Annotated in this window: 51 protein-coding genes and 9 pseudogenes (1 of these 60 only partly in view); 31 read left to right on the top strand and 29 right to left on the bottom strand. The window is 59.3% G+C overall.

The features are described from left to right. The 11 genes from L0U84_RS43505 to L0U84_RS43455 form a co-directional block, all read left to right on the top strand. On the top strand, positions 1-307 hold the 3' end of the coding sequence (locus L0U84_RS43505) for a branched-chain amino acid ABC transporter permease (protein WP_233860331.1). The gene continues 671 nt to the left of window position 1, outside the view; 307 of the gene's 978 nt are visible here — the last part of the coding sequence; its start codon lies off the left edge, out of view; the stop codon is at positions 305-307. After that, positions 304-1,062: an ABC transporter ATP-binding protein gene (locus L0U84_RS43500; protein WP_233860330.1), complete on the top strand. Its 759-nt coding sequence runs from the start codon at positions 304-306 to the stop codon at positions 1,060-1,062. Before L0U84_RS43505 ends, L0U84_RS43500 begins: the two co-directional genes overlap by 4 nt. A gap of 2 nt (positions 1,063-1,064) precedes the next feature. Beyond that, positions 1,065-1,781 (top strand): ABC transporter ATP-binding protein, encoded by a 717-nt coding sequence (locus tag L0U84_RS43495; RefSeq protein ID WP_233860329.1) that lies wholly within the window; start codon positions 1,065-1,067, stop codon positions 1,779-1,781. Between the two features lie 46 nt (positions 1,782-1,827). Further along, complete coding sequence (locus L0U84_RS43490; protein ID WP_233860328.1) at positions 1,828-3,117, top strand: ABC transporter substrate-binding protein; 1,290 nt, start codon at positions 1,828-1,830, stop codon at positions 3,115-3,117. A 439-nt stretch (positions 3,118-3,556) separates the two neighbouring features. Next, positions 3,557-4,006 (top strand): hypothetical protein, encoded by a 450-nt coding sequence (locus L0U84_RS43485; RefSeq protein ID WP_233860327.1) that lies wholly within the window; start codon positions 3,557-3,559, stop codon positions 4,004-4,006. Positions 4,007-4,612: 606 nt separating this feature from the next. Beyond that, positions 4,613-6,076 carry an MmgE/PrpD family protein gene (locus L0U84_RS43480; protein ID WP_233860325.1) on the top strand — a complete coding sequence of 488 codons (1,464 nt, stop codon included), beginning with the start codon at positions 4,613-4,615 and terminating at the stop codon, positions 6,074-6,076. Between the two features lie 222 nt (positions 6,077-6,298). Further along, positions 6,299-6,784 (top strand): hypothetical protein, encoded by a 486-nt coding sequence (locus L0U84_RS43475; RefSeq protein ID WP_233860323.1) that lies wholly within the window; start codon positions 6,299-6,301, stop codon positions 6,782-6,784. 451 nt (positions 6,785-7,235) lie between these two features. Beyond that, on the top strand, positions 7,236-7,586 hold the full coding sequence (locus L0U84_RS43470) for a BBE domain-containing protein (protein ID WP_233860322.1): 351 nt from the start codon (positions 7,236-7,238) through the stop codon (positions 7,584-7,586). 446 nt (positions 7,587-8,032) lie between these two features. Beyond that, the gene (locus L0U84_RS43465) at positions 8,033-8,341 is read left to right on the top strand and encodes a hypothetical protein (RefSeq protein WP_233860320.1); all 309 of its coding nucleotides are present in this window, start codon (positions 8,033-8,035) and stop codon (positions 8,339-8,341) included. A gap of 703 nt (positions 8,342-9,044) precedes the next feature. Then, positions 9,045-11,723 (top strand): DEAD/DEAH box helicase, encoded by a 2,679-nt coding sequence (locus L0U84_RS43460; protein WP_233860319.1) that lies wholly within the window; start codon positions 9,045-9,047, stop codon positions 11,721-11,723. Positions 11,724-11,741: 18 nt separating this feature from the next. Continuing rightward, a complete protein-coding gene (locus L0U84_RS43455; protein WP_233860318.1) occupies positions 11,742-12,767 on the top strand; it encodes an SWIM zinc finger family protein in 1,026 nt (341 codons plus the stop codon). Between the two features lie 123 nt (positions 12,768-12,890). On the opposite strand, the gene L0U84_RS43450 is transcribed toward L0U84_RS43455, so the two are convergent. From L0U84_RS43450 to L0U84_RS43410, 9 genes and pseudogenes are all read right to left on the bottom strand, one after another. Next, entirely contained in the window at positions 12,891-13,256 is a 366-nt protein-coding gene (locus L0U84_RS43450) for a hypothetical protein (RefSeq protein ID WP_233860317.1), read from the bottom strand. Between the two features lie 282 nt (positions 13,257-13,538). Continuing rightward, on the bottom strand, positions 13,539-13,988 hold the full coding sequence (arsN2, locus tag L0U84_RS43445; RefSeq protein WP_233860316.1) for an arsenic resistance N-acetyltransferase ArsN2: 450 nt from the start codon (positions 13,986-13,988) through the stop codon (positions 13,539-13,541). Positions 13,989-14,077: 89 nt separating this feature from the next. After that, the gene (gene arsH, locus L0U84_RS43440) at positions 14,078-14,800 is read right to left on the bottom strand and encodes an arsenical resistance protein ArsH (protein WP_326491259.1); all 723 of its coding nucleotides are present in this window, start codon (positions 14,798-14,800) and stop codon (positions 14,078-14,080) included. 30 nt (positions 14,801-14,830) lie between these two features. After that, entirely contained in the window at positions 14,831-15,901 is a 1,071-nt protein-coding gene (gene arsB, locus L0U84_RS43435; protein WP_233860315.1) for an ACR3 family arsenite efflux transporter, read from the bottom strand. 22 nt (positions 15,902-15,923) lie between these two features. Next, on the bottom strand, positions 15,924-16,418 hold the full coding sequence (locus tag L0U84_RS43430; protein ID WP_233860314.1) for an arsenate reductase ArsC: 495 nt from the start codon (positions 16,416-16,418) through the stop codon (positions 15,924-15,926). Positions 16,419-16,441: 23 nt separating this feature from the next. Continuing rightward, complete coding sequence (locus L0U84_RS43425) at positions 16,442-16,918, bottom strand: ArsI/CadI family heavy metal resistance metalloenzyme (protein WP_233860312.1); 477 nt, start codon at positions 16,916-16,918, stop codon at positions 16,442-16,444. A gap of 12 nt (positions 16,919-16,930) precedes the next feature. Then, positions 16,931-17,254: an ArsR/SmtB family transcription factor gene (locus L0U84_RS43420; RefSeq protein WP_233860394.1), complete on the bottom strand. Its 324-nt coding sequence runs from the start codon at positions 17,252-17,254 to the stop codon at positions 16,931-16,933. Positions 17,255-17,743: 489 nt separating this feature from the next. Next, positions 17,744-17,896, bottom strand: a pseudogene (locus tag L0U84_RS43415) (tyrosine-type recombinase/integrase); the annotation flags it as partial. Positions 17,897-18,275: 379 nt separating this feature from the next. After that, positions 18,276-19,439 (bottom strand): IS91 family transposase, encoded by a 1,164-nt coding sequence (locus L0U84_RS43410; protein WP_233860310.1) that lies wholly within the window; start codon positions 19,437-19,439, stop codon positions 18,276-18,278. Here L0U84_RS43410 and L0U84_RS43405 point away from each other — a divergent pair. Beyond that, positions 19,323-19,997, top strand: coding sequence for a tyrosine-type recombinase/integrase (locus tag L0U84_RS43405; protein WP_233860393.1), 675 nt, complete (start codon positions 19,323-19,325; stop codon positions 19,995-19,997). The two genes, L0U84_RS43410 and L0U84_RS43405, sit on opposite strands and share 117 nt — an antisense overlap. Further along, positions 19,994-20,938, top strand: coding sequence for a tyrosine-type recombinase/integrase (locus tag L0U84_RS43400; RefSeq protein ID WP_233860308.1), 945 nt, complete (start codon positions 19,994-19,996; stop codon positions 20,936-20,938). Before L0U84_RS43405 ends, L0U84_RS43400 begins: the two co-directional genes overlap by 4 nt. Positions 20,939-21,130: 192 nt before the next feature. On the opposite strand, the gene L0U84_RS43395 is transcribed toward L0U84_RS43400, so the two are convergent. The 4 genes and pseudogenes from L0U84_RS43395 to L0U84_RS43380 form a co-directional block, all read right to left on the bottom strand. Beyond that, positions 21,131-21,871 carry a tyrosine-type recombinase/integrase gene (locus L0U84_RS43395; RefSeq protein ID WP_233860306.1) on the bottom strand — a complete coding sequence of 247 codons (741 nt, stop codon included), beginning with the start codon at positions 21,869-21,871 and terminating at the stop codon, positions 21,131-21,133. A 260-nt stretch (positions 21,872-22,131) separates the two neighbouring features. Beyond that, a pseudogene (locus L0U84_RS43390) lies at positions 22,132-22,419 on the bottom strand (protein phosphatase CheZ); the annotation flags it as partial. A gap of 161 nt (positions 22,420-22,580) precedes the next feature. Further along, entirely contained in the window at positions 22,581-22,934 is a 354-nt protein-coding gene (locus L0U84_RS43385; RefSeq protein WP_233860305.1) for a hypothetical protein, read from the bottom strand. A gap of 14 nt (positions 22,935-22,948) precedes the next feature. Then, positions 22,949-23,330 (bottom strand): annotated as a pseudogene (locus L0U84_RS43380) (winged helix-turn-helix domain-containing protein). Positions 23,331-23,716: 386 nt separating this feature from the next. Here L0U84_RS43380 and L0U84_RS43375 point away from each other — a divergent pair. From L0U84_RS43375 to L0U84_RS43350, 6 genes are all read left to right on the top strand, one after another. Next, on the top strand, positions 23,717-24,829 hold the full coding sequence (locus tag L0U84_RS43375) for a hypothetical protein (protein ID WP_233860303.1): 1,113 nt from the start codon (positions 23,717-23,719) through the stop codon (positions 24,827-24,829). 36 nt (positions 24,830-24,865) lie between these two features. Further along, positions 24,866-25,525 (top strand): hypothetical protein, encoded by a 660-nt coding sequence (locus L0U84_RS43370; protein WP_233860301.1) that lies wholly within the window; start codon positions 24,866-24,868, stop codon positions 25,523-25,525. Continuing rightward, a complete protein-coding gene (locus L0U84_RS43365; RefSeq protein ID WP_233860299.1) occupies positions 25,515-25,979 on the top strand; it encodes a hypothetical protein in 465 nt (154 codons plus the stop codon). Before L0U84_RS43370 ends, L0U84_RS43365 begins: the two co-directional genes overlap by 11 nt. A gap of 78 nt (positions 25,980-26,057) precedes the next feature. Then, positions 26,058-27,185 carry a hypothetical protein gene (locus tag L0U84_RS43360; RefSeq protein ID WP_233860297.1) on the top strand — a complete coding sequence of 376 codons (1,128 nt, stop codon included), beginning with the start codon at positions 26,058-26,060 and terminating at the stop codon, positions 27,183-27,185. 20 nt (positions 27,186-27,205) lie between these two features. Continuing rightward, positions 27,206-28,282: a hypothetical protein gene (locus tag L0U84_RS43355; RefSeq protein WP_233860295.1), complete on the top strand. Its 1,077-nt coding sequence runs from the start codon at positions 27,206-27,208 to the stop codon at positions 28,280-28,282. Between the two features lie 53 nt (positions 28,283-28,335). Beyond that, positions 28,336-29,007: a hypothetical protein gene (locus L0U84_RS43350; RefSeq protein WP_233860293.1), complete on the top strand. Its 672-nt coding sequence runs from the start codon at positions 28,336-28,338 to the stop codon at positions 29,005-29,007. A 513-nt stretch (positions 29,008-29,520) separates the two neighbouring features. On the opposite strand, the gene L0U84_RS43345 is transcribed toward L0U84_RS43350, so the two are convergent. The 3 genes from L0U84_RS43345 to L0U84_RS43335 all read right to left on the bottom strand — a co-directional run bounded on the left by L0U84_RS43345 (position 29,521) and on the right by L0U84_RS43335 (position 32,319). Next, the gene (locus tag L0U84_RS43345) at positions 29,521-29,964 is read right to left on the bottom strand and encodes an SET domain-containing protein (protein WP_233860392.1); all 444 of its coding nucleotides are present in this window, start codon (positions 29,962-29,964) and stop codon (positions 29,521-29,523) included. 196 nt (positions 29,965-30,160) lie between these two features. Beyond that, positions 30,161-30,430: a DUF1488 family protein gene (locus L0U84_RS43340; protein ID WP_233860292.1), complete on the bottom strand. Its 270-nt coding sequence runs from the start codon at positions 30,428-30,430 to the stop codon at positions 30,161-30,163. Between the two features lie 182 nt (positions 30,431-30,612). Next, positions 30,613-32,319: a site-specific integrase gene (locus L0U84_RS43335; protein WP_233860291.1), complete on the bottom strand. Its 1,707-nt coding sequence runs from the start codon at positions 32,317-32,319 to the stop codon at positions 30,613-30,615. A 72-nt stretch (positions 32,320-32,391) separates the two neighbouring features. Here L0U84_RS43335 and L0U84_RS43330 point away from each other — a divergent pair. Beyond that, positions 32,392-32,679: pseudogene (locus L0U84_RS43330) on the top strand (integrase core domain-containing protein); the annotation flags it as partial. A gap of 139 nt (positions 32,680-32,818) precedes the next feature. Here L0U84_RS43330 and L0U84_RS43325 read toward each other — a convergent pair. Next, positions 32,819-33,246, bottom strand: a pseudogene (locus L0U84_RS43325) (Tn3 family transposase); the annotation flags it as partial. Positions 33,247-33,564: 318 nt separating this feature from the next. Between L0U84_RS43325 and L0U84_RS43320 the strand changes: the two are divergent. From L0U84_RS43320 to L0U84_RS43300, 5 genes are all read left to right on the top strand, one after another. Further along, the gene (locus L0U84_RS43320) at positions 33,565-34,563 is read left to right on the top strand and encodes an IS110 family transposase (protein ID WP_326491258.1); all 999 of its coding nucleotides are present in this window, start codon (positions 33,565-33,567) and stop codon (positions 34,561-34,563) included. Positions 34,564-34,734: 171 nt separating this feature from the next. Continuing rightward, positions 34,735-34,974, top strand: a complete 240-nt coding sequence (locus L0U84_RS43315; RefSeq protein WP_233860289.1) for a hypothetical protein — start codon at positions 34,735-34,737, stop codon at positions 34,972-34,974. 678 nt (positions 34,975-35,652) lie between these two features. Further along, positions 35,653-36,381 carry a hypothetical protein gene (locus L0U84_RS43310; RefSeq protein ID WP_233860288.1) on the top strand — a complete coding sequence of 243 codons (729 nt, stop codon included), beginning with the start codon at positions 35,653-35,655 and terminating at the stop codon, positions 36,379-36,381. 11 nt (positions 36,382-36,392) lie between these two features. Then, complete coding sequence (locus tag L0U84_RS43305) at positions 36,393-37,280, top strand: hypothetical protein (protein WP_233860287.1); 888 nt, start codon at positions 36,393-36,395, stop codon at positions 37,278-37,280. Beyond that, positions 37,238-38,851: a choice-of-anchor D domain-containing protein gene (locus L0U84_RS43300; protein ID WP_233860285.1), complete on the top strand. Its 1,614-nt coding sequence runs from the start codon at positions 37,238-37,240 to the stop codon at positions 38,849-38,851. The genes L0U84_RS43305 and L0U84_RS43300 overlap by 43 nt, the downstream gene beginning before the upstream one ends. Positions 38,852-39,406: 555 nt before the next feature. Here L0U84_RS43300 and L0U84_RS43295 read toward each other — a convergent pair. The 6 genes and pseudogenes from L0U84_RS43295 to L0U84_RS43270 all read right to left on the bottom strand — a co-directional run. Then, positions 39,407-39,580 (bottom strand): annotated as a pseudogene (locus L0U84_RS43295) (transposase); the annotation flags it as partial. Between the two features lie 129 nt (positions 39,581-39,709). After that, positions 39,710-40,426: a glycosyltransferase gene (locus L0U84_RS43290; protein WP_233860283.1), complete on the bottom strand. Its 717-nt coding sequence runs from the start codon at positions 40,424-40,426 to the stop codon at positions 39,710-39,712. A 251-nt stretch (positions 40,427-40,677) separates the two neighbouring features. Then, on the bottom strand, positions 40,678-42,240 hold the full coding sequence (locus L0U84_RS43285) for a tetratricopeptide repeat protein (RefSeq protein WP_233860282.1): 1,563 nt from the start codon (positions 42,238-42,240) through the stop codon (positions 40,678-40,680). Between the two features lie 76 nt (positions 42,241-42,316). Next, positions 42,317-43,105, bottom strand: a complete 789-nt coding sequence (locus L0U84_RS43280) for a hypothetical protein (protein ID WP_233860281.1) — start codon at positions 43,103-43,105, stop codon at positions 42,317-42,319. A 224-nt stretch (positions 43,106-43,329) separates the two neighbouring features. Beyond that, positions 43,330-43,812 carry a transposase gene (locus L0U84_RS43275; RefSeq protein ID WP_233860280.1) on the bottom strand — a complete coding sequence of 161 codons (483 nt, stop codon included), beginning with the start codon at positions 43,810-43,812 and terminating at the stop codon, positions 43,330-43,332. Next, a pseudogene (locus L0U84_RS43270) lies at positions 43,812-44,433 on the bottom strand (transposase); the annotation flags it as partial. The pseudogene L0U84_RS43270 and the gene L0U84_RS43275, both read right to left, overlap by 1 nt. Positions 44,434-44,631: 198 nt before the next feature. On the opposite strand from L0U84_RS43270, the gene L0U84_RS43265 reads away from it, so the two are divergent. Beyond that, on the top strand, positions 44,632-45,669 hold the full coding sequence (locus L0U84_RS43265; protein ID WP_233860279.1) for an IS110 family transposase: 1,038 nt from the start codon (positions 44,632-44,634) through the stop codon (positions 45,667-45,669). A 305-nt stretch (positions 45,670-45,974) separates the two neighbouring features. Here the strand turns inward: L0U84_RS43265 and L0U84_RS43260 are convergent. Then, positions 45,975-46,202, bottom strand: a pseudogene (locus L0U84_RS43260) (IS701 family transposase); the annotation flags it as partial. Between the two features lie 457 nt (positions 46,203-46,659). On the opposite strand from L0U84_RS43260, the gene L0U84_RS43255 reads away from it, so the two are divergent. The 3 genes from L0U84_RS43255 to L0U84_RS43245 all read left to right on the top strand — a co-directional run bounded on the left by L0U84_RS43255 (position 46,660) and on the right by L0U84_RS43245 (position 48,179). Next, positions 46,660-46,911 (top strand): hypothetical protein, encoded by a 252-nt coding sequence (locus L0U84_RS43255; protein ID WP_233860278.1) that lies wholly within the window; start codon positions 46,660-46,662, stop codon positions 46,909-46,911. A gap of 169 nt (positions 46,912-47,080) precedes the next feature. Next, positions 47,081-47,458, top strand: a complete 378-nt coding sequence (locus tag L0U84_RS43250) for a hypothetical protein (protein WP_233860277.1) — start codon at positions 47,081-47,083, stop codon at positions 47,456-47,458. Between the two features lie 259 nt (positions 47,459-47,717). Further along, positions 47,718-48,179, top strand: a complete 462-nt coding sequence (locus L0U84_RS43245; protein WP_233860411.1) for a hypothetical protein — start codon at positions 47,718-47,720, stop codon at positions 48,177-48,179. 264 nt (positions 48,180-48,443) lie between these two features. Here the strand turns inward: L0U84_RS43245 and L0U84_RS43240 are convergent, their stop codons facing one another. Continuing rightward, entirely contained in the window at positions 48,444-51,458 is a 3,015-nt protein-coding gene (locus L0U84_RS43240; RefSeq protein ID WP_233860275.1) for a Tn3 family transposase, read from the bottom strand. Positions 51,459-51,635: 177 nt separating this feature from the next. Between L0U84_RS43240 and L0U84_RS43235 the strand changes: the two genes are divergently transcribed. Further along, positions 51,636-52,304 (top strand): DUF6880 family protein, encoded by a 669-nt coding sequence (locus L0U84_RS43235; RefSeq protein WP_233860273.1) that lies wholly within the window; start codon positions 51,636-51,638, stop codon positions 52,302-52,304. Between the two features lie 293 nt (positions 52,305-52,597). Here L0U84_RS43235 and L0U84_RS43230 read toward each other — a convergent pair whose 3' ends face one another. The 4 genes from L0U84_RS43230 to L0U84_RS43215 all read right to left on the bottom strand — a co-directional run bounded on the left by L0U84_RS43230 (position 52,598) and on the right by L0U84_RS43215 (position 56,160). Then, on the bottom strand, positions 52,598-53,092 hold the full coding sequence (locus L0U84_RS43230) for a hypothetical protein (protein ID WP_233860271.1): 495 nt from the start codon (positions 53,090-53,092) through the stop codon (positions 52,598-52,600). 50 nt (positions 53,093-53,142) lie between these two features. Next, positions 53,143-55,269 (bottom strand): hypothetical protein, encoded by a 2,127-nt coding sequence (locus L0U84_RS43225; protein ID WP_233860270.1) that lies wholly within the window; start codon positions 55,267-55,269, stop codon positions 53,143-53,145. 287 nt (positions 55,270-55,556) lie between these two features. Then, on the bottom strand, positions 55,557-55,937 hold the full coding sequence (locus L0U84_RS43220) for a hypothetical protein (RefSeq protein WP_233860269.1): 381 nt from the start codon (positions 55,935-55,937) through the stop codon (positions 55,557-55,559). A 49-nt stretch (positions 55,938-55,986) separates the two neighbouring features. Further along, positions 55,987-56,160: a hypothetical protein gene (locus L0U84_RS43215; RefSeq protein WP_233860268.1), complete on the bottom strand. Its 174-nt coding sequence runs from the start codon at positions 56,158-56,160 to the stop codon at positions 55,987-55,989. 478 nt (positions 56,161-56,638) lie between these two features. Between L0U84_RS43215 and L0U84_RS43210 the strand changes: the two are divergent. Continuing rightward, positions 56,639-57,307: pseudogene (locus tag L0U84_RS43210) on the top strand (IS6 family transposase); the annotation flags it as partial. Positions 57,308-57,525 lie beyond the last annotated feature (218 nt).

Below are 57,525 nucleotides of genomic sequence, written 5' to 3'. Positions count from 1 at the left end.
ACTCTTCGCAAGCTTTCAAGAGTTGGTGTCGCCCGAGGCGCTGGATTTCAATACCAGTGCAGAGGTGGTGCTGATTGCGCTTCTCGGCGGTACCGGTACACTTACCGGTCCTCTATTAGGTGCAGGAGCTTATATCCTGCTGCAAAACTGGCTGTCGAGTAACACCGAACACTGGACGTTCGTGATCGGTCTGCTATTCGTCCTTCTAGTACTGTTCATGCGTACCGGTCTGGTTGGCATCGTCGGGCAGGCGGGTCTAATCCAGCACCTGATCGGACTGTGGCGGTCGCCGAGGCGAACGCCATGAACCCCACGCTCGAACTCCGCGGAATTCATCACGATTTTTCAGGGTTTCGTGTGTTGGCAGGAATCGACCTGAGTATCTTGCCGGGTGAGCGGCACGCGATCATCGGACCGAATGGCGCAGGCAAGACGACGTTGTTCAATATCATCAGCGGGCGCTTGCGTCCAAGGCAAGGGGGCGTTTTCTACAAGCAAAAAGAAATCACGCGGATGTCTTCGTATCGTATCGCCCGCCTCGGTGTTGCTCGTTCCTTCCAGACTATCAACACCTTTCCTCGCCTCACAGTCTTCGAGTCCGTTCGGAGCGCTGTCTTATCCTGCCGTGGCAGCCGACTCGATCTCTGGCATGTCGTCAATCATCAGGAATCCGTAGTCCGGGAGACAAACGATGTTTTGGGACTGCTTGGGCTACTCGAGAAACGCGACACGCCGGTATGCGCACTTTCGTACGGCGAACAGAGGCAGCTCGAGATTGCCCTCACCATTGCAACGTCTCCTCAATTGATCCTGCTCGATGAACCGACCGCAGGTCTCGACGTCGACGAATCGCGGAAGGCCGTTGAGTTGATTCGCCAGATAAGCGAACACCGGACGCTCGTGATGATCGAGCACGACATGGACGTCGTTTTCGCAGTGGCCGACCGCATTAGTGTGCTTCATCATGGTACGTTGCTCGCTTGCGGAAAACCGGATGAAATTCGCAATGACAAGACTGTTCAATCAGCATACCTGGGGTCGAACTCGCGCGTAGGAAGATGATCATGATGCAAGCCACCGAGTTGCACGCCTACTATGAAAAGTCGCACATTCTTCAAGGCATGTCCTTCATGGTCGACGATGGCGAAGTGGTTTGCCTTCTGGGCCGCAATGGTGTCGGCAAGTCGACGACATTGAAGTCCATGATGGGTCTCGTCAAACTGGCATCAGGATCAGTCGTCTTTAATGGCAAAGACATAAGCAACCTGGCGACTCACTCCATTGCGCGGCTCGGTTTTGGATATGTGCCCGAGGAACGCCGTATCTTTCCTACTATCAGCGTGAAGGAAAATCTTCTGATGGGGATGAAAGACGCGCCACCGTCAGTCGGGGTCATGAATGGGAACCGCTGGACTCTGGAGCGCGTCTATCAGTTCCTTCCTCGCCTGCGGGAGCGCGCGGCGCAGCGGGCGGGCACATTGTCCGGCGGTGAACAGCAAATGCTCTGCACCGGTCGTGCGCTCATGGGCAACCCAAGCCTGCTATTGGTGGACGAGCCAACGGAGGGGCTCGCTCCCGCAATCGTCACGCAAGTCGAAGAAATACTCAGCGCCGCCCACCGCGACGGTACGGCCATCTTGCTCGTCGATCAGACCATGGGACTCGCGCTGTCGCTCGGAAGCCGCTTCTACGTGATGTCGAAGGGACGCATCGTCTTTGCCGGCGGCGCAGTGGATCTAATGGTGGACAAGGAAGTCAGAAAGCGATATCTGGAGTTATGAACCTGCGCACTTCAGGTCAGTGACTGCGTCTTCAAGGGAGCCAAGCATGAACATTCGAACTGATCGGCGCGCCTTCGTGAAAGGCATCGCTGCGGCTGGCGCCGTTACCGTTGGACCGTGGATCGTCGCGCGTCCTGCCTGGAGTCAGAGTAGTTCAATCAAGATTGGGATGATCGAACCACTGTCGGGTCCGGTCGCCTATGTTGGAGAGACTTTCGTTGCGGCCGCCAGATTTGGCGCTTACAAGCTCAATCGTGCCGGTGGAGTGCTCGGGCGGCGGGTGGAGATCGTACCGGCGGACAGTGAGCTCAAACCTGACGTCGCCACACGCCGCGCGAATGATCTGCTCTATCGCGAGAAGGTGGACATTCTTGCTGTCGGTCCGGGTTCGGCTGTAGCGAAGGCAGTCGCTCAGGTGGCCAACCGGAATCGAAAAATATTCATCACGTACGCTTCGGAGGCGGCTGAACTTACGGGCGAAGAGTTCCTGGACACAACTTTTCGCTGTTGCCTGAATACTGACATGCATTCACGAATGCTCGCTGTGTACTTCACTAGAATGGCGAAGCAGAAGCCTACGAGATTCTATCTTTTGAACCAGGACTACAATTTCGGACACGCTTGTGCCGACGGCTTCAGAAAGGCTTTTGATCAGGTCAAGGCGCCCAATCAGAGCATTGTCGGGGAGGAATACCACCCTCTTCAAAAGGTGCAGGATTTTGCTCCGTACGTCACCAAAATCATGGCGTCCGGTGCCGACGTCGTCATCACAGGAGACTGGGGCCAGGATCTTCGTCTGCTGCTTCAGCAGGGGAAGTCCTTAGGCTGGAACGTGAAGACGGGTGAATACTATCTCAACGACCCGACAATATTGCAGGCGGTACAGAAGGCCGCTGTCGGCCATATCACCGCGGACGCTTACCACGCGACGATCGACACGCCTGAAAACAAAGCGTATATCCGGGAATGGCGTGACTACTATCCCGACGCACCGATCAGTTACAAATATCCGGGCGGCGCTGTTAGTTTCACTGTAAATGCGATTCTGTGGATCGGTGACGTGATAAAGCGAGCAGCCACTCTGGATACAGCCAGTTTGATTCCGACCTGGGAGGGAGCCACGTTTGCAACATTTTGGGGCGACGTAGAAATGCGGGCATGCGATCACCAGATGCAGAGTCCCGGGTTCATATCAGAAATTCTCGATCCAGAACAGATACCCGCTGAGATACGCTACTACGGCAGCGCCTTTCCTTATATTGGCAGGCCGACCCGAATCCCGAAAGAAGACTTGACGGTAATTTCAAAGGACACAGGTAACCCGCGCTGCGCTTGACTTGTCGCCCTGTGCCGCCACGACGCGCAGACCATAAGTGCTCGGCGACGGGGTCGAGTTTCCCGGCTGCACCGTCGTGATCCGCCATAGGCCGGCGCAAGCGCCGATCGATACCATGTCGTGGCCTTCACCGACTTCGCCGTCGTCGTCTCGCCGTCCCCGCGAACGTATCGGCAAGAAGGCATTTTGCGCGCCAGATCAGCGTCCTCTTTGAGTTCGACACGTGCCCGAATGGAGCAGAGATCATAGCCGGATCGTACCGGCAGCTTTCAATGTCCCGTCGGCGTGATTCGCCTTTCGGCAGAATTTCGGAGTTTATTCGGTGCAACTTCGTGCGGCTCGAGTCCCCGCTGCCTATGCTGGTCTTGCCAATGCCTGCCATTGAAACGGTTCCGCGTGGGCGGACGGCCCCTGCAACCCAGCCAGGAGGTACACAAAAATGACACCTCATATTAAGCGCGCAGCGTTCGCCTTCGCAGCGTTCATGACGCTTTGTGCGGCATGCGGCATAAGCCAGGCTGCTTCGTCCGTGGAGCGTGTCGCCGCGGCCGGCTCGGATGCATCGATGAGCGCCACGGGGAACCCGCGCGGCGCCCGTCCGGCGGACGTTGCCGGCGGCCCGCTGACACTCACGCTGCAGACACCGTCGGGCGGAACGTCGCGGCTGACTTACGTCAAAGAAGATGGTTGGAGGCTTGAAGACCATGCCGCGCCCTTGAAGCAGCACGAAGCGCGAATCACTCCCGCTTCGACGGAGCGACAGCAGGAGATGCCTGAATCGGAGCGCCCTATGACCGTATTCATCGACGGTCCCACCGGCTTCACGTATGTGTGGGTAGCCGATCAGGGGTGGAAGTTCGTCGGCCGGTTGTCCGGTCGGATCCGATGATCGACGGTGCAGGCTTCGAGACACTGGGGACTGGTGGGTCGATGATCTGCCCGGGCACGCGCAAGCGGGCTGCACAGACCATGAACTCCCGTCACCGCTCTTCGAGACAACGCCGGAGAGCGGCCGCTTGACTAAAGAACCTAGGTGAACGTCCCCGCCGCCGGATAGGCTGAGATAGCTCGGGACGACTTGTGTGCGTTTTGTGCATGCTGACATTCATCCCCGCCGGGCTGAGAATGTCAGCCCAGCGACCTTCAGTCTCCGTGCGGCATCTGATCGGCAGGCGGCAGTTCGTCCCGCATCGTGTCCGTCGCTTCTATCTTCAGGTTCGGGGATGCTGCAGACATCCCAGGGCAGATTTCCCCCGCGCGTTGTGCGGGAGTTTGTGCCCGTCGTTACCGATGCAGGAGGCTTGATCGCCCGGAGATTTCGTACGGTCGTGACCGGCGGCACTCGGATCCGAAGCAGATGTTTGCTGCTGTGGCGGTCGGAACTTCGACGTGTAAGCCTGCAGGTGCACGTGGTCTCAAGCGGAACATGCAGGCTACGGACAGCGCAGCTCCCTGCGCCGATGCGGCCGGCAAAACAACATTGGGGAGTGCTCAGATGGCCCATAGCAATTTCTCGATCGGCAGACGAAGGCTTTTGGCGCAAGCAGGTGGAGCCATTACTGCCGTCGCCATCCCGAAAGGTGCCCGAGCTGCGAATGCAACTTCCCCTGTGATGCTTCGACTCAGTGCATATCTGGCTGAAGCGGGGAACCGCCCCCTTCCCGCCGACGTGGTTGAGATAGCCAAGCAACACATACTCGACACTTTCGCGGCGATGGTTTCCGGTTCGCTCTTGCCTCCGGGAAGCGCCGTATTGGGATACGCGCGCGCCGATGTAACAGCAGGAATGGCGACCATCGTTGCTTCGACACTGACCGCGACTCCGGTCGAGGCGGCTTTCGTGAACGCCATGCTTGCTCAGTCGGACGAGACCGACGATTCGAATGAATTCTCGCAATCCCATCCCGGCTGCGCGATTGTGCCGGCGGCATTCGCTATGGGCGAGCAATTCGGAGTCGATGGCAACCGCTTTTTGCATGCCGTTACGCTCGGCTACGATATCGGTCCGCGCGTGACGATCAGTTTCGGTGCGCTTGGTTTCCGCAACAATAGCCACAAGAGCACGCATGCGATCGCCGAAGTTTTCGGCTCGGCTGTCGCAGCGGGCTGTATCGTCGGACTTGGAGCACAGCAGATGCGATGGCTGCTCGACTACACGGCTCAGCAATCCGCCGGCATCGGGGCCTGGACGCGCGACACCCAACACATGGAAAAAGCATTCGTCTTCGCCGGAATGCCGGCGAAGAATGGAGTGATGTCGGCGCTTCTGGTCCACGACGGTTTTACCGGAATCGATGACATCTTTTCGGGCCCGGATAATTACTTCCTTGCTTACGCGCCCGGCGCCAATCTGGACGAACTGATCAAAGACCTTGGCGATCGCTACGAAATTGCCAGAACCAACATTAAGAAGTGGTCAGTCGGCTCGCCCATTCAGGCGCCACTGGATGCAATGGACAATATTTTCAGGAACCATCGAGTAGAGCCGGATAACGTCAGATCTATCGTTGTGCGCCTTGCGCACACCGAGGCGCGGATCGTAGACAACCGCGAAATTCCTGATATCTGCCTGCAGCACATGGTGGCGGTCATGCTGCTCGATAGAACCGTCTCGTTTCAGACGGCGCACGATAAGGCCCGCATGAGCGATCCCGACGTCTTGCGGGTGCGTGCCAAGGTCAAGCTTATTCCGAGCGATGAGTTGGAAGCCCTGGAGCCGGCCCGGCACGCGATCGTCGAAATTACGTTGAACGATGGAACGGTGCTGACAGACCACGTCGCACATGTCCGTGGCACGGCCGACAACCCCATGGACAACCGCGAGGTGGTGCGCAAGGCGACGGATCTAATTGAGCCGGTTCTGGGCAAAGCAAATAGCGCTGGGTTGATCGAACGGCTAATGACGCTTGAACGACTCAACGATGTGCGAGGCCTGCGTCCTTTTCTTCAAAAGGCTTAACACTGTGATTGGCCTGTCACCAATGATTGCAGAGAGCCGCAGATTCAACTCGCAAATGAACGGAAAGCGAAGCTGGGAGAGCAGCGGAGTATTGCCTCAAGAGTCGAATCGGCAATTCGAGTTTGGCTCAGAAGAAGAATATCTATGGTGTCGAAGGCGGTCAAGAAAAGCGAACCATAGGTTAATGCAAGGCTCGAAGTATAGACCACGACGGAGTCCCGAATGAATGCCGCGTTTAACTCAGTGATATTGGGCGTATCGCTTTCAGTCCTTGCCGGCGTGGCATGCGCACAAAAGAGCGACATGCCCCAGCACGGTAGTGCCACGTACGAAGGCTATTACCTCAATCACGTCTTATCCACTATGGATATGGGTGAGCAGGGCTCGGGTGCGGTGATCGAGGGATTCGGAATTACTCGAAGTAGCGACGGGCGGCAGCCCTTCGATAAGCTGTCAGTTCATTGTCTGTTTTTTGAAGGTTCGAGAGGTGGCCAGTATTCCGAGACAGGTTCATGCACCGAGACCGATACCGACGGCGACGTGATATACCTCACCGTGTCGACGGACGCCCAGACGTTGATCGGGGGAACCGGAAAGTACAAGAGAATCACTGGCGCTGGAACTTTTTCCGGACATCCGTTGCGTGCGCCTGCACCTGGCACATTTGCAGTCATTCTGGAACAGAAGGTGACCTGGGACATGAAGTAGCCACCGTCCGCATTGGCGTCGCCGACAGAAGACTTGGTATCTCGTGTTGCCAGGGTCTCAACGACAAACAGGCCAAATCGGCCTGGGCACATTTCATCGATTGGGTACGAGCCTCGCCGACGGATTTCACCTTCAACGACGAACCTCGCATCGGCGCCGGTCCCGCACGCCGCTGGTGGGATCTCAAGGCCAATCCGGGACTGGTGCCTGACCCACGGGCTGGAGCGGCCACCCACCACGGTTGGTGGCGAGGCGATGGAGACCAGGCCTCGCTATTCTTGTTCGGCTATGAGTCACAATGGCTGCCCGCGACGCTTCTCGAACCCGCACAACGCGATCGGCTCGCTGGGGCGCTCATGGAGGCAGCCCGTTTTCAGGCCGTCGAACTGCATGCCAACAAAGGACTCGCGGGCGCCCCCCGGAGGTGAATGAGCAGGCGCGTCAGTGCTCGATGAATCCAAAGGTTGCCGACGCCTTCGCCCTGATGATTGTGGCTACAGGCGGTCCGCCGCCGTTTGCGGGCCTCCCGGTCACGCCGACTGACTTGGCAGAGGCACATCGCCAAGCCGAACGTGTGGGGAAGGCTGCGGCTGTTCTTAAAGCATTGTCGCCAGAAGGGGGCGCCTATCTTTCGGAAGTCGATTTTCTTCGTGAAGATTGGCGCAAAGCGTCCTGGGGGGCGAATTATGCGTGGCTGAAAGCGATCAAGAACCGCTACGACCCCGAGGGATTCTTTTTCGTCCATCACGGGGTCGGCAGCGAGGACTGGAGTCCAGACGGTTTCACGCCGGTGCGGTCGTGATCTTTTGGGATGTCCGTTCATTGACTTGCAGCGGTCGCGCGTCGTCCATTCGGACCACAGACCGCTAGGGTCGCAACTACCCATTCGTTGGACGTTCGTCCCCCGGGTCTTAGCGAACGACCGGTGACCAGCAGTGAGCCGGCATAACAGCTTCGACGCGTGGCCGTCGGCTTTGGCCGATGAGTAAGCATCCGACGACGTCACGGCTACGGCAATGGATCGACCAAAGACGCCATTCGGGTAACCGTGCATTTTACCGCTCGTGAGTCGCAGCTTACGCAAGGACCGTATGATCTAATCGCCGTTGCGCCACCTTCGACACTCGAGGGAATCGACAACTCGATGCCGCAGATCAGCCTTTGAGCGACCGCTTATAGGTGTCGGCACGGTCGTTGGCCCAACGCGGTCTGATCGATGACGCGCGCCAAAGCGCGTGACGGAACCCATTGACCTCCCTGTGCCATGAATCGGGAAGTCGCGTCGACGACCGTTTGGTTGATGTCTTCATCGAATGCATCAAAGACAGGTGCGACGATCGACTCTACGAGGGCAAATTGCTGCCGTTCGAATCTGCTCGCGTCGATGCGACCTTCCGCATCGAAAGTGAGCATGGAAAACGTGTTCCGAACGACGCGCACCGGGCTTCTGGCCACGAGCTCGACTACGACGCTGGCCATTCGCGCTCGCTGCCCCGCAAAAACGGGCAGACTGTGGCTTGCCGGGTCTCGCAGCATCCGGTTGAGGTTGGTGCTTGAGAGCCGCCAGAGGGTATCGTCACGAGCGATCAGAAACGTTCGGCAAGAAAATCCCATGGTTCTACCTATTGCATTAATGCCGATGCTCACCGCGCCCGGCGAGATTCCGCAACGCGCATCCGGGCAGGCTGTTCCCCCTGTACCTTACATCGCGCACGCGACCACGCTTCGGGTCGTCCGGGTCGAGGTCCGGCTCCGGAGGTTCGAAGGAGGAGCGTTGAATGTCCGCGGGTCGGTCCAACGACACACTCTGCCACCTGGTCGTTTTTAGCAAGCGCAACTGATTTCCACCCCGCAGGCGGGAGCGGCCATCGGCATTCCATCTCGAATCACTCAGCTTTTGGTACCCTTTCATCGTGAGCCCTGTTGCTCCTGGCAGAATTCGCAAAATACGGAGGCCGCCGTGAAGGTCGAAGATCAGCCAGCCGGTGCCAGAGCGGGGGGCGAACTTCTTTGAGTCGATACATAGCAATCAGGTTGTCCTACAGCAGATGAAAAGACAGTTCACAAGACATGCTCAACGCAGCGACCGGACATACCCCGAACGCTTGACCCACCCCACATTCCCGGCGAACCAGCCGCAGACGGAACTTCGTACCGGTCGCACTGGGCGGATGGGCCGGCCAGTTGATTCCAGGGCCGCTTTCCCTGAAAACATGCGGCTTCAGCACTTGCTGCAACAGTGTGATGGGGACAGGCGCTTTTGACTGCTCCCGACATTCTCGCGCCACACCTGACTCCCGGTGGTCACCTGCTTGCGGTTCCAGAGGACGACGCGCCACCATTGGCGGATGAAATACGACCGCGGCTAGGCAATTCTTTTGCGCTCGGCACAGGACATGGTCTGCTGCATCTGGGAACGGCGGAAATCGGCCGCATTTTGCCGCCCGCCTGGGCCTGGTGGCGAGATTTTGCCGCGCGCTATGTCACCGCCTTGTGTGCCACCCCCGAGGGCGGCGAGATTGTGGTCGTCACGCCGTCGGCCAGGGACTTCGATGCCTTGATTGCCGATGCGCCTCCAATGACAGGCGGGGAGTATCTGACGCCAGATGTGCTGGCCACGCTGTGGAACGAGATCAATACCGCGTTGCACGAGGAACTGGCGACCGCAAAAGTCTCCCTTCAGGATTTCCTCAAGTTGCGCCACCCGGCCTGGAATCTTGTCGGCCGCGTGCATTTCAATCTCGCTGAGAACCGCAAGGATCCGGAGTCACCATTCGCCTTCCTTGCGACTTATACCTCGCGCCTGTCGGCCCATGGCAAAGCGCAACACCAGCCGCTGTCGCAAGCCCTCGCGGAATTTTCGGGAGCCCGGAGCAAGGCGCAGCTCCTGTCGTTACTGCTGCCGGTGCAACGCGCAGCAGAACACTGCGATTGGCTTCGCGAAATGGTGGATACCGGCGAGATATATCATCCGCTGCGCTGGACGCCGCTTGACGCCCATCGCTTTCTCTCGGACTTGTCCAAACTGGAAGCGGCAGGGATTGTCGTCCGCACGCCAGGCGTCTGGCAGGCGGGCCGCCCCGCCCGTCCCGTTGTAAGAGCCAGTGTCGGAGCAAGACCACCCTCGCTCCTGGGCAAGGACGCGTTGCTCGATTTCAGCATGGAGGTCTCCCTCGACGGCGAGTGTCTCACCGCCGCCGAGGTCAGGGATCTGCTCAAAGGCGCCGACGGATTACAACTCATCCGCGGTCGCTGGGTCGAGGTGGACAACAAGAAGCTCAGTCGCCTCCTGAAGCGATTCGAGGCGATGGACAAGGCGGCACAAGCCGGTCTGCCATTTAATGAGGCCCTCCGCCTTCTGGCGGGTGTCGCGCTCGACGAGAGCGGTGACCCCGCTGACCACGACTGGTCGCAGCTGGTTGCAGGGCCCTGGCTGGCCGACATCCTGCAGGAGTTGCGTCAGCCAGAGGGGTTAGCGCAGATCAGCCCGGGACCGGAACTCAAGGCCCGCCTGCGGCCCTACCAGCAGGCCGGCGTGCGGTGGTTGTACCTGCTCACCCGACTCGGACTGGGCGCTTGCCTGGCGGACGATATGGGCCTGGGCAAGACCATGCAGGTACTCTCGCTGCTGCTCGTGCTGAAACGTGAAAGCGCCGAGGCGCGGCCCAGCCTGCTGGTCGCCCCCGCATCGCTGCTGGCGAACTGGGCGGCAGAGGCCCAGCGCTTCGCCCCTGGCTTGCGCTTGCTGATTGCCCATCCGTCGGTCATGCAGGCGGCCGATTTGCGTTTGCTGGACGCCGCGCGGCTTGCGGATATCGATCTCGTCGTCACCAGCTTTGGCTCGCTTCTTCGCCAGCCGGTACTGGGGACCATCCAATGGCGCGTTGCCATCGTCGATGAAGCGCAGGCGATCAAGAATCCGGGCGCGAAGCAAACGCGACAGGTCAAGCAGCTCCATGCGCAATCGCGAATCGCGCTGACCGGCACGCCCGTGGAAAACCGTCTGTCCGATCTGTGGTCCATTTTCGATTTCACCCACCCCGGTTTGCTGGGCTCGGACAAGGTGTTCGCCAACTTTACCAGGCGGCTGGCGAAGGCCGAGCATTTCGGCCCGCTGCGCACGCTCGTACGGCCCTACATCCTGCGCCGCCTGAAGACCGACAAGCGAGTAATCGACGACCTTCCGGACAAGACCGAACTCAAGGCATGGTGCCACCTGAGCCCGAGCCAGGCCGCGCTTTACCAGCGTGCGGTGAAGGATCTGGCCGCCGCGCTCGAAGATGCCGAAGGCATCGGTCGCAAGGGTGTGGTGCTGAGTTTCCTGATGCGCTTTAAACAGATATGCAACCATCCCTCGCAATGGCTCGGCGACGCAGCGTGGAAGGCGGAAGACAGCGGCAAGTTCGCCCGCCTGCGCGAACTGGCCGAGGTCATTGCCGCCAAGCAGGAAAAGGTGCTGGTATTCACCCAGTTCCGCGAGACCACCGAGCCGCTGGCGGCATTTCTGGGTTCGATCTTTGGCCGTGAAGGTCTGGTGCTCCATGGCGGCACCCCGGTAGCCAGGCGCCGCGAACTGGTCAAGCGATTCCAGGACGACCAGCTGATACCCTTTTTCGTGCTCTCGCTCAAGGCCGGTGGGGCGGGGTTAAATCTCACTGCGGCTTCCCATGTGATCCACTTCGACCGCTGGTGGAACCCGGCCGTGGAAAATCAGGCGACTGACCGTGCGTTTCGTATCGGCCAGCAAAAGAACGTCCTGGTGCATAAGTTTATCTGCCGTGGCACGATCGAGGACCGTATCGAACAGTTGATCGAAGCGAAGCAGCAACTGGTGAAGGATGTGCTGGAGGGCGGCGCGGAACTCCTGCTCACCGAGATGAGCGATCGCGAATTGCTTGACCTCGTCAAGCTCGATGTTCATGCCGCGCAAGAAAACTGATCGTCAGGAGGAACCGCAATGAGTTACGGTCACGGGGGATGGAAGCCTTATGTCTCGGTCGCCGAGCGCAGGAAAAAGGCTGAACTGGCCGCCGCGAAGGCGAAGAAGACTGGTGCGACCCTGTCGCCAATCGCCTCGTATCGCGGCGCCATCGCCAGGACCTTCTGGGGCAAGGCCTGGTGTGACAATCTGGAAGGTTACAGTGATTATACGAACCGCCTGCCACGCGGGCGTACCTATGTGCGCAACGGCTCCGTGATCGACCTTCAGATTGCGGCAGGCAAAGTCCGTGCACAGGTCATGGGTTCGAGCCTCTACACCGTAGAGGTGACGGTGACGGCGTGTCCTGAAAAGCAATGGCGAACCATTGGTGCCGACTGCTCGGGGTCGATCGATTCGATGGTAGAACTGCTGCAGGGCAAGTTCTCGACTGCCGTGATGGAGCGCATCTGCAAACCCGGAACGGGTCTTTTCCCGGTGCCGAAGGAGATCAGGTTCAGTTGCAGTTGCCCGGACTGGGCGTCGATGTGCAAGCACGTTGCGGCCGTGCTCTACGGGGTCGGCGCGCGGCTCGACCAACAGCCGGAGTTGCTTTTTGCCTTGCGCCGCGTCGACGCCAATGATCTCGTCAGGCAGGCCGGCACCGGCCTGCCCAAATCCACAAAACGACCGGCTGCAGGCAAGGTGCTCGACGATGCGCTGGTGGCCGATGTGTTTGGTATCGAGATGGCCGAAGCTTACCCACCGGCGAAGCCTGCTGCTGCCGGACGTAACAAGCCACCCGTCGCTAAGGTGACAGAGAAGAAGTCGGCCAGGTCGGCTGTCTCGACAACCCGGAAGCCACCTGCGACCGCGAAGACTGCAGCGGACAATAAATCGGCAACCAGGAAGTTGCCAGTCAAGCCATCGGCCGGGCTACGTAAATCAACCGCTGGCATCGTTGCTGCCGGCAAAGCAAAAGTGGTGAACTCACCTGCAACGCCGAAAGAGGTTGCAACAAGGAAGCGCGCCAGTGCCCGACCATTAAAAGGTGAGCCCCGCTAAACTCCGCTTTCATCTCGCGTGGTTGCGCGGAAAGCGATTGACTTCGATGAATGAAACTCGTTTTATCGATGCTTCTACGACTGCGAATCGTCATCGCGTCAGCTGACCTGATCTCATCACTCGTTAGACGCCCAATAGCCGAATCCGACCATCATGGTTCATCTGGGTGAGCACCTCGCGCATGGCCTTGACCTCACGCTCGTCGACCTTGCGAATATCCAGTTCAAAGTTCCGCAGGCTGGTTGTCAGGCGCACTACGGCTGATTTCCTGTCAAGGTGGAGTGCTTCCAGCAATTCCTCATCATCTTCCACGTACCGTTCAAACGAAACGTTCACTCCTCGCTCGCACTCTCCAAGCAGGTGTTCGTATTTCGGCGTGCGCAGAAGGGTGAGACTGGCGATCTCAGTCGGATCTGCGGGATCGATGACGGCAAAGGACACAATCAGGTCGTCTCCGTTCTCGGTCGAAATGAACGCGACAGTTTCCATAATCTTCGGTCTATGGTTTCCGCAGTCACAAAGCACAATCATCGCGCCGCGACGATCCCTCTCTGACGAGGAGGAGGTCGAGCACGAGCAACGATAGCATGATGCATGAAGGCGGCCGACCGCCTGACTCGAGCGCCCCAGCTTCCTTGAGTTACCCCGGATTATCCGGCATTGTCCCCCTGATGTGGGGCAGTAAGCGGCCAACAACCGACATTCCTATCGCGCTGCATGTTGCCCTTCGAATGGCTCATGTTCGTGCGGAATGAGACGCTGAACGCAAGGTCAATGGTCTCGTTCTTCGACTTTGAGCACCTTTAACATCGTGGTGGCAGACGCCGGACACACGCCCAGGAACTGGCTGGATGCCAGCAGAGGCAGCGGCACTTCCTCGCGCGCAACGGGTGCGAAGCCTTGACCCGCAAAATAGTGCTCGGCCGTAGTAGTAAGCAACACCACCGATCGAACCGCGCGCAGTCGGCATGCTGCCAACAAATGGGCAACGATGGCTTTGCCGAGACCGACACCACGGGCATCGCCTGCAACGACAATCGAACGTATAAGGGCGTAGTCTGCGTAATATTCGACGCCGCCACACGCGTTGATCACTGACGACTTCACTCCTACAACGAAATTGGTCAAGTGCTCAGCAACGCCGACCGTGGGCAAATCATTGGCTGCGAGTAATGCCTCTATCGGGGCGAGGTCGGATGCGGTTGCTGATCGAAGATGCATGATGCGGGTTCTGGGTTGCCAGTGAGCCTCAAAGGCCGGAAGAATTTCGGACCGATGCTGAACGCGAGCGACGACCGGAACCCATCGCATTAGATGGTCGATTGATTCACACGCTTCATCAGTTCCTCGGCACTCTCCTTTCGTTCGCTGTACCGGTCTACGAGGTATGGACCGATGTCGCGCGTCAGCAGCGTGAACTTGACCAGTTCCTCCATCACGTCAACGACGCGGTCGAAATACGCTGAAGGTTTCATGCGGCCGGCTTCGTCAAACTCCATGAACGCCTTGGCCACCGACGACTGGTTGGGGATGGTCAGCATGCGCATCCACCGTCCAAGCACGCGCATCTGGTTGACGGCGTTAAACGACTGCGAGCCGCCGCTGACCTGCATGACAGCGAGCGTCTTGCCCTGGGTTGGCCGCACGGCTCCGACGGAAAGCGGAATCCAGTCGATTTGCGCCTTCATGATGCCCGTCATCGCGCCGTGCCGCTCCGGCGAGCACCAGACCATGCCTTCCGACCACAGTACAAGTTCGCGCAATTCGGCCACCTTGGGATGGCTGTCTGGCGCGTCGTCTGGAAGAGGCAAGCCGCTCGGATTGAATGTGCGCACTTCGGCACCCATCGCCGTGAGCAGGCGTGCGGCTTCTTCGCTCAGCAGGCGGCTGAACGAGCGCTCGCGCAGCGAACCATAGAGCAGCAGGATGCGCGGCGGATGGGGCGAAGCCTTCGCCGGCTGCAGGCGATTGATATCGGGCACGCGAAACAGCGCCGGGTCCACCTGCGGGAGGTCAGTAGCGAGATCGGACACGTTTGCCCTCTGTGATTGTTTCCATTTTCGTCAGGCGCACTCGTACCAGTCCTTTGAGCGGTTCACGATGCGCACCACGAGCAGCATGGCGGGCACTTCGATCAGCACACCCACGACGGTCGCGAGCGCAGCCCCTGAATTGAAGCCGAACAGACCGATTGCGGTGGCGACAGCCAGTTCGAAGAAGTTCGACGCGCCGATCAGCGCCGACGGACAGGCAATGTCGTGCTTCTCGCCGACCGCGCGATTGAGCCCGTAGGCAAGCGCCGAATTGAAAAACACCTGGATCAGGATCGGCACAGCGAGCAGCACGATAACGAGCGGCTGCTTCAGGATGGCCTCGCCCTGAAATGCGAAGAGCAGCACCAGCGTCGCCAGCAGCGCGGTGATGGACCATGGGCCGATCCTTGCCATCGCAGCATCGAATGCCGCCTGCCCCCTGACAAGGAGCACCTTACGGAGGATCTGCGCGAGGATGACTGGAATCACGATGTAGAGCACGACGGACGTGAGCAGCGTCGCCCACGGCACCGTGATCGCGGAAATGCCAAGCAGCAGGCCGACGAGCGGCGCAAAGGCGACCACCATGATGCTGTCGTTCAGCGCGACCTGGGAGAGCGTGAACAGAGGATCACCGCCGGTCAGGCGGCTCCAGACGAACACCATCGCCGTACAGGGCGCCGCTGCGAGGAGGATCAGGCCCGCGACGTAACTGTCGAGTTGCTCCGCAGGCAGCATCGGTGCGAACAGGTGCTTGATGAAAATCCATGCGAGCAGCGCCATCGAGAACGGTTTGACCAGCCAGTTCACGACGAGCGTGACGCCGATGCCCTTGACGTGCTGGCGCACCTCGTGCAGCGCGCCGAAGTCGACCTTGACGAGCATCGGGATGATCATCACCCAGATCAGCAAGCCGACCGGCAGATTGACATGCGCATATTCCAGCCGGCCAATCGTCTGGAAGACACCAGGCAGCACCTGTCCAAGCAGGATGCCGGCCACGATGCACAGCGCGACCCAGACGGTCAGGTATCGCTCAAAGAAGCTGATGGCCGGTTTCGCGGCCGGCTTCCCCGAAGCGGCAACATTGGGGGTATTCATGGGGTGACTCGATGGAAAGGGTTCAGCTCTGAACGATGTCGTTCAGCGCCTGCTGCAGTTGGGCGTTGTCCAGTCTTTCGAGTGGGAGCGCGAGCAGTTGCAGCATGCGGTAGCCGATCGCTTCGCGCGTGAGTTCGAAGGCATGCCGCTTGCCTTCATCGCCGCCCGGCGCGTTCGACGGATCGGCGTAGCCCCAGTGAGCCTTGACCGGGCTACCCGGCCAGAAAGGACACGGTTCGGCCGCGGCGCTGTCGCAGACCGTGATGACGATGCGCATCTGCGGCGCGCCGTCCTGGGCGAATTCATCCCAGCTCTTACTGCGATAGCCTTCCGTGTCGATACCTGCATTCGTCAGCGCTTCAAGCGCGAACGGATTGATGCGACCGCTCGGGGCGCTGCCCGCGCTGTACGCGCGGACGTCCTTGCCGAGCTTCTTCGCCCAATGGTTCAGCATGCCTTCGGAAAGCACACTGCGTGCGGAATTGTGCGTGCAGAGGATGAGTACGTTTGTGGTCATGATGTTGTCTGTGGGCAGCGTGATCAGCAACAGGCCGAACCGGCAGGTTTCACAGGGATGCCGACGGGTTTGCCGCCCGGCGCACAGCAGGACGTTGCCCCTGCCGACGACGATGTTTGCCTGCTCTCGCCATATACCGGCGCGCCGTCCAGCGTATGGAAGTGCTCCCACGCAATCCCCTGCGGGTCGAGAACCCAGTGCTTGTCGCTGCGCGCATAGCAGCAAGTTGTCTCGCCCTGGTCGAGCAGTGCCATGTCCGCGGCCTCCGCCCGCGTTGCGAGTTCGGCAAGCTCTGCCGCGTCGTCCACCTGGAAGCCGAGGTGGTCCACGCCGGCTTTGGTGCCGCGCGTTGAAATCGCAAAGTTCACGCGGGGATCGTCCAGCATCCATTTGGCGTAGTCCGCCTCGACGCGCGCTGGTTCGGCGGCGAACAGCTTCGAATAGAACGCGACACTGGCTGCGATGTCGTCAACGTGGACGTGGATGTGAAACCGCTTCATGGTGGTTCTCCGTCAACATTTGCATGAGTCCGCGCCAGGCTCAAGGCAAGGCTGCCCCTGACAGCAGTTTTCGGTCAGAAAGCCAAGCACCGCGCTCATCTGGTCATAGGCGGCCCGATAGATCAGGCTGCGCCCGTCGCGCTCCTGCGTGACCAGCCCCGCGTGCATCAGCTCCTTCAGGTGAAAGGAGAGCGTCGCATTGGGAACATCGAGCTGTTCTGCCATGGCGCCCGGTGTCAGGCCGGTCGGACCCGCTACGACCAACATGCGGAACACACGCAGGCGCAGTTCGTGGGCGAGCGCCGCGAGGGCGCGGATAACGTCTCTATCTTCCATAATTCCAATATATTCGAAATGACACATGAAAGCAAGCCACAGCGGCAACTGACCGGAAGCGTGCTCCCTCGACTTCCAAGCTCAGGCAGTGAGACAACGAGTGGCACCACTGACGCCGTCGATATGCGGCCAATGACGGCTCTGGTGTTGAGAGCGGACTTGGCCGACGCGATCGGTCGAAAGGCGGTTCCGGGTCGAAAGTGTGAGTTCGTTGATACAGGAAGCTGCCTCATGGCTGCTCAGTTCCGGCACCGTCCGCAGTCTGCCGCACTGCTGACGTAGAACCCAGCCCGCCCCAGAGGCGGCTTTGGCCGAGTCGAACGCATAGGCTGTCCGGCAGGTTTCTGGACCGAAGCGGCTGCTAAGACGGTTATCCTGCCGCGGCGACTCCAGCGCAGGTCCGCCAGCTTTGCACCGGGAGCGCCGCAGTGGAGAGTGGCCGCACAAACCGGGATGTTGCATCGTTTCGCGCGGCCAGAACCAGCTGCGCTAGATTTCAGTCTGTTCCGAAATCTCAAGCGCGTCGTCGACTTCGATACCCAGGTATCTGATTGTGCTTTCAATCTTGCTATGGCCAAGCAGCAACTGCACCGCCCTGAGGTTCTTGGTGCGTTTGTAAATCAGCGTCGCCTTCGTGCGTCGCCTATATCGCTGAAGATATAGAGCAGAGATTTTTTTGGTTGGCGATCGCGGCTACTGACCCGGGACCAGGCCGGTCTGGGCCAGTCCGCGATCGGTAATCAAAAAAATGTTTGTGCTAAACCGCTCCGCAGGCGCCGGCGTTTATGGGCGTTGAATGATCGTCGCGGTGATTTGTGATGCCCGGCGCACGGTCGGCGCATGCCGGAACCCGGTGGTCGTCCGGGCCCGTTGTGCGAGCGCAGCGGGAATACGGACGTCGATAGGCAGGCAATGCAGAGTTTCGCGGCATTCTGATGGTGCGACGACGTCAGGGCGCGAGTGGGTTCGCGTTGGCCGCATGGGTGAAGACCAACGTGTGCGTGAGTGGTGGTGTTGGCGGTCAGTGCACATGGCTCGGGTCAGGTGGAGCGCGCGGCAGGATGCCAGGCGTGTCTTCAGGCAGCGCGCCTTCGATACGGACCATGTGGCCGTTGCCGCACACGGGGCAATCGCGCAGTGATCTGCCAGTGAGCCGCTGGTAATGGTCACGGTAGTCTTCCCCGATGGTGGGTGAAGCTGCGGCGGGCGGCTCGACGCCGAGCAGCCGCCGGCAGATGGCAAGTCGTTCTGCCCGATGACAGTTAGCGAGCCACCCGTAGTTGCGGATGCGCTTGAAGCCGGCGGGCAGCACGTGCAGCAGGAAGCGGCGAATGAACTCGTCGGCCATGAGCGTCATGGTCCTGTGGCGGGCATCGTGACGGTAATCCTTCCACTGGAACAGGACCGAGTCACCATCAAAGCGCAGCAACCGGTTATTCGAGATGGCGACGCGATGCGTGTAGCGGCCCAGGTAATCGAGCACCTGTGCGGCGCCGCCAAACGGTGGTTTCGCGTAGACGACCCACTCCGCGTGAGCAGCGGGCGCGAGCCAGGCGGCGAACGCTCGCGGCTCACGCAACGGCTCGAGCTGGCCATGGAAGCGCAGCGCGCCGGCGTCGAACGCGCGGCGCAGCTGGTCGAGAAAGAGCCGCGAGAGCACCCGCACGGGCAGAAAGAAGCCCGGCCGGCAGGCGATCCAGCGTTCGCCGTCCGGAGCGATGCCGCCGCCCGGTACGATGCAATGCACGTGCGGATGGTGCAGCAGGTTCTGCCCCCACGTATGCAGGACCGAGAGGAAGCCGATCTCCGCACCCAGGTGTTTCGGATCGGCGGCGATGGTGCGCAGCGTCGCGGCGCTGGTGCGGAACAGCAGATCGTAGAGGGTCTTCCTGTTCTGGTACGCGAGTGCCGCGATGGGTTCGGGCAGCGTGAAGACGACATGGAAGTACTCAACCTCAGGAAGCAGTTCGGCCTGCCGGCGCTCGAGCCATTGCGCGCGGGCGAGCGACTGGCACTTCGGACAGCAGCGATGGCGGCACGAGTCGTAGGCAAAGTGCCGGATCGGTCCCTGACGGCAAGGGGTGCGAGCAGGTTCTCTCCGCGCATCCTGACCCACGCCGAGATTCGTCGGCTGCTCGACGCAGTCGACCATCTCGAGCCAACTGCGCGAGCCCCGCTGCGCCATCTCATCATGCCGGAAGTATTCCGGCTGCTGTATGGCTGCGGAATGAGGGTCGGCGAGGTGCTGCACCTGCGGGTGGCCGATGTTGACCTTGGCCACGGGGTCCTGATGGTGCGTGAAGCCAAATTTGGAAAGGATCGCTTCGTCCCACCAGCCTTACCGTTGGTCCAGCGCCTTCGGACCTATGCAGCATTCATGGGAAATCGTTCGCCCGAAGCCTACTTCTTCCCCTCACCATCCGATGGCCCGTGGAGCCACCCGGCCGTCTACTGGCTGTACCGGGAGTTACTCATGCGCTGCGGGGTCGCGCACGCCGGTAGAGGCAAGGGCCCGCGCTTACATGATCTTCGTCACGCCTATGCCGTCCATGCGTTGCTGCGCTGGTGCCGGGAAGGAGCGAACCTCGATGCGAAGCTGCCGGTGCTCGCGACCTATCTGGGTCATCGCTCCCTTGCCGGAACGCAGCGCTATCTGCATCTGATACCCGAACTGTTTCCAGAGATCGCGGTGCGCAGCAGCGCCGCCTTTGGTGACGTCATTCCTCGGTGGGACGGATCATGAAACCAACCGATTTCTCCATGCTCGTGACCAGCTTCCTGACGTACTATCTCGCCGCGCAGCGCAATCTGAGCCCCAACACCATCAAGGCGTATCGCGATGTGTTCACCCTGCTGCTTCGATTCTGTCGCGACGTGCGGGGCATTGCGCTGGAGCGCCTGTCTCTCGCGCAGATCGACGCATCCCTTGTGGAGGCGTTCCTCGATCATCTGGCCAATGACCGGCACGTTTCGGTCAGCACGCAGAATCACCGTCTTGCGACCTTGCACGCATTCTTCCGCTATGTACAGTCGGAAGTGCCCGAGCGCCTGCTGCAGTGCCAGCAGATCCTCGCCATTCCGCTGCGGCGACAGCCGCGTCCCTGTGTCGGGTATCTCAGCAAAGAGTACCTCGCGCAGATTCTCGCCCAACCCGATCTCCGTACTTCCGAGGGGCGCCGGGATGCAGTGATGCTGAGCGTGCTCTACGACACCGGCGCCCGGGTGCAGGAGTTGATCGACCTGAACGCTGGCGACGTGCGCCTGGATCCACCGTCTCAGGTTCGACTCATGGGAAAGGGTCGAAGGCTGCGCGCTGTACCCCTGCTGGATGAGACAGTCGAAGTCCTGCGCCAGTATCGGCACGATAACAGCCTCGATCGTCCTGAACATGCCGACATGCCACTCTTCCAGAACCGGCAAGGGGCACGGTTATCCCGCTCGGGTGTGCGCTACCTCCTGCAGAAGTATGTGGTTTCTGTACGCCGAAGTCACCCCGACTTCACACAGCGGGTGAGTCCTCACAGTCTGAGGCACTATATGCCCTTCCGGATTATGTCTGGTGACACCGTTGAGCTTCCGCGACCTTCCGAAGATTGCGGGTTCCGGCGCCGATGTGCACAGTCAATCACACGACATAGTTTCCTCTGTCCGACAAGGCCCAAGAGCTGGTTTGCCGGCTGGTAGCGTCCTGGTTAGCCGTGTGGGGGATGCCTTCGCAAGAGCCTGCACATTCATCTCAAGTGTCGCTTCAAGGGCGCTTGCGGTCTTTCAGCCGGCCGTGATAGCGAGATATAGTTAGGATGTCATACTGACATATTGACTCCTTCGCTGACTCAGGCGGCTGGTGCGATGAGTCAAGATTATGTCTATGCAATCTCACGCATTCCATCTAAAAACTAGGCTATTTGTCGAACTACAAGAAATAATCCTTAAGGGTAGATAATGGCGCAGCGTGTGCATGGACACGCGCTTGTCGATGTTCGCAGCCTCGGCGGCGGCATGGATGGCGCGGGTCAGTTGCCGCGTGCTGAGCGGGTCGATCGGATCGAGCCCGGGGAAGAGCCAGCCGCCTTCGAGCATGCGACCCTGTGCGTGAGCCACGCGCCACCAGACGCGCAGGCGCTCGAGCAGGACCGGTGAAAGCATTGCGTAGCGGTCGCGGCGGCCCTTGCCCTGCTCGATGCGCAGGGTCATGCGCTGGCTGTCGACGTCGGTGACCTTCAGCGCCACCACTTCGCTTGCGCGCAGCCCGGCACCATAGGCGACCGACAGCGCGGTCTGATGCTTCAGGTTGCCGGCGGCAGCGATCAGGCGGGCGACTTCTTCAGGGCTGAGCACGACGGGCAACCTGCGTGGCACCTGTACCGGCTGCATGCGGGCCATCAGTTCCGGTCGCTCAAGGGTGATCCCGAAGAAAAACTTCAGTCCGGAGATCGCCGCATTCAGCGAGATCGGAGAAATGCCGTGGTCGACCAGATGCAACTGGTAGCGCCGCAGGTCCTCGACCGTGGCGGTGTCCGGCGGACGCCCGAGAAAAGCGGCGAACTGACGGACCACGCGGACATAATCGGCTTGCGTCTTCGGCGTGAACTTGCGCATGCGCATGTCGTCGATCATGCGCTTGCGCAAGGGACTGACATTGTGGCTGGTGTGAGCTATGGCTGTGCTCCTGACGGGGAACGAGACGGATTGCCTCGTCCCTCCATCATGGGAACAGCGCGGGTTTCCTGGGACATACCGCTAACGCCCGCCGGAGCCCACAATACCGCGCGAGCGGTTTCGTCCTCCGATGCAGCGTCGGCAATAGTCAACAAGCCACAATGAAGCCATTTTCTGAAGCAGGTCCCAACCATGCAGTCTGGTTGGGCGAATCTTGCTCAGTCGAATCCCAGCTGCGCCAGCAGATCATCGACCTGTGACTGATGCTGCACCACTTCCGCCTTGCCTTGCGGGTCGATCTGCGGCCCGTTCATCAGCAATTCGGAACTGCTTTCGCTGGCGAGCGCGGCAGCTTGGGCGGCGAACTGCTCGCGCCGCTCAGGCGCAATGTTCTCCGTCAATACGCTGAGCAGTTACTGCTCGATGGACGAGACGATGTCGTTGATCTTCTTGATGACCTGTTCGGTCAGATCCTGGAAGTCCTGTGCAAGCATGATCTCGAGCAGGCCGGTTAGCGAGTGGTCGCTGACGGCCCAGTTGGAGACGTTCAGCTATTTCTCAACGCGAACGCTCTAACGTCTGCTCTACATACATCAAGGGACTTAGCTCGGGATCCCGTGACCGGAGCCTGCGCCTCATGGGCACATCCTTCGACGACGCCTGGCGTTCAACCCTTGCTGACCTGCTCCAAGCACGCGGCGAGCTGTTCGATGTAGTCCAGCGCCTTACGCGAGGGCGCCACGGTCTTGATTCGCAAGTCTTCACGGCTTTCCTCCCTCGACACACAGTCGCACTCCATCAGACAAGCCAGTTTCGGATGAACGGTCGCAGACACGCCCGCCGTGGATAACGCCATAGTCTCAGTGACCGTCGCTGCGTGACCCGAATTCCCCGACGCCGTCAGCACTTCGAACGGATGTTGTTCCGCCGCGTCAAGCTGGGGCGTCAAAGGCAAGGCATGAATGGTTTCGGACCGGTTGAGGAAACGGAAATACGCATCAAAGACGGCCTTGATCGCCATGCGTCAGTTCGCGACTATTCCGGCGAGAAGCGAGGATGTCGCGCTTGTGTGCCCCTGTCGGCTGCCTTGAGAAAGCACTCCGACTGTTTGTCGAAATGCCGAAGCGCGGCCCGGGTTAGCTCAATCTGTTTGCGTCGCGGATCTTCAGTATCGACGAGCGTGCCCCAGCCTTTGACGCGCATGGCGACTTCAGGCGGGCATGCAGTGTGGCCGGCGAACCCAGTTCCTGCTGCGCCATCATGTCCCTCACGACAGCCGTGCCCTGCCGCTTGCTGCGCGCGCAACGACGTGGAGCATCTTCTCTTCGAGCGGGTCGAGTGCGGGCAGCGAGGGCAAGCCCCGCAGCGCTTCCGCCAGCTGCAGGAAGCGAAGATAGATATCAGCTTTACGCGCCATGACGTTCATTTCCCATCAAGGACCTGCACAGGCCGCCAGCGCAAGTCGGACCTCCGAGGTTCTACGTGAGCGATTTCGTCACCTGTCGCGTCGGAGACGATATAAAAACTGGCACACTGCAAGGGGATGCCGCGATGTGCTCGGCTACGGAACGCGCGAGCAAAAATTTTTGGTGGCGTCCCTAAAGTAATCCCATTCCATGCCGATATTTGATTTGAAATTGTATCTGCGTCGTACTTGATATAGATATTGTAACGAATTTAAAAGCCAAATCACCCATGCGTTTTGCGAAGGCGACAACAAAAAAGATGCAGTCGGCCCTCTTTGTAGCCTGCGGCGCCTGTCTCCTGGCGGGCGCACCCGAGCTTCATGCGGGACAGCTTGACGTGGTTTCGGTGACCGCGACCGGGTTCGGTTCGAGCGCGGCGGCAGCAACGGTCGATGCCGTTCGCAACGGCGTCGCCTCGGTGAACGGGGAGCGGATCGAATCGACAGAGCGCGTCACGAAGTCCTCGACGTCGACGACTGGCGCCGAGACGCAAAGCTCGCGGACGATCGATGAAGACATTCGCCGAACCACCAACGGTGTTGTGAAGTCGTGGCGCGCGCTGTCGACGCAACCCTCCGAAGGCGGCTATCAGGCGACGGTGCAAATCGGCGTGGTGGTGCTCAGGCAATCGGAGCAGATGAAGCGCATCAAGATCGCGGTGGTTCCGTCGCACGGCCAGGCCGACGCCAATACCGCGGCGCTCGTCGATGGCATCACGACCGATCTCGTCGAAAGCCGCAAGTTCGCCATCCTCGACCGGCAGCAGAAGGAAGCCATCGAGGCGCAGATGGCGCAGATTCGTGCGGGCACGCAGATCGAGGATTTCGCGCGACTGTCTTCGGGCGTCGCGCCAGACTTTCTCGCCGTCGTCACGACGGGAACGCGCGCGGGATCGGAAGAGGGCGAGACTCAGCTGCGCGCGCAACTACAGGTCATCGATTATTCGAGCCGGCAGATCAAGTTCGCAGAGCAGAAGTCGATCACAATCAAGGTCGGCGACAAATTCCCGACGAGCAAGCGCCTGCTCGGCGTGGCGCACACGCTGTCGGGCGATCTCCTTCAGTCCATTTATCCGCCGCTGGTCGTTGGGAACGACAACGGCACCCTGACCATCGCCGAAGGTTCGAGCTATTTCAAGGTGGGCGACAAGTGCTCCGTCCGCCTCGTCGAAAGTGCGCTGAAGGACCCTTACACGAGGGAATTCCTGGGCTACAAGAGTAGCGAAGTCGGCACCGCGACCATCACGTATAGCGACGCGCGTATCTCCCAAGCGACGCTCGATAACCCGCAACCGCTCGATGCCGGCAAGCTCGCTGCAAGAAAGTATCAGGCGTGGCGAGTCGCAGCATCGGCGAACGACATCTTCAATTCGATGCAGGCCGACATGGGCGGAGGTGCCGAAAAGGCACATGCGGGCGGAGAAAGCCACTCCATCGAATCAGACTATTGACGTTTTTTTCACAGTCTTCAACGACGTAGACATTCCATGATGAACATCCAAAAAGTAGTCGCCTGTCTCTTCGGTTTCGTAGTCGTGTCGCACGCCTTCGCGCAGCAGGGCCCGGCGCCCGCAGACGGCGGCGATATCCCGCTCGGCGGATTCCCCGGCTGCTTCGTCGCGCCGCCCAAGGATTCGTGCGATGCCCGCATTCTCTGCACCGGCGTGGGCACGCTGTATGGCAATACCGGCCCGGATCTCCAGGCTGCGACGCAGGAAGGATCAATCGAAGCGCGCAACGAATTGGCGAAGTTCTACAGCAGCAAGCAGAAGGCGGAGCAATCACTCTCGACAATTCGCGAAGATGCGAGCCGCAGCACGTCGGATGGCGGCAAGGCAACGGCGTCGTCAGCGAAGCGCCTGATGGCGTCGGTGAGCAGCACGAGCGCGGAATCGATTCTCTCGGGCGTGCAGGTGGTGTCGCGTGAAGTCGACACGAACCAGCAGACGGTGACGGTCAAGGTCGGCGTGAGCTGCAAGAGCCAGGCCGCCGCCGCGCAATCGCAGGCTGGTGCCACGCGTTCCGCATATTCGGCGAAACCGGCCGCAAATGGCCAATCTGGTGCCCCTGGCGCCGAGGAATACAAGACGCCGCCGGGACAGTTGTCTAGCTTCAAGCAGACGGTGCCGAACGCCGATGAATTCTAAGTCGCTCGCGCTCGCGTGCTTGCTTGTGCAGACCGTGGCCCATGCATCGGCAACGCTTGGGCCGGACGTCTGCGATGACGACGGCTTTCGCAACGTTCGTGACGGTCAAATTCGCAAGTGGAGCGACGCGGGCGAGGACTGGATCGAGTTCCGCACGACGCGTGAACGGCTCGTCGAACGATACGGCACCGAGGGAGCGCTGCCCCAAGTGGCGGCACACGCAGCAAGAAATGCGATGTTTGTTGAGTTAGATCGTGCCGAACGCCGCCCCGATGCGGACGCTGTGCTTGATATTCGCGGCATGCAAAGCGTGGCCACGTCCTGTGGCGGCAACGAAGTCTTCGATTTCAAGCTTCCGTGGGCTGGCCTGAGTTGGAGCAGGGGATCATTCGACCCGGATTCATTGATGCCGCCTGTGAGGGCCTTTCTGAAACAGAACGGCGTGATCGACTGATCGGGCATATAGATTAAACAGGCTGCACCGAATTCATTCACTGACATGCAACACCGGCTACTCAAACTGATTCTCTGCGTGACCCCCTGCATTGGGGTGAGCGCGGCGAACGCAACGGACCTCTATTTCGCGGGTTTCTCCTTTTCCGGCGATTACTCGCAAAACTCGCAGCGCTATAAATACGCCGAATCGCTCCAAGAAGAAAAAGCGCCGAACGGCATGAACGTGCTCGATGCGGCGCTCAAGGACCAGGTCTCATCGCTCGATCGAAGCGACATCACGCTGAAGTACGATCTGGGCGACACAACTTCCGGCAATGCCAAGGCACTCGCGTTCGCGCTGCAACAGGAAAGCGTCGAAGACGTGCCGCGCGGCGACAAGGACGTGTACGTGTATCGCGTGATCGGGGACGTGCTCGTCTTCGACATGCAGACGAGAACCTTGCTGCTCGACATTCCCGCGATGGCGCAGTATCAGGATTTCGGAGCACCGGGGCGCACGTCGAGCGAGCATAAGAATGTCTTCCGGAAAATGTATCTCGACAAGACCTTCGGCGCCAATATCTTCGCTGAATGGGTGCGACGCCTCAAGGACGCGCCGGTCGGAAAGACCTATACGTCGTATATGAAGGTGCGCAACGTGACCATCGCGCCCGAAGCCGAAGCCGTCATTCCCGACGACCTCAAGCAAAACGATGCCTTCGAGACCGAAGTGGCTCAAGCTTTCGAGTACAGCTTGGCGTCCGCCCAGAACGTGGGCCTCGTGCCCTACACGAAGGGCCAGGCAATCGGCCAGAACATGGTCGAGCGCTTCGCCAATGGCAACAGCTACACGCTTAACCTGCCGGATCCGGACTTCGTCATCGATATCCGCGTGCGTGCTTTCCGTCAGGCCAAAGTGCAGACCAACGCGACCGACCAGTATGTGTTTGGCTCGTTCATCACGCTGGACGTCGAGCAGCCGCAATTGCAGACGAAATACGTTGACGCCGACTTCAAGAACCTCAATTACGTCGTGCTCGACCGTTCGGAAGGCTTCACGCCCAATGCGTGGGATGCCTATCAGACGAGCTTGCTCCACCTCTTCACCGTGCTCACGCAACAGATCTCGAAGCGCGAGTCGAAAACGCTCGCCGAGATAACCAAGGCGCCGGACATCGATAAGCAAATGACTGCGTTCAAGGGGGTAGTCGACAAATGCATGTGATCAAAAACGCACGACGCGCCTTGATGGGGTTGACCCTGATGGTCCCGTTGCTCGCATCGGCAGATGTGGTGCAGGTGCGCGGCACCGTGACCGTGCCCTATTCGACGGGACTGTTTTCCAGCGCACCGGATGCGGCATCCAACCAGGCTGCATTCAAGGCCGCGAAGCTGGCGGCGTGGGATATCTACACGTCGCGCTTCAACGACGCGAAGATGAAAACCTATCTCGCAAACAAGGAGCGCTTCACGGGCAACATCGACGAATACGTCAAGGATCTGACGATCGTCGATCAACAGACGGACCCGACTTCGCACACCTTGCGTGTCGCGGTGCGCGCGAACATCAACGAAACCGCCGTCGATGCCATCCTCAATTCGACCTCGGAGGCATCGCATCAGGGCAGCGGGAACGGCAGCACGCTGGTGTTCGTATTTCTCGCCCGCGAAGTCATCAAGTCGAAGTCATTTGATGCACGTGTCTCAAAGGTCGAGCGGATCGATTCGTCGAGCACGTCGATGGAAAAGGCCGCCGATTCGGATGACGTCGAAGCCACCGGAAGCCGCAGCTCCGACATGAAGGAAGTGACTTATGGCGGTTCCGTAGAGCGCAAGCGCGCAGAGACCGTCTACGACGTGACAAGTCCAGAAGATGTGACCGCGGCGATGAGCGACGTGCTCAGCACATCGGGTTTCGAGATCGCGGCTTACGACGATGTCGTCGGCAATTGCGGCGGTGTCGACCGGAGCGTCGTCATGAAGGAGTTCGGCGCGAGCGACGACATGACCATGCAGACGCGCCGCTCGATGATCGGGGCATCGCGTCAGTGCGGCGCGTCGCTGTTCGCGACGGGAACCATCGACGTGGGCGTGCAGGACACCGATCCCGTGACCGGCAACAAGCGCGTCTACGTCTCCGTGCGTGGTCAGGTCTGGGATATCAGACAGGCCCTGCCGAGAAAGGTCGCTTCAGTCGGTCCGGTGCAGTTCGAGGGACTCGGTCCCGATGAGAGCGTCGCGAAGCGCAATGCATTGAACCTGGCGAGTCGCAACGCCGCCAAGACGTTGGTTGATCAGTTGAACGCCAAGCAAATCCACTAGTCGCACCCATTCACATCAAGCTGCACACTTGACATCCAAAGGAACAAGAAGCCGTGAAACTCCGTAATCTTTCCGCTATCGCACTGGTTCTTTCCGCTGCTTATGCATCGCCTTCGATGGCGTTCGGCTTGCCCTCGATTCCTGGCATCGGCGGAGGCAGCAGCGGCTCGGCATCGAGCGTCAACGTCGATGCGCTGACGACCCAGCAGACCGAACTGGTTCAAGCGATGGCCGTGTCGCTGCTCAATCTGTCGAAGGCGCAGGTGATGATGTTCTCGGCGCTTGGCGACGATGAACACGCCAAGGCCGCGCAGCATACCGTTGACACGCTTGGCACCGGCACGATGACCGGCAACGACGGCATGAAGAAGGCGCTCGGAAGCAGTCTCGACCTTGTCGACTACCAAAAGCAGGATATCGCCAAGGCCGGAACCTTGAGCGACGCGAGTAAGGCGATGTTCGCGAAGTCGCTCGTGCCATACGGGCTGGGAACCGCGGGGATCGTGGCAGTCGGCAAGAAGGCAGCGGACGCGGGCCAATCGCTAGCGCACACGATGGACCCGACAATCCTCTTGAAGCTTAGCAGCTTGCTGTATGTCGCCAAAGAATCGCCGACGCTCATCTCGGCGTTCGGCAGCACGACGAGTCAGCTCGTGACGTATGCGACGTCGCAGGGCATCGATACGTCGGCGATCAAGAAGGTCGGCGCAACCCTGGGGGAATGAGTGGTTCGACGGTGAAATTTTTCACTGTCGCGGCGAGCGCATGTGAAGACGACGCTCGCCGGCAAGAGAGCCGCTGAGTGACTAGCGGGCGCTAGCGGGCGCAGCTTTCTTGCGGGCATCGTCACGTTCTGGCGGCGGGTCCTTCCTGAACGCCGTCTTGTACGACTCCAGCACGTTCGACTGCACCACGAGGGTGAGTTCGCTGATGCAGGATACTTCCGCCCGGCTGATTGATGCCGCCACCGTCAGCAAACCGCCACACTGCTGACGTAGAACTCAGCCTGGCCGAACGTCAGCTCAGGCCGAAATTTTGCCACCCGGAAGCCGGTGCCAACGACTGGAGCGCCTCCGGTACCTGCCGCTGCTGATCTTACGGCACGTTTAGTAGACGTGAGTCCGACAATCGGCGTTCGTTGGCGCACTCCCGAGCCGCCGCAACGCAACGCCAGATGAACGTGTATGACGAAGCGGGGATCGAAGCAGCCTGCCAAGGAAGCGGAATGGCGGCGGTCGCTATGACTGACCAGCGCTTAGCATCGACTGCCTGCACGCCGAAGCGCCACAACGACATGAGTACTGGGCGCGCACGTCTTCGGTGACCTCGCCGTCGACTGCAAGACCGTAGTCGATGAACAGCTCCTCACCCGCAGCAATCGCTACAAGCGCGTGGATGAACACACGGTCGCCGACCTCAATGGCTTCGCAGTTTGGCAGGCAGGCATGGTTGAGAAAACGCGCACTGTTCCCACCGCGGCTGCCATCGATCACGCGTCCGCTGCTCAGCCCGAACACGAAGGTGTGCCCGGCCGCCGATCGCTGGCGGGCGGCGGCACGCCGCCAGGTGGTGACGTCACCCTTGTATTCGATCAGGCGCTCGCCGGCGGTGAGGGGCCGCAATGCGAACAGCCCCTTTCCGTGCACCGGCGAGCGCCGTGCCGAGATGCGTCGCAGTCGCATTGCGTTGTCCTTCATTCCATAACCGGAGTTTGTTGATGTGTGTCCGCTCAGCGGCGAAGCATATCGCCGCCGCCGCGCATATTCAATCAGCCAATAAGATGATTGCGCGCAACTAACGGTCAGCCGCAAAACCCGCTCGGGTTCGCTCCGCCACAAACCTGCTTGCAGAAGCGAGGCGCAATGCTTCGTCCCCGGATCACGGTCGTGCGAAATCGTTCGCTGTCAGCTCAAGGTGCGTGGTGGGATGGGCAAGCACCTTGCGCTCGGCGATCGCCCGGATGCGGCCATAGCCGTTCCGGAAAGCCTTGAGGATACGACCGTCATCGGCGTTGGGTTCGAGCCAGAAGTATTCCTGCAGGGCCTGGACCGCAATCACGCATTCAACGAGGCCATGCGGTCGTGCGAGGCTGAAGGACACGCCGCGGCGCCCGTTTATCACCAAGGGTTCGAGTTCGAGAGTTTCCATGACAAGTGAGCGGACAATCCGGAGACACGCGCGAATGATTGTTGCATAGCCGATGCGTCCTGAATACCGGGATCATGCCGAAATCTGCCCGATCGCGCGGCTGCAGCAACCCATTGTGAAGTGTTGTCGACGGGAGGGTTCGTCGGCTTCGAACGCTGGATGGAGGTGTGGTCCGGACGACATCATTTGCGCGCTCCAAAAGCCTCCCCGATCTGCCGTGCCCGCTTCACCTCATCGCTATGCAGATAGATCGACGTGGTCGACACGGAGGCGTGACGGAGGTTGTCGCGCACGGTGGTCAACTCGGCGCCGCGACCGAGCGCATGGGTCGCGTGCGTGTGCCGCATCCAGTGCGGGCTCGCGCGGCGCAGTTTCTCTGCAAGGGGCGGGTGGTCGGCTTCAATGGTATCCGCCGCGAGCCGGAAGAAGCGGCGCAGCACGCCCCACAGGCGCACGCTGCTGATGGCTGCGCCGCTGTCGGCTTCGAGGCTGCCGATGACCGGTGTTTCCGGGCGCCAGCGGGTCTGCGTGACCGGCAGCCCGCGTTCGGCCAGGTAACGCGCGAGAGCCTCCCAGGCAAGCGGGGGCAGCGCGACCCGTGCGAGCTTTTTTCCTTTACCCGTCACGCGCAGCCAGTGTTCACCGCGCGCGTCGGTCTCCACGTGTCCGAGCGTCGCGCCGACCAATTCGCTTGCCCGCAGCCCGGTCGCGTAGCCGAAGTCGAGCAGGAAGCGTAGACGCTGCGCGGCGGGAGCGGCCCAGCCATGCGACCACTCGAGCCCATCGGCGATCGTGCGCGCGAGCGCCCATTCGCCTTCGGTGAACGCATGCGAGGCATCGAGCGTCGATGCGCTATTGCCGCCACGCACCTTTACACCCGCGAATGGATTGGCGAGCACATAGCGCTGCTCGATCAGCCAGCGGAACAGGGCGCCGAGAATCGAGAGCGCATGCGCCATCGAACGCGCGGACAGGCTGCCATTGAAGAGCCGCCACTCGGGCGACTTGCGTGGGCGCACCGGACCGATCCAGCGTCCGTGTGGCGACGGATGCCGCAGGAACGCGCGGTAGGCGATGGCGTCCTCGGTCGTGAGCGACGACAGGGCGCGGCCGCGCTCGACGATCGCCCACAGGATCAGGCGCTCGGCCTCCTTGCGGTAGGTACGACGGGTCGCAGGCGACTCCTGCAGCGCGAGCCAGGTCTGTACCGCCTCATAGTCATTCGATGCGTCCAGCGTGCAGCTTGCGTGTGGTGCGCGAAACGTGCCGCTGGTCCCGTCGACTTCGTGCGGCAGCTTCAGTGATTCCCACGGCACGATGTCGTTGCGCTGGGTCGTCGACACCAGGGCGCGCGCCTTGTCGGTGAGGGCGGGCCAGGCGGCGAAGAACTGTTCGATGGCACGCGCACTCGCCGGTCCGAGACCCGGCACCGCTTTCCACCACTGACGCCGCCGCGGAATCCGCACGGTCAGGTCGGCCAGCGTCGCGATGCCGTGGGCGCGCAGCACGCGGACCGCACGAGGGGCGAGCCATTGCGCGATGTCGTCGGCAATCTGCGGCTCGGCCGGTCGTGCCGTGCGCAGGACCTCAATCGCGTGTGCAACCGTTCTAGCGTGCTGTTCGCGTTCGTCGGCGGGATGGTCGAGCAGGGCGGCGAGATCGTCGCGATGGATCGCCCGCGCGACCGCCAGCAGCTGGCGGCGGATCTTGCCCACTACGCCGCGTGCGGACTTACCGTCACCCAATGCCGAGGGCAGATAGCGCGCCACCGCCTGCCGCACGGGCAGTCCCGCATACCATGCGCGCAGCGCGGCAAGTTCGTCGGCGTTGGGAAAGCCAGGCGGGTCCGCGGGGGCCGGGGCGGGCATCAAGGTATGGCACATTGTCATATCGCCAAGTTTAACGCGAAAACCGATGCCTTATGATAAGAAGACTTATCTTAATAGCACGGTGACGTTTCACGTTTCCCGGAAAAACTAGCCGCTCACACAACTAAAGTTGTAGCCACTGAAGTTGACAGCTATGACAACGCCCTGGCTGAAACGATCAACGGCTTGTACAAGGCTGAACTGATTCATCGCCGCACCTGGAAAACGCGGGAATCCGTTGAACTGGCAACGCTGCAGTGGGTGGCCTGGTTCAATCATCATCGGTTGATGGAATCCCTCGGCTATATCCCGCCCGCCGAAGCTGAGGCAAACTACTATCGGCAACTTGAAACAGCTGCCGCTGAACCCGCATCAACTTAAACCAACCAGCCTCCACGATTCCCGGGGCGGTTCAAAGTCGTGACCTCCACGGCAAAGGAGCGTTCATCATGAACATAGTGACTGTTGGACTGGACCTGGCCAAGAGCGTGCTGCAGATTCACGCAGTAGATTCGCCTCAGATATGGACCCCGCCATCGTAGACTGGCTGTCCGCACGCGCGGCCGAACCGAAGCGCGCGAGTGCTTGCACTGCAGCGCATTGACCGGTCTGAACTGAGGCGGCCACTCGAACGAACTCATCCCAGATGTTCCCGATCAGGTCCATCCGGACGTCGCGATCGGTGACGGCAATCAGTTCCGCAGGTACGGTATGGTGCTGCGGGACGTGCAAACGCCGGTCACGGAGATGCGAGAGTAGAGGACACAGGTCAAAGCCCAAGGTCCGTGCGAGACCCATCGCATAGTCCGTATATCCATGGGTATCGACTGCAAGCTGGGCAACATCGTCCGCCCCGCTTTGGCGAATCACGCCCTCAATCGCGGCGCCGGCCTGCCGCTCATTGAGGAGAATGGGTTGATCGTAAAAGATACCCCAGCGATCGCGCACAGTAAGCATTCGATCTACACCGTCGCGGATGACGTTGACGCGCGAGAGGATCGGCGGCTAGCGAACGGGATCGATGTGTGAGGCGGTGGGCAGCAAAGGAGCTACGTTCCAGGGTACCCGGTCATCCCGACGCGGATCTACCAGCACTTCCTGTCGACCTGCGAGCATGACCTCGGGATCGCTGAGAGCGTCGCGAACGCGCTGTCGGACTACCTCGCGCGCGCATACGCTGGCGAACGCCCCGACGTCTGTGCCGCACTGAAGAAGGCTGCTGTCCACTTCGGGTGCAAGGACTCCCTTTACGTCGTATTGTCGCTTGTGGCGTCGATCAGCGCGTTAACCCCGTGCCGCGTCGCGATGGAAGCCTGCGCATCGTCCCATCGCTGGGGACGCTGGTTCGCCGCGCGGGGTCACACTGCCCGGCTCATTCCCGCCGAATTCGTCAAGCCATTCAGGCTGAGCGGCAAGAATGATGCGGCCGATGCCGAGGCGATCGCCGCTGCAGCCCGGCAACGTACGATGCGCTTCGTGGCGATCAAGTCGGTCGAGCAGCAGACGATCCTGGCGTGGCATAGCGTGCGCGCAGGCTGGCACGAGGAGCGCACGGCACTGCTGAACCGCACTTGCGGCTTGCTGGCCGAATTCGACGTGGTGATTGCGCGTTCTGCGGACCGGATTCTTGGCGCATTGCCGACGCTGATCGAAGACCCCAGGCTGCCTGACCCGATGCGCGCCATGTTGCTGGAAGTGCGTGAACAACTGGCGGCGCTGAACCTGCGGCTTGCCCGATGCGACCGGCAGATTGCCACTCCCGCCCGCAGCAGCGACGTCGCCAGACGCGCCAGCGAACTGCTCGGCGTCGGGCCGGTGACCTCTAGTGCGCTGGCTGCCACCGTTCCCGATGCAAGCATCTTCCGCAACGGCCGGCAGTTCGGCGCGTGGCTTGGCCTGACGCCGCGCCAGCACAGCTCCGGTGGCAGGACGCGGCTTGGACACATCAGCCTGAGAGGCAATGTCTATCTGCGCACGCTGCTGGTTCAGGGCGCTCGCAGCACGTTGCAGTCGGCGCTGCGTGCCGACCCCACACATGCAAGCCGCCTGCAACGATGGATCAGGCAGCTTCATGATCGCAAGGGGTATCCCCGGGAAGCAACAGAATCAGCATGGGCGAGCGGCCGCAGGTTGGCTCTTATCCAGTTCGCTCTCGCCAGATCGTTCCGGAATCTGAACCGAGAACACCTGAGGAGCGTGTTCGAGGTCCGTCGCCGCATTCCAGGAGCTGGTTTAAATTGCCAAGAGGAATTTCCGCTTTTTTAGTTGCCCACCTATACTGAATCAGTCTGACCAGGACCCGAAAATTAGCAGTCCGTCCGACTCCCTTGCGCATTCGCTGTATGTTGAGCTTGGGGCACCCGGTAAGCGTAATTGACTGTTTTCTTGTATTCAGGCCGCTATCCACAACGAGCCGCTTGAGGATAGGAGAATTGCGTGAAAATACATCTCCGCCCTGTCTTTTGGGTTGAAACCGTTCTCGCCTCCATGACCGCCTTCCTGGCGGTGCTCACGGCGATATGGCCAGACTGGATCGAGGGCGTGTCCGGGTTCGATCCCGATCGGCACAATGGCTCGTTCGAGTGGGGTATTGTTATCGTGCTGTTCGCGACAACTCTGGTCCTTGTGATCATGGCGCGTCGCGAATGGCGCCGCCGATGGACACCGTCTTCTTAGCCTGCCCTTCGAAATCGTCCCATCGACTTCCTGTATCGCCTGGTGCCCATCATGGGTCGATCAAGACAGCGATTCTCCTTTTCCGGATGGAAGAGCGACGTAACCGCTTCCTTGCCGGTACATCGAGTCACAGCGTCGAACATCGACCCCCAGCGATGTCATGCAGTATCCGCATATCATGGCGGCTGGTCGCCGAATTCTTCGGGCGGCTCGACAGCCCGGTGAATGTCGCCGTGGATCCGCATCTACGACCTATACTGTTCTGGTGTCTGCTGGCTTGTCCATATCTTGGTGCAACCAGACACCCCAAGCCGAAACGGGTGCAAGGACTGCCCTTACCGTCGGAAGAGACAGGCAACGAAACTTGGACGCTTGTAGGCTCCGGCAGCGAGGTCTCAAGATGCAGCTTCATCGGAGCCGCGTGCAGATAGCGTCCTGAAGTGCGATGTCAGTGGTCGAATCCATTGACTGCGGGATGTCTTTGGCAGAGCGGGTTATGCCTCCTGCCCAGCCCAGGCGAAGCTTCGCTCAATAGTGCTGGCTCGGTTGGTTTGCGCGTTCCCAAACGATGCCCAAGGTGACGCTTAAAGTGTAAGGCAGCTTGCCGCTCGCACTTTTGACTGAGGCCTTTTTGCGGCAGCCCTAGCTTATTTTATATCTCCAGAAAGGAGACTTCGCATGCCGTCGATCGATGATCTCATTCCCGTCGCGGATACCTCCGCCTTCATATTTACTGGCTCCGTCGCCCGGTCAGCCGCGTCAACCGTGCCCACGCTTTCCGTCGACGCCGCCACGATCGTGGTATCGGTCGAGGATGTCGTCAAGGGGCCGCCGGGTCTGCGAGCATTGCGTGGGCAGGAGGTAACGGTGCAGTTGTTGCAGCCTCTTGCGGAAGGCCGTTATGTGTTCCTTGCCGATTTCCTCGCAGTCGGTGAAGGGATTGCCGTAAGGGAGCGGACGCATCTCGAGGCGGCGGCTGAAAAGCAGGTGCGGGCCGCGGTGGAGCGCGGTTATGCCAGACTTATCGAGCGCCGTGTGGAGGCCGCGTTCCTGGTCGCGCTCGGCACCGTCGGAGCCGTCCGCCCTCTTCTTCCGCCCGCGCAACGGCGCGGCCGGGTGCCGTGGGCTACGGCACCCTTCAACATCGAGCGTGTGCTGAAGGGCAGGGGCAAGCCGCGACACATGACACTCATCGGCCCTGGCACGGCATCCAAGCGGTTGCCGAGAGCGCCGGCACTGCGCGCTGAACTTCACGCCATCCTGATCCTGCAGCATCCGCCAGCTGACGCGCTCGAGCTTCTGCCGGAAGAGGAGCGCGAAAAGGCGGCGTTCATCGCCGAACCGCCGGACATCCAGCCTCACGAACGCCTTGAAGCCATCCTGAAGATCGTCGGCGCCCCGGAATAGGAGCTACGTCCATGCTTAAGATCGTCAACATGATTCCAAAGAGCTGGAGCGACGAAGAGAACCAGGACTGCGAACCCAACCTCTCGGTCAATCCATCGAATTCCGGCGAGATCATTGGCACGGCATTCACCTTCGACAACCCCGCGGGAACGTCGGCCATCAGCCCTGCCATGGTTGGAAACTGGGCGCCTCTGTTCAGTTCGGCCGACGGAGGCAGCACCTGGACGCTACAGTTCGTGATGCCCAGTGCCTCAGGCGATCAGCTTCCGACCTGGGACGTCACGTCCCGTTATGGCGGTACGAGTGGCGAAGTCTACTCCGGCCTGATCTCACCCGGTGGTTTCACCATTCTCATCAACCGCGCACCGGATGCCGTGACCCAGCAAACGACGATGGCTTCCGTGAACGGCGACCAGCCTTTTCTGGAAGCTACAACCACGGTAGTGGGCGGCGCCAGCCAGGATCGCCTATACGTCGGATACAACGCAGGCAGTGCCAATTCCACGATACTCGTATTCCTCGACGCCGCGGCTTCGCCGGCATTCACCACCCACAGTCTCGATGTGCGGAGTACGAGTGACATGCCGCCCACGCGGACTGCAATCCACCGTAGCGGGACGATCTATTGCGCGTTCTACATTTACAACGGCCCAGGTCCCGGTAGCACCCGGGATGTAGTAGTCGTCAAGGACCTAAACTGGGGGCATCGTCGCTGCCCTTCCAGGCGCTGGTCGACGCGGGAGATTCCAAGGCCGGTGTGCGGGTGGCGACCGCGATTTCCAACCCCTGGTACAACTCGAACTTTCTGGACCCGACCTTCGGTAATGACAGGTATGGACCAGACCTTGCGATTGCCGTGGATCCGAACGACGATCAGCGTGTCTTTATTGCCTATGTGACAGGCACTGGAGCCTCGGACGATATCCTGCATCTGCGCTGGTCCAGCGACGGCGGCAAGAACTGGTCGACGGATGCCCGCTCGATCTCCGTGGCCAAAAATCCGGGCGTTGCCATCAACACGCTCGGCATGGTTGGCTTCGTGTATCAGCAGGTCGTGGGCGCCAACTGGACGACCATTCTGGAGGTCAGCGACAACGGCTTTGTCTCCGGCTTTTCGTCGCACACGCTGGCAAGTACGCCGACGAACGCGCCGTCGCCGACCCCCGTAATGGCAACCTATCTCGGCGATTACATCAAGCTTCAGGCGGTCGAAAACGACTTCTACGGCATCTTTAGTGCCAGCAACGCGCCGGTCAAGGCGAACTTTCCCTCCGGTGTCACCTACCAGCGCAACGTGGACTGGTCGACCCAAACCCTGCTTGGCAATGATGGAGTCACGCCGGTTGCCGTGTCGATCGACCCGTTCTTTTTTAAACTGACTGTCAGGATGCCGAAGGTTGCGACTGCAATCGCAAATAGCGGGTTCTTCGGTGACGTTTGCCGGGAGTCCTTCGTGGACGAGATGCTGACCGTCAACAACAGTGGCACCGGCACGCTCAGGATATTCAATATCGCCTCGACCTCGGCGGATTTTGAAGTACCCGCCGTGCTGTCCTGGCCGCTGAAGGTGCGGCCCGGCGTGTCAGTCGAATTGCCCATCCGCTTCAAGCCGGTCGCTCACGGTTCCAGGTCGGGCAAAATCGAGATCTTCAGCAATGATCCGGCCAGCCCGCATGTCGTGGATGTCTCAGGCGAATGCCCATCGCCGCGATTGTCGCTGGTCATCGCCGACACCGGCAACCTAGGTAGAGCCTGCATAGGAAGCTTTGTGGATAGACCCTTGGTCCTCGTCAACAGTGGCAGGTGTCCACTCCATGTGACAGGGATCACCGTCACTGGCGAGTTCCTCGCCCCCGAGGTCCTTTCCTGGCCTGTCGCCGTGGGGCCTGGGGATGCACTGTCCGTGCCGGTGCGATTCCAGCCGCTTGGCTTTGGCCACAAGACCGGAACGATCACCGTTATCAGCAATGATCCGGCCGGACCGCGGACTGTAGACGTCTCCGGCGACTCGCCATCGGGAAGGCTGGTGATATCGGGCTCGACAACCTTTGGCGGCGTGCACGCATGTTGTTGCGCGGACCGCACGGTCGTCATCTGCAATGCAGGCGAGTGTGCGTTGCAGGTGAGCAGCGTGCAATTCAGACGCAAGAGCCGCCACTGGAGAATGATCCACAACCCGTTCCCGGTTGCGCTGCATCCCGGAGCCTGCATCCCGCTGGTAATTCAGTACCGGGCGACCGAGAAGTATCCTAGGGCATGTGAACTGGTGATCAGGAGCGACGACCCCGCCGCGCCAGAGAAGCGCATCGAGTTGCTGGCCTACACCATCTGGGACGACTGCCACAGGGAGGCCAGGGAGCAGTGCGAAGATTGCCGCAAGGGGTGTTGCGATAGGCATCGCGGTGAGTCAGGATGCCGGCAGGGCTATCCCTGCGCCTGTGAGGACAACGATGACGAAGAATCAGATTGAAGCCATTGTCTCGCGCGAGCGACGCACCGTGGGGAGCGTCAAAAGCCTTGGGGTATCGCAGATCTCCAGTCTGATACGTATGTTTTGACGCCGGCCAAACGGTTGTGATGTGCAAACTGAGTAGGCGGGCGAAGAATCGCTCTGTTTTCGGGACCCTCAGGCGCAACCGGCAAGATAGGGCTGACCGAGGTGCATAGAGAGGGCTGAAATATCAATGACGTCGTCCGCGACACCGGTAATGGAGAGAGACCAGTTTGAGCCCAAGGCACGCAGCGAGCGGTGGCTCTCAGTTGTTTGCGTAACTGCCGCGACGAGTTCTCCTTTGTCGTTGGGCTGGTAACGCATGGACGCCGTGAAGGGATGAACGTACAGGAGGTCAACGACCTCTGACTCAGCCGTGCGTGCGACCGATCTGGACGGGGCATGGCATCACGAAGCTCCATGATTGGGTCGGCATCCGGCGTGGCGCGCGTGAGTGTCACACCTCATGCGATCAAGATCTGTTTGCTTTGCGCAAGTAGATCGATGGACGTGCAAAGAGCGCGATCGCTACCCGCCTGCTCCCGCCAGTTTGCCTTCCCGGTCAGCCTTTACCCAATTGTACAGCGTCTGTTCAACCACACCCAGCGTCGTCGCCACCGCCGCCATGCTTTGCCCGGCCTTGACCAGCCGCACCGCTTCCCGCTTGAACTCCAGCGTGTACTGCGCTCGCTTTGCCTTGCTTGTCATCGTTCGTCTCCTTGCGTGAGTTTACATGCTCAGCAAGGGATTCGTTTTTCGAGGGCAAGCTCAAAGGGCTTCACGAACTGCCGCCGTGCGCGCTCCTTTCCTAATATGGGCAGCACCCAGCGACCTACGCTAGCCTTGGACAACTCCCGGTTCATCATCAAATTTTTCTAACAACGCGGGTAATCTAAGACGCTGCGGTCCGGAAAAGAAATGCATCATCTTGATCCCTGCGCGTTGCGCGTCTGCAATCGATTGGAAATGGGTCGGCGGGCAATTCCATGAGCGCGGCAAGAGCTGAACTTTGATCCCTGTCCGCACCAAAGCACGCACCAATGCACACTGATCTCGACCACCAAATCGTCTCCATTCCTCGTGCCAGCAATTGAACATGCGTTCAACTTTTTCGCTGCGCCGAAATAATAGAACCCCGCTGTTGTAGAAAGCGTGCTGAGCGAGTCCAGACCGATGCATATACGCTAGTTCTGGACGCATGCGGTCGGACCTTTCCCAGTAATAGTTGATAAAATCTCGTACTTGCGGAGATTCAAGCGAAATACAAAGCTCCGCAAAGCAAATATTTTCCCAAATATGATCGATCTTCGAGATAATCAAAATATCGGAATCCAAAAACAAAGTCACGTCAAATCCAAACTGATTGATTTGTGTCTTATACCAGCGCGGCGCGTGCTCTACTTTTATCTTTACGATCTCGCAATCGTAATCGTGTTCCGGCCAGACGGCAGCATCTGTCACCACGCGAATTGGACCCGAGTATCCGAATCGTCTAAGAAACGAGATACTCAACGCAGCCAGTGCGGCGTGCTCAGGACCAAGGGCGAGATACAAGACCCCAAATTCCGAATGTTGTGGCCACCGGACGTTAAGCTCATAACTCGCGCCGATGAGGTCGGGTCTATAGCGTCTTCGAAATTTACTGTACATAGAGGCTTCTGCCTTCACAGGTGGTCGCCACAGGGTAGGCGTGAGTTGGGGCGTAGTCAGCGTCGCCGTCCTTGACGTTGGAGAGCGTCTAATTGCCGTTCAGGAGAGAATGTCTCGCATTCGAGCGAGCTATTCCGGGAAACACTTGACGAAAATCACACCTTATGTTTGCGGGCCCGGGCGAAAGCGGCCGAGCGCCAAGCCGCCGCGCCGTTGACTGCGAATCGCTGGCCCTGTTGCTGGGTCAGTTGGGGGTGATGCGCATCGTTTTCCCGGTCCCCGTAAAGCATTGTGATGTTGATACGCCGATTTTCATAGCCTTTGCGAAATCGAAGGCCTGCCGTGACATGGAAAAGATCAGAGTTGAATATGATCGCGCGATTCTGTCGATATGGAATAACCATCGCACGCGCGTTGTTTTTGCTTAAGAAAGGGCCGAGGGTGTCCCATCTCGTATGCTGATATTGGTCAAAGCTCCATTGAATGGGAGCATCTACGTCGTAGACAACGAGACCGCCAGATTTCTCGTCGAGGTTTGCTTCGTCGGGGGTGATCCAGAAGTTCACATTTACGGCAGCAAAGTCCGCATGGGGTGAAACGTTGTCAGGAAGAGTGTTCTCGTACTTGAATCCCCACATCTGCCGTAGCGGGTATCGGTCGCCTAACACGCGAGGCAATGCCTGGCGAAGTTCCTCCGCGACCTGAAGCAATAGCGGGCAATTGAATCCTGAGTCAAAGAATGCTCCTAAGCGTCCGTGTGCGTATCGATTGGTCAGCCAAACGGTCGACTCTAGGCAGAATTGGTACAGGCTTGCCAGCGCTTCTCGGGAAAGGAAGTCGTCAAGAACCACAATACCGGGCCGATGAGCGATATATTGTCTTTCGACCGCTTGCGCATCCCAGCTATTTGACAGCGCTTGTTCGACTCGTGGCGTAGAACGAACATGCACGATACGGTTATAGACATGACCAATCGTCCGGACGTCTTCGACATCAAGAGGTGAGAAAACGGCCGATCCCCGTGCCATCAAGCGATCGATTACGTGCTGGTACTCATTGATAATTGGCCTGAACTCGTCGCCGATAACGCCAAGCTTTTGAAGGTACTCAAACTGCTCGATGTCGTGGCGTAGCTTCGGAATACTGAGAGTAACCGTTGGATGTTGGGCGGGGAGTGGGAGGCCTGCGTCCCCCGGGCAACTCGGATACCATGAGCTTCCCCAGCAGAGTTGCGCATAGATCGTTGCATATTCACCAGCAAGACTAAGGTTTTGGCTTTGCATTGCTGCAGAAATCAGACCGCGAAGCCAAGCTGCACCGTCTTCGGTGTGGACAAGTTCCTCGTGACATAGCCGAAAACCTGCATCGCTCTCGCCGATTGTGATCAGAAGCTTTGCAAGATTCCTTCGAGCGATCTGCAAGCTCGAATCGAGCAAAAGCGCCAACCGATAGCCACTTAACGCTGCAGCGATTTCGCCCCGAAGATGCAGCGTCCATGCAAGCTTCGCATGCGCCACCGCGTTGTCGGGCCTCAGCTCGATGGCTTGTCGATAGCACGCCTCCGCTTGAAAACACCTGTCTTTTGTGAGGAACGCGTCCCCCATGCTCACACACCGCTTGTCGTCTTGTATGCCTTCGCATCCGACCAAAGGCGAGCGGACCGGAGGGGCAATGGGATCACTTCTCAGGTCAGCGTTATCCCTCGACAGTTGAATCAACGAATGCTCCTCTTCGGCTGCAGCAATCGAAGCGATACGACGTAAGCGACGCGTAACGGCAGTCGATGTCACCCTGTTAGTCTTCGAAGACATCGATTGCGCCGAGTTCTTTTAGTTGAGCCGCATACTGGACGAGTTCATCGAGTACGGCCTGAACATAATCGGGTATGAAAGAGAATATGCCGTCGTCGGTTGCGCTTCCAGTAGGAGTGTCGCCTGTCGCATGGCCGGTAGCGTGCCCAGTAGGACTGCCGCCTGTCGCATGGCCGGTGGCGTGCCCAGTAGGGCTGGCACCTGTCGCATGGCCGGTGGCGTGCCCAGTAGGGCTGCCGCCTGTCGCATGGCCGGTGGCATGCCCAGTAGGGCTATCGCCAGTGGGGCTCTCAGAAATTCCTTGAGCACCGAAATCCAGAACAGGTAACAAGGTCAGCACTATCCATTCGAACGTTTCAAAGCCCGTACGCCCTTCTTTGTCAGATGCGGCGCGGAGGAGTGAAAAGACGCAGAATTTGTCACCGTGTTCAGCAAGAGCTTGCCCGAAGTCGGTGAGAAATGAGCGATGCGAAGGCGAGTCGATGCGATGCTCAATCGCATAACTGATGAGCCAGCTCCGTAATGACCTGTTGCTCAATACCGAATACAGAAGCTGGTTGGAAACAGAGGCATTTCCATACGAAAGCTCGACACCTCGAACGTATTCCGCAATAATTTTGGTGGGATCTGTAACAAATTGGTCACGTAACAAGAAGTCGCTCGCCATAGCCTTGAACAGCGAGTTCAGCCGGCGAGTCATCCCGGTTCGTTGCAAGGTCGAGCCTTCAAACCGGACTATGGATTCGGAATTAACGGCGGCTTGGTCGCTCACAATAACCTCGGAGGTTCAACGGTCACTATCCAATCGGAACGGCATTCAATATCTGAGATTTTCGACGAATAACGCGGCTCGTATTCGACCGTGCTTTGATTAGTTCCGCCTTCTCAAAAAATGAGTTCTCCACGCCGCCTTGTTAGCCGTCACGATGGCACCAAAGACCACTTTCAACAGGATAGACGCCGGCTAGCGAAGATCAAGCCCATTATATTGTTTGTTCAAGACATCGAGGGCGGTAGGAGTTCAACGCGATGTAAGCAGATATTGAGTATGTTGACTTGCCAACTGGCGGGCGCGACTTCGATTCCTGATTGAGAAGAGGGTAGAAGTCTGTCTGTATGCTTTACGGCTTGCTGGACAACCGATCGGGCGCCGTGTACCAGCAGCATGCGCAGATACCCGTTACTGCGCTTCGTAATACCGAACAGACGATCTTTGCCGCCTGATAAGTGCTGACGGGGCGTCAGGCCCGGCCATGCCGCAAACTGCCGACCGTTTGAGAACTCGGAGGCGCTTCCGGCCGCAGCGATGACGGCAGTTGCGATCATCGGTCCGACACCACGGATCTTCTCCAGACGCTGGCTTGCGGGCAATGCCTTGTACACTTTCTGGATCAGATCGTCATACCGCGCGATCTGCCTGTCGAGCAGTGCAAGTCGCTCGTACAGGTCGCGCATCATTGTTCGGGTCAGTCCCGTCACTTGTACTGCTTCCCGTGACCGTAGCGGCCAATTTGCAGCCCCAGACGTGGCGCCTCGCGGTTGTAGTTCTGCCTCAGCTTCAGGCATGCCGCGCAGCCGCCTTCACCAGGTGTTCGCGACACCGCTCGAGCAGGTGTGAATCGGTTGGATGGGCGATCGCTTTTTCCATCACTGTTGTGTCGACGATCACCCGCTTCACGCTCGCGGCCTTGATCACGCCGGCACGTTTCGCTGCTTCGATCGTCTCGGCCAGCAGCTCTTCAACGCCGGCTTTTCCCAGCCGTTTGCGCCAGCGCGTCAGGCTTGACGGGTCGATCGGCGGCTCGGTCTGCAAGTACGTTTCGCCTGTGAACACCTGCCAATACGATTCTCCACCCATTGCCAGACCACCTCTTCGTCCGACAGATCGAACGCATGCTGCAAATACAGTAGCCCCGCAATCAGACGCGGCGAGCTCGCCGGTCGACCTTTGCTGGACACGAAGCTCTCGCTCATCAACACGCCCAGCCGATCCCAGTTGATCAGCTCGGCCAACCGCACCAGCGGATGCTTCAGGTTGATCTGTTCGCGCAGCGGATGCCGGAAGAAATCTTGTTCCGGCATAGGTGTCTTCGGGCCCATCTGCACCTCGTCGAAAAATGCAGGGTTCTCGCATTAATGTGCCAGGTTCCTGCAAATCTCACAACACCATTTCGGCCTCAAAGCTCTGTCGCATAAAGCATTCCGGGTTATTCAGATGGAATGGGCACCACCCACCAAACGGCATCGGTGTGCCAAAGTTGAAGTGCGATGTTCAACTGAAGAGTGGAGGTGCCTGAAATGGATATTACCGCTGTCGGAGTTGACCTTGCCAAGCACGTTTTTCAGATCCACGCTGTCGATGCCCAAGGACATACGGTGTTGCGCAAACGTCTCAGCCGGTCCGGGATGGTGCTGTTTTTCACTCGCCTAGCGCCCTGTCTGGTCGGCATGGAGGCCTGCGGTAGCGCACATTACTGGGCACGCAGGCTGGCCTCGATGGGGCATACGGTGAAGTTGATGGCGCCGCACTTCGTCAAGCCTTACGTGAAGACGAACAAGAACGACATGAACGATGCCGAAGCCATCTGTGAAGCGGTGCAACGGCCGAACATGCGCTTCGTGGCGGTCAAGACGGTCGAGCAACAGAGCATCCTGCATTTACATGTCAGCCGGCAACTACTGGTCAAGATGCGCACCCAGGTCAGTAACCATCTGCGTGGACTGCTGGCCGAGTATGGCCTGATTCTGCCGCAGGGCATCGCTCACCTCGCCGAAATTCCGGCGCTCGCCGAAGACGCGACCAACGAACTACCCGGCGTGCTCAGGCAACTGCTGATGGACATGCTCGAACATGTCAGGGAGATCGATCGCAAGATCGACGTGATGGAAACACAGATTCGCAAGTGGCATCGGCAGAGCGACGCCAGTCAACGTCTTGCCGAAATTCCCGGGATCGGCCTGCTAACAGCCACCGCCCTGGTTGGCCACATCGGCACCAACGCGCAGGGCTTTAGCAGTGGCCGTCATCTGGCAGCCTACCTTGGCCTCGTGCCCCGACAGTATTCTTCCGGCGGCAAGCAGCGTCTCGCTCACATTAGCAAAAGGGGAGATCCGTATTTGCGCACCCTGTTGATCCACGGTGCGCGCGCTGTCGTCCGAATGTGTCAGGGACTACAGCGACGAGGACCGACCCCGATCGATCCATGGTTGGAGCATTTGCTGGTGCGCAAGCATCCAAACCAGGCCGCCGTAGCGCAAGCCAACCGGAATGCACGCATTGCATGGGCGTTGCTCGCGGGTAACCGCGCGTACCGCCCGCCAGTTACCGCAACGTGAATGAACGTATTAAATTGTTCGCAGCTCTCCTGACACAACGGTTGCACAAGGCAAGCAAGCATGATGGCGAGATAGGTCAGACCTCGGTGAGAAAAACCTGATAGTCCGCCCGGGCATCAAGCCCGATGTTCAGATGAGGATCTCACCGGCGCATTCCATCAAGGCCAGGGGCATGCCCCACAAACGGGCCGTATATAAGGATGCAACCGACCTAACCACCGGAACGCAAGCTCTCCTTGGCAAACGGGTGGTGCCCATATAAGGGCGGACTACTTCGTTTTTGGTGACGACTTTACTTCGCTCTACGCATCGGCATCCCACTGCGCCCGCTCGAGTAGGTGCTGCACGCCGTCCGGTGTTGCCTCGCCAATCCATTCGGCAAGTTGCCAGCTGTTCTTGCGTTCGACTGTGCCCAACAGCCCCTTCATATATGCCAGTGATCGCTGCCGGGGTTCAGGGCGTCTGAACAGGCGTCCGAGACGCTCATGCAATGCGTATAGTTCACGTTCCAACGCCTTCGCAATTGCCTGCATCTGCTTATACTCGCGTTGTAGTACTAATGAAATATAGCAAAAAAAATCTACGGCTGTAGTACTAAGAGACGTTAGAAAATATTGACGGCATAGATCCCCCTCCCGGGAGATCGGTAGGACTTTATGACAGCTACCCCAGACTGGCTTAAGAAATTCTGAAGGAGTGGGCGCTAACGACATAAACCGGACGCGTGACGGTTACTGACCAGTCATTTTCTATTACAGTTAGCTTTATGTCGGCACCGCTATCTAGGATAGAACTTAACAATCTTTGAAAAACATCAGAGCGAGATCTATGCTAAGACACGAAATCACGGACACTTTATCGGCTGGTCATAACCGTTAAGTTTACCTTCAGGGTCAACCGTGCACCGCGGAGTAACGGGCTGCTCTAAGCGTCGCTTCTACTACAGGCTTGCATTGTGACAATCAGCAACGAACGCTATAGGAGACGCACATGGCGAACGACATTAAGACGTTAGAAGACAAAATTGATCGGCTGACACGGACTCTTTCCGAGCTCGCCCGGATTCCTCCAGGACTCGGGCCGATCATTCATAAACCCGGATGGACTTCGATCGCTGAATCTGCGCTGTTTGAAGCTGGCATCGATGGCCTTCAGACGCATGCTGAAGCTATGACTGAGCAATGTAAGCGATTAACGGATGCAGCCAACAAAGTTGGAAATGAAAAGTCACGTTCTGAATGACTATCAACGGGAATCTGAAACTTCAGGAAACCGGAGCATCTCCCGCGATGCCCTATCGGTGTCCCGGCGGTAAAGTTCGCGACTTAATGATGGTTCATCAGAGTGTCTCGCGCGAGCCAGTATACGTCCACTACCCGACAACAAGGCTATCTCAAAACGGAGTTCTGAAATGCACCCAAACAATTTCGTGCTGAAGGGGGCGGGTGTCGAGGTTGATTACACGGTCGGCGGCACGCCTGGCGCCCCTAGTCTGGTATACAAAGACGGAGCCTTCGAGAGAGTGTTTGCACAGGCTCAAATTCAGTCAAATGACACGGATCTGGGGGAGCTTGTATCCATCCATTTAATTCCGAGCGTCGATGCCGGAGGCCAAAACTTTGGTTTCTTTCTACCGTTATTAGACATCGCTAGTGGTCAGTCTGTCGAGTTCCACACGGTCGGCATCTACGAGACCTATAGTGGTCCGTTCTCTATTCCACATAGGCCATCGACTTGGCGATGCATTGAAATGAGAGGCATTGCGCAGATTGTGCCCGTACCACTATAAGCAACCTTTGGTTTCAGCGCTGTGCACGTCTTGTGGCCCGAAAACGAAGGTGTTGTACTTGACACAACAACGAGTTTTACCCATTGGGAGAAGCACGCAACAGAGATGAAATTGACGTGCGGCGGCTGACTGATATTGACCTGTAGTTCTCGCTATGGGCACTTGTGGCCAGATTTAAGCACGTCCTCTGAAGGACTCTGCGCATCGCCAACAGGCGTAGAGAATAATCGTGAATACTGTCTCAGCGAAAGGAGCAGCTATGTCGAAGGTCAACGCGGTAATCGGCCTGAGTGGATTCCAGGCACGATCTGGCAGCTTTTATGCACGTAGAGAAAGATCGGTTGAGCTGGGTCTGCCGGACCAGTTCACGCCTGACCACATAAAGCGTATGCATCGGGACTTGGAAATTTTATGCAAGGTCGTGGGTGAACACGGCGACGAGTGGATGGAAATGCAGAACGCTGTATTAGGTTATGATTTCAATCGCGCGAGCGAGATCGCCAGTAAAATTGGACTTGACGAACACAGAATCACTCGTCAAGGGGGCGGTCTCAATTGGGTCGTTGTCGGAATAGCGATCGCGTGTGCCGTGCTACTGTCGTCTGACTCAGGCCCGAGTAGCGGAAGTGGCGGACAAGGTGGTGGAGAAAGTGGCGGAGAGGGTGGCAAAGACGCAGGGAACGATGGGCCACCACCTCCTGAACCTCGCACTACTCAGTGAGGTGGTTCGCTCGACGACCCAGTGGGTTTTGGCCAGCCCGCTGCCATGTGGCTCGCCACGTCGGGCTATTTGCAATGGCTGCAAGAAATAGGCTAAATTCGCCCAACCCCCGAAAACTGAAAATCTCCCGTTAAACCCGCGCGGACAAGGCTTCCGACGTCAGATGCACGGTGGACTGGGCGTCCTGAACGCATAGTGTCAGCCTTCCTCAACCTCCTCATCGGCCGCCGCCTGCACCATGCGGGCCCAGTACTCGGGGTCGGCCTAATACGAGCCGAGCGCATCGATGTCGACTGGCGCGCTCGCGGCGCCGAAATCCATCGCGCCGAACAGGTTGACGTGTCGCCAGGCGACTGGCGACATGCCTGCGAGGAATGCCATCGCGTCCTTGTCTCCCGCGGCCCGCTTCTGCTCGTGGACGCGTGAAAGCAAGGCCGTGTTGTAGTGGATGATGGCGTTCGCGATCGGGCGAGCGCACTCGTTCCACAATTGCTGCTCGCCATCGGTATGCACGCGCAGCTTGCCGCCGTTGACGAAGGCGACCGCGCGGCGCAGCCGGTGGTACGCTTCGCCACGGTTGAGGGCCCTTTGCACTGATTGGCGAAGATCGGCATCGTTGATGAAGCGCAGGATGTGGCCCGTACGGCAGAGGTTGTCGAGTTCCCAGAGCGCCTTTTTCGTCTGGTTCTGGCGCTTGTATCTCGAGAGCTTACGTACGATGGTGGCCTGTGAGGCCTGCTTCTGCCCGAGCGAGGCCATGATACGCTGGACGACGGGCCATTTGTGGATGATCAACTCGTCATTGACTTTACGTGAGGTTTTGACGAGCCACTTGCCGTAGTGGCCCGGTGCGTGGCGACCAACGAGGCCGCCGAGCTTCTTGTGCAAGTCGCGATAGCGCGGCGCGAATTGATAGCCGAAGGCATGCAGAATCCAGTAGTTCACCTGGTTGGTGCCGTGCGTGTCGGTCGAATGGAGTTGCGGACGGATGTCGGAAGTGTTGTTGTAGAGCAGATCGAACACGTAGTGGCTCTCGTGTTCATGAGCGCCGAAGACGGTCAGGTTGAACGGCACATGGTTGGCGACGGCGGTGTTAGCGCTGATACCTTTGTCGAGGCCGAAGTACTTCGGTGAATGGCGTGCCTGGAAGGTGTCAAACTGGGTCTCGAAGCGCTGACCATCGCTGCTTGAATGAATCTGGTCGCCGATATTGAAGAGGTGGAAAGCGGGCAGCGCTGCGGTAGCGTTGCTGATCGCGTCGTTGGCCGCATGGACAGTTTCAACGCGAAGATAGTTCCGCGCGCAACTCACGAGCGCGGCGTAACTGAGGCCCGAGATTTCGGCCATTTTGCGCAGTGCCATGTTGGTGCCCATCGCAATGATGCAGGCGAGGAGATCGCGTGGATCGGCCTCGTGTTTGACGTACCGGTCGAGCACATGCGTGAATGCCTTGAGAAATCCGGTGCTACCGGCAACGAACCAGAACAGCCGCGCGATGTCGATGCTGGGGATCTGGCCGTAGAAGGCGTGACTGACGTTCTCACCGGGCCCCGGATAGACCAGGCTCAGGCGAGGCTTGCCGCCCTGTTGCCGAACCCTGATGTAGGGATCGTCACCTTCGTTGATGTGATGGTTGACATGCTCGAGGAGGCGCTCGATGTCATCGTGAAGCCCGGCAAGCGTCTGCTCGATGGGCGCGAGCAGGACCGGCAGACCGAGCCCGTTGAGGATAGCGCTCTTGTGCCGCCAGCGTGCGTCGCTGATCAGGTCGTCTTCGAAACGGCGAAACTCGTTGCTGTCGTGACAGAAGACGTCGCCTGCCTCGAGTGCGTTGCGCGCCAGCCGGTAGACGAGAAACTCGAAGCGATCCACATCGAGCCGCTTTGCCTTGTCGGGTCCGGGGTGATAGAGATAGGGCTTGAGTGCCTTCGGGATGATCGCTGTCGGAAAGGACGATGGTTTGCATTGCCGAAGTGGGGTGCCGCTGCGCAGGCACTCTTGCAGAAAGGCGATGGCTTCGAGCAACGGCGTATCTTCGACACGGCCGGCCACTACCAGTTCGGCGAACAGATGTCGCAGATTGCGTTTGATGGCGTATGAGAGCGCGGTATAGCGTGACCACTCGAAGCTGGTCTTATCGAAGGTGACGTTGCACAGGTATTGTGAAACGATCTCAAACCGTTCGGGCGCGAGCAGCGCGAACGCTTTCTTGCGCACGCTGGCAAAGGGGGCATGATATGGAATCGACCCGTCGACGAAAAGGCGCAGGACCTCACCCGCCGCTTTCAGATGTGTGCTCGCTTCGGTGAGCGCGTTTTGCGCCGCCCCACCGGCAGCCTGCCGCGCCGTCTGCTCGTAGTGGTTGACGAGACGGATGAAGGCCTCGATCAGGCGGTCGTTGACCTGGCGAAGGCGGTGGCGGGTAAAGCACAGCAGGTACAGGCGCGCGACGCCGGGGTTCATGCGGCGCAGCTTGTAGACGGTGTAGAAAGTGACAAGCGAGGCGTAGTAGCGGATGCTGTCCGCGGAGATGCCGGTAGTGTCGAGAAACTTCTGGGCGAATGCGTAAAGCGGTGCAAAGAACGTTCTGCGTTCGGACTCCTGTTGTAGTTCCTTGTGGCTGAAGTCCTTTGGTTCGCGCTTGAGCAGCGTCACCTGATAGATCGACTCGTCGGCCTCGAGCATCGCATCGAGCTGCTGCGCGATGGACCTGGTTAGTGCGCGTTCGAGCAGCGTCGAGACGCGCTGGTGCTCCGCACCGACCACGCGGTCGACCATGTCCTGCAGGAATGAGTAGGTGGGCGCGACGACACGTTCGTGCTTCAGATACTGCAGGCATTCGCGCAGAATGAAGGCGGGCTGCATAGAATGCCTCGCGACGCGCTGTGCCCGCTTTTCGAGCTCGGCCTTCGTGGCACCCTCGCATAGCCGAAAGCCGAACAGATCAAGAATGCTGTGCTGTAGTGCGCGGCGCGTGGGTGCCGAAGGAATCTTTACGGCGGGAGGCTCTTTGTCGGGGAAGTGCCGTGCGACGATGTAGCGCAGATCATCTGCGACGGCCGGTGGATCGTAGTGGAAGAACTGGAATTTGGCCTTGAAGTACCCGAGTTGCAGGATGAGGTGGACCGCGACCGAAAGCGTGGGCGCCCTGACGAGCTGCTGTTCGGCGTTGCCGAGCTCGAAGTACGTGTGCCGGTCTTCGTCGGTAAAGAGCGGCAACGCGTACAGTTCGTCGATTTCGGCACGTGTGAGTATCGAGAGGCGGTGCGAGGCGGTCATGAGTTTATATTCTTGAACCCGCGCAGGAGGGAGTCAGGGTTTCGGTTTGCTTGAGCGTGAGCTTGCTGGCTAAGGACGGGCTTTGAGTTGCCCTTGGAGAACGCAGCACAGCCGACAGATTCAACATTCCACCGTAACCGAGGCCTCAGCGGTTTTCATTCTGCAGGAGGAGCGACGATGTCGAACGAGGAGAATCCGACCGATGCCAAAGCCCTGGCGGCTCTCGGACCAGAAAGACTGGCGACACTGCTGGCCGGAGTGGCTATGACGAACCCATGCATGGGGCGTCGGTTGCAATTTGAGCTGTCCGCACAAAAAGGCGAAAACCTTGCCGCTTCCGCTCGTCAATGGATCAGCGCGTTCGGCGCGCAAACGTCGTTTCTCGAAGCGGAGCAAGTCGGCGAACTGGCCGAGGAGCTCGACGCCATGCGGGTCACCATTACCTCGAATGTTTCCGGGGCGGCGCCGCATCTTGCGCCGGATCTGATGTGGCAGCTCTTCGCGTTGGCCGGAACAATATTTGAACGCACGACCGAAGAGGGATGGGAAATCAGCTGCGTTATTGACGAGGCCTGCTCCGATCTGGTCAAGGTAAGCGTCGACTCAGACGTCGAGCCGGTGGAATTCGCCACGAAAGTTGTCGCGGCGATCATCTCCGATCAGTACGGAGAGTACCGTGCCCTGATTCGGGCTATTGCGTCGGCTCAGCCGTGGGCACCTGCATACGTCTCTGGTTTGAAGGTCTTGCTGCAGCGATTGCTGGAGGAGCTGCCCGGACCGAATAGCGACCACAGCCGGGATTTCCAGCGTGCATTGCGGGAACTCAACTCGCTGTCTGCAACATAGTCTGGTTAGCGATTTGCGCTACTGCGTATTCCCGGAGCCTTGCCTGGTATGCGAGGGATTTTCAGTTTTCGGGGGTTGGGCGAAGATAGCCATGTACGTTTATAGGCATGCAGTCTGTCACGCCGCCAACCGTTCTCGTTGTAGTCCTCACTCAACGCTACAGGAATCAAAGATATCAATCACTAAACCCAACTTGCAAAAACGGGGAGGTCCTTATAGGCAGCTTATTGATGTCTATTACAGCAACTTGCCAGTCTGCACCCGTGGAGAGGGCCTCGCCAGCCTTTCCCCCTTCAGCGTCGGCGCTGGGCCCTACGGCGCTGGCACGAGCAAGAGCGCTCGCCGCAACAGGAGCAGCACCCCTCGGGCGGCTTCGGGACGGGCCTTGGCGGCCAGAAGGAGCCAGGCGGCAAGGTGAAGCCGAAGGGTGGCGTCGTCGGCCCGAGGGGATTAATCTCTCGATTGAGATAGACGAAATGGACAATCGCGCCTTCAACCAGGTGCTTTGTCGCGTTATAGAACGAGGAAAGATCGACGCCCAATCCATCCCCCGGCGTGACGTAGGGCGTGCGGACGGTTGGGCTCTCCAGCCAGGTGGCGCCGCCGTCCGTGCTGTATTCCATGAAGACTTGCCACGGGTCTCCGTCGATCGCAGGGAGCGTCACGCCGGGCGGTCCGGTCAGAAGTCCGTCGCTGCTGACCGAGCCCGCGATCCGCACCCTTTCCAGGTACAGGACGCCCGGGGTGAGAAAGGTCGGCGCCCAGGGGCCATAAAACGTGAACGGCATTTTTGTTCCCCCAATGTCTGGTCGGCCCCTGCGCAAACCGGCGCGGCGGCCTAAAGCTCGAGGCCCGTCTGGCGGGTGAAATCGCTACTGAACCCGTCGAGAGCGCCGTTTTGCGTCAGCGTCGAGAGCGCCGCGCGCCATTCGGCGAGCGTGCCCGTTCCCGCCGGCCCGAACCGGAATTCGATCTGTTGCTTCGTGCTGTGGTTCTGCTGTCCCCAATGCAGGATGCCCTTGATATTGGGATCGAGCGCAAGCTTCTCCGCGTAGTCGACGAACTGGATGCTGCCGAGGACGTCGGCGAGGCCCGCACACTCGATGGCGCAGGTCCGGGCAAAGGCCTCAGGTGCGATCGAGGCGTTCGACTGCTGGCAAAAGCGGAGCGAAACATAGCCTGCGACCGAAAGGCCGGATTGAAATTCCTGATCGCTCTCGAACAGCAGCAGGCGATCGACGAACGCCACGAGGTCGGGCTTCGTCGCGTCGAAAAACGATTCGAGCGACCTCACGTTCACGGTGCAGCTGACGTCTTGGTAGTTGTGCGAGTCCATGACCGCATAGCTGATCGCCGAAAAGGTCTGCTCCTTCTGTTGCGTCTCCCAGACCTTCTCCGCGATGGCGCGCCAGACGAGAATGCCCGCCGCCCTTTGGTTGGGATCTGAGGAACTGAGCAACCCGGCGCGAAGGTTGTTCAACGCCTGGCCGAGGGTCGAGCCGTCGTTCCTGAGCGAATTGAGGAACGCGGCGAGGATTGCGAGAATCGCGAGCAGGAAGGGCGCGAGGGCGAGGATCCCCGGTCCGGCCCCAGCGGCAATCGCGGCCGCCAGACCGCCGCCGATCGTCACGGCGTTGCTGCTCAGGAAATTTTCGATCTCCGTATAAATTCCGTCGACGATTCCATCCATGAAATTCGCGTCGGCGCAGGCGGCGTCGAACAGGTTGAACGACGTGACGCCGGACTCGTCGGGCGAGTAGCCAATGCTCTCGCCGGCCTCGGTGAAGCGCGGCGCGTTCAAAATGGGGTCCAGCGGAGCGGTTCCAGACGCAAAGCCGACGAGGTCGCCAACGCGTTCGGGCCGGCCGGCCGGATTGGCGCCCCCGCTCCAGTTCGTCGCGCGCAGCGGCGACTTCGGCACTGTCGACAACGGCACCGTCCAAAACCGGGTGATGCTGCAAATATGCGTCGTCCCGTTCGTCAGGGGGATGGGATTGACCACCATCTGGAGGAACCGCTGCGGGATGACGGCGCCCGAGGAGTCCGTGAAGGGTTTGATGTACAAATCGGAATTCGGGTCGGCGATCTTGGCCCGAACGTTCTCCCACGTGTCGTTCAAGAGTTCCGTTCGCAACCCGTACTGCGGTTCGACCTCGATCACCGCCGAATAGACGATTCCGAACCGGCCGACCTGGATTCGCGCGGCGCGCAGGACGTCGTCGTCGTAGATGACGTCAAAATTGCTTGGGCCGCCGTATTTCGCGTCGCCATAGAGGGCGCGGAGCTTCGTTTCGTCGGTGAATGGCGTTCGGTCCCGGTTGCTTCGCTCGATCCAATAGTGCTTGCCGCCGTCCGCGACGACGTGCAGCGCCACGACGCAATCGGCGACCGGGGGACGATCGAAATCGCCGCCGTGGGTCCCGGTCGAGAGCGCGCCGACCACGGTCTGGCCGCCAGCGCCGCCCAGCGTGTGAAAGGCCCAGGCCCCTTTGAAGGCCTGATTGCCGAATTGCTTGATCATCAGCGCGCAGAGGCTGTCCGGATTGGCGGCGTCGCCGACGTCCATCTCGGCGTACATCTGATAGATCCGCTTGCCGGACTCGAAATGGTAGAAATACGTAGGCGGGATGACGGCGATCGTCGGGGGCGGCGAATTCAGCTCGTTCAGGAATTCCGCCGACAGGCAGCCGGGAACGACTTCGTAGAGGGTGCGGCCCATCGCCGGAATGTTTTCATACCAATCGTGGGTCTCGATGAAGGTGTGGTCGCTGATGGCCGCCTCGGACAGGGCCCAATGGCTTCCGGCGGCGTGAAGTCGTTGTCCCGTCGGTCGGGTCTTGCAGATCTCGATGAGATCGGCGAGCGATTGGGGGTAGACGATCAGAGCGGCTTGCGGGACCACCGGCGTCCCGGGCTTGTCGTGCTTGCGTATCCAAGGAACGAATTGGGATTGCGGAATGCTCATCACAACCTCGCGCATTTTCCGTGACTTTGATCACTCATTGCGTTGTCGCGAACGGCGTCCGTTCCGGCACGGGATGTGTTGCCAGTGTCGATTACAACTTGACCACCTGGCTTGACACTTACGGAGACAACGCCACGTTTCACTTTTGCTCCCCTCTAGTTCTTCGGGCTGCCGAAGTATGAAAATTTCAAGATTCCGCGTGCGGACCTTATTGCCGCTCAGGAAACACACTCCCCAGCTCCCCCTATGCAACAATGCAGTCTGGGACGCATGCGCCGCGCTGACACCTAAACTTCCATGATTACATTTTGCGCAATACCTTTCATTTCAATGCATCGCCAGGTCGAGGGCCGACGGGGGATAGAATCCGGGCCACTGAAGGTCTCGTAAATGCCAACCGTGCGAAACTGGACAGTCTGATCACGAGTTGCGATGTCGACTAGCGGCAGAAAGAAACCGAAGCGTTGACCGCCTGTGTCGACGCTCAGGATAAGCGGTACGGATACAAGTTCTCCTAGACCCGTGTCATTGGACTGAATTTGAGTTGACGCAAATACTTTCTCAAAGACCCCGTCCCTATACACCAGCGAGGGGAAGCCAGGTGTGATGCCGATTGTGTAATCCACCTCGACCCCCGAACCCTTTAGCACGAACTTATTTGGGCTCATTTCAGAACTCCTCCCTTTTCGGGCGACACTCGTTGAGTGCTGGACCGATTTACTCCGCTTTTGCGAATGCTGCCGCTACCCCATCAATTGCAGCAGCAATACCGAATGCTTCGGCTATTGGCTCGCCACGGGGGACTACAGCCGCCATAACCACTCCGAACTCCGGCGGGAGTTTTGCAAAGTCGGCAATCCTCCCCTCCAGCCGCTTTATCTTCTCTTTCAACCTCCGATGTCGTGCGCCATGCTCGTGTCTAGAAACACATGCTTGCGTGCCCGAGCGCACGCACAACCCCACTCCAGCACGACCTTCGTTGACTAATTCGGGAAATCGGCGGCAAATTGCCGACGGTTCAAGGTACGCTGTTCAAGCAGTTAAGGCGCCCACATAGTTGCTCACATCGATTCGCTCTTTGCGGTTGCGCTTAATCCTATAGTAGAGTGCATGCCACCAGAAAGTGCTGCTCTATCTATATGTAATGGTAATTTGCATATGCATCTTTCTGAATTTGAGATCTTATGAATCGCGACGCTTTCGGTTTTGAGAACGAGAGCTCTTGGGATTCGGAACGTCGTGAGCATTTGTGCTGGGTCGTCGCTCCGTGCGATACGAATGAAGCAATGAAGGGCTCTGGTGCAGATAGGGTCGGCGAATCGGTTAGAGTTGTCGTAGCAAAACGAACTGATGCCCCGCGATGAGCAAGCTGAAGAGTCTGGAGGAACTGTTCGCGGGCCGTCATTTTGACCGCGATGTGATCATTCTGTGTGTTCGTTGGTACCTGCGCTACAAGCTCAGCCTGCGCGATCTGATCGAGATGATGGCCGAACGGGGTTTGTCGCTGGCTCACACGACGATCCTGTGCTGGGTGAGGCGTTACACGCCCGAGTTCGCCAAACGCTGGAACCGCTTTGCTACACCTGCGGGTCGCTCGTGGCGCGTCGACGAGACCTACCTGAAGATTCGTGGCAGGTGGGTCTACCTGTACCGTGCGGTGGATCGGGCTGGCCAGACGGTGGACTTCATGCTCAGGGCGAAGCGCGATGTGGCCGCGGCCAAAGCTTTCTTCCGCAAGGCCATCAGGCACCAGGGCCAGTCGCCGGAGACCATCACGCTCGATGGCTATGCTGCTTCGCACCGCGTGGTGCGCGAGATGAAGGCCGATGGTCTGCTTCCTGAAGACACGAAGGTCCGGTCCTCGAAATATCTGAACAACCTGATCGAACAGGACCATCGCCACATCAAATCCAGAACGAATGTGATGCTTGGCTTCAAACGGTTCAGGAGCGCCGCGAGCACGATTTCAGGGATCGAGTTGGCGGATCGCATTCGCAAGGGTCAGTTCCATCTCTCGAAGCTCGGGCTCAAGGGTGCCGCTGCGCCTGCAGTATGGAATGCTGTCCTGTCGGATCGACAAGGTATCCTCCATATAGAAAACTTCTCGACCCGCATGCATATTTGCACCAGAGCCTCGAATCGCACTAGAAGCGACCGAGGCGGAAGCAGATAGTGGGGAGGGCTGCTGTCCTCCCATTTATGCCCTTGTTCTTTTTTTTCAAAGATTCGGTAGCTGATGTTTGCCATGCAGTCGCC

The sequence above is a fragment of the Paraburkholderia sp. HD33-4 genome, assembly GCF_021390635.1.
Taxonomy (GTDB): domain Bacteria; phylum Pseudomonadota; class Gammaproteobacteria; order Burkholderiales; family Burkholderiaceae; genus Paraburkholderia.
This window is presented reverse-complemented; position numbering and strand designations above follow the sequence as displayed.

Excerpts from the sequence above, each read along its gene's own strand:
- L0U84_RS43500 (WP_233860330.1), top strand. The coding sequence starts at position 304 with ATGAACCCCACGCTCGAACTCCGCGGAATTCATCACGATTTTTCAGGG.
- L0U84_RS43495 (WP_233860329.1), top strand. The coding sequence starts at position 1,065 with ATGATGCAAGCCACCGAGTTGCACGCCTACTATGAAAAGTCGCACATT.
- L0U84_RS43490 (WP_233860328.1), top strand. The coding sequence starts at position 1,828 with ATGAACATTCGAACTGATCGGCGCGCCTTCGTGAAAGGCATCGCTGCG.
- L0U84_RS43485 (WP_233860327.1), top strand. The coding sequence starts at position 3,557 with ATGACACCTCATATTAAGCGCGCAGCGTTCGCCTTCGCAGCGTTCATG.
- L0U84_RS43480 (WP_233860325.1), top strand. The coding sequence starts at position 4,613 with ATGGCCCATAGCAATTTCTCGATCGGCAGACGAAGGCTTTTGGCGCAA.
- L0U84_RS43475 (WP_233860323.1), top strand. The coding sequence starts at position 6,299 with ATGAATGCCGCGTTTAACTCAGTGATATTGGGCGTATCGCTTTCAGTC.
- L0U84_RS43470 (WP_233860322.1), top strand. The coding sequence starts at position 7,236 with ATGAATCCAAAGGTTGCCGACGCCTTCGCCCTGATGATTGTGGCTACA.
- L0U84_RS43455 (WP_233860318.1), top strand. The coding sequence starts at position 11,742 with ATGAGTTACGGTCACGGGGGATGGAAGCCTTATGTCTCGGTCGCCGAG.
- L0U84_RS43450 (WP_233860317.1), bottom strand. The coding sequence starts at position 13,256 with ATGGAAACTGTCGCGTTCATTTCGACCGAGAACGGAGACGACCTGATT.
- arsN2 (WP_233860316.1), bottom strand. The coding sequence starts at position 13,988 with ATGCATCTTCGATCAGCAACCGCATCCGACCTCGCCCCGATAGAGGCA.
- arsB (WP_233860315.1), bottom strand. The coding sequence starts at position 15,901 with ATGAATACCCCCAATGTTGCCGCTTCGGGGAAGCCGGCCGCGAAACCG.
- L0U84_RS43430 (WP_233860314.1), bottom strand. The coding sequence starts at position 16,418 with ATGACCACAAACGTACTCATCCTCTGCACGCACAATTCCGCACGCAGT.
- L0U84_RS43425 (WP_233860312.1), bottom strand. The coding sequence starts at position 16,918 with ATGAAGCGGTTTCACATCCACGTCCACGTTGACGACATCGCAGCCAGT.
- L0U84_RS43420 (WP_233860394.1), bottom strand. The coding sequence starts at position 17,254 with ATGGAAGATAGAGACGTTATCCGCGCCCTCGCGGCGCTCGCCCACGAA.
- L0U84_RS43410 (WP_233860310.1), bottom strand. The coding sequence starts at position 19,439 with ATGGCGCAGCGGGGCTCGCGCAGTTGGCTCGAGATGGTCGACTGCGTC.
- L0U84_RS43400 (WP_233860308.1), top strand. The coding sequence starts at position 19,994 with ATGAAACCAACCGATTTCTCCATGCTCGTGACCAGCTTCCTGACGTAC.
- L0U84_RS43395 (WP_233860306.1), bottom strand. The coding sequence starts at position 21,871 with ATGATCGACGACATGCGCATGCGCAAGTTCACGCCGAAGACGCAAGCC.
- L0U84_RS43385 (WP_233860305.1), bottom strand. The coding sequence starts at position 22,934 with ATGGCGATCAAGGCCGTCTTTGATGCGTATTTCCGTTTCCTCAACCGG.
- L0U84_RS43370 (WP_233860301.1), top strand. The coding sequence starts at position 24,866 with ATGATGAACATCCAAAAAGTAGTCGCCTGTCTCTTCGGTTTCGTAGTC.
- L0U84_RS43365 (WP_233860299.1), top strand. The coding sequence starts at position 25,515 with ATGAATTCTAAGTCGCTCGCGCTCGCGTGCTTGCTTGTGCAGACCGTG.
- L0U84_RS43345 (WP_233860392.1), bottom strand. The coding sequence starts at position 29,964 with ATGCGACTGCGACGCATCTCGGCACGGCGCTCGCCGGTGCACGGAAAG.
- L0U84_RS43340 (WP_233860292.1), bottom strand. The coding sequence starts at position 30,430 with ATGGAAACTCTCGAACTCGAACCCTTGGTGATAAACGGGCGCCGCGGC.
- L0U84_RS43335 (WP_233860291.1), bottom strand. The coding sequence starts at position 32,319 with ATGACAATGTGCCATACCTTGATGCCCGCCCCGGCCCCCGCGGACCCG.
- L0U84_RS43310 (WP_233860288.1), top strand. The coding sequence starts at position 35,653 with ATGCCGTCGATCGATGATCTCATTCCCGTCGCGGATACCTCCGCCTTC.
- L0U84_RS43305 (WP_233860287.1), top strand. The coding sequence starts at position 36,393 with ATGCTTAAGATCGTCAACATGATTCCAAAGAGCTGGAGCGACGAAGAG.
- L0U84_RS43265 (WP_233860279.1), top strand. The coding sequence starts at position 44,632 with ATGGATATTACCGCTGTCGGAGTTGACCTTGCCAAGCACGTTTTTCAG.
- L0U84_RS43255 (WP_233860278.1), top strand. The coding sequence starts at position 46,660 with ATGGCGAACGACATTAAGACGTTAGAAGACAAAATTGATCGGCTGACA.
- L0U84_RS43250 (WP_233860277.1), top strand. The coding sequence starts at position 47,081 with ATGCACCCAAACAATTTCGTGCTGAAGGGGGCGGGTGTCGAGGTTGAT.
- L0U84_RS43245 (WP_233860411.1), top strand. The coding sequence starts at position 47,718 with ATGTCGAAGGTCAACGCGGTAATCGGCCTGAGTGGATTCCAGGCACGA.
- L0U84_RS43240 (WP_233860275.1), bottom strand. The coding sequence starts at position 51,458 with ATGACCGCCTCGCACCGCCTCTCGATACTCACACGTGCCGAAATCGAC.
- L0U84_RS43235 (WP_233860273.1), top strand. The coding sequence starts at position 51,636 with ATGTCGAACGAGGAGAATCCGACCGATGCCAAAGCCCTGGCGGCTCTC.
- L0U84_RS43230 (WP_233860271.1), bottom strand. The coding sequence starts at position 53,092 with ATGCCGTTCACGTTTTATGGCCCCTGGGCGCCGACCTTTCTCACCCCG.
- L0U84_RS43225 (WP_233860270.1), bottom strand. The coding sequence starts at position 55,269 with ATGAGCATTCCGCAATCCCAATTCGTTCCTTGGATACGCAAGCACGAC.
- L0U84_RS43220 (WP_233860269.1), bottom strand. The coding sequence starts at position 55,937 with ATGAGCCCAAATAAGTTCGTGCTAAAGGGTTCGGGGGTCGAGGTGGAT.